Source organism: Variovorax sp. GW821-FHT09D04 (genome assembly GCF_059416405.1).
Genome location: NZ_JBWKPA010000003.1, coordinates 677198 through 732530, shown reverse-complemented (window position 1 = coordinate 732530; position 55333 = coordinate 677198). Strand labels below are relative to the sequence as shown.

Sequence of the window (55333 nt, the reverse complement as noted above, 5' to 3'; positions counted from 1 at the left end):
CCTTCGGTGAACTTCATGATGTTGCCCTTGTGGACCAGGGTCACGCTCGGCTTGTCGTTGTCGATCGCGTACTGGAAGGCCTTGCGCACGAGGCGCTCGGTGCCTTCGCGCGAGACGGGCTTGACGCCGATGCCCGAGGTGTTGGGGAAGCGGATCTTCTTGACGCCCATCTCGTCCTGCAGGAACTTGATGAGCTTCTTGGCCTTGTCGCTTTCGGCTTCGAACTCGATGCCGGCGTAGATGTCTTCCGAGTTCTCGCGGAAGATGACCATGTTGGTCTTGTGCGGCTCGCGCACCGGGCTGGGCACGCCCTCGAAGTACTGGATGGGCCGCAGGCAGACGTACAGGTCGAGTTCCTGGCGCAGCGCCACGTTCAGCGAGCGGATGCCGCCGCCGACGGGCGTGGTCAGCGGGCCCTTGATGGACACCACGTAGTCGCGCACCGCATGCAGGGTTTCCTCGGGGAGCCAGACGTCGGGGCCGTAGACCTTGGTCGACTTCTCGCCGGCGTAGACCTCCATCCAGTGGATCTTCTTCTTGCCGCCGTAGGCCTTGGCCACTGCGGCGTCCACCACCTTGAGCATCACCGGCGTGATGTCCAGCCCGGTGCCGTCGCCTTCGATGAACGGAATGATCGGCTGATCGGGCACATTGAGCGAATTGTCAGCGTTGACCGTGATCTTCTGGCCTTCGGTCGGGACTTTGATGTGCTGATAGCTGGACATGAGGGGGCTTGACTCCGGGAGTGACGTAATTCGAACGACTGTCTGCGAATTCAGACAGCGAGGGAGAATCGCTGTACAGCGCGCTAACAAATCGCTGTACATTTTAGACGCAACCCATCAGCGGACAATTGTCAACCGTAGGGCGATAGAGCCCGTTACTGGCTGACCTTCTGCTCGCCGGGAGGCGTTTCCAACCAATTCTCGATAGAGGAATCATCAATGAGCAAACTTCTCGCAGTCATGATCGCTGGCCTGTTCGCCGCTGGCGCGTACGCCCAGAACCCGGCCGGTACCACGCCCGAACAAGGCAACGCGACCAACAGCAAGCCGCAAGCTCGCGCTGAAGCCAAGAAGGAAGCCAAGCCCGCTGGTCAAGTGGCTCCCGCTGCTGGCGACATCGCCAAGACGCCTGAAGGCGGCGCCTTCGGTGCCGACAAGGCTGGCGTTGCTGGCGAAAAGCGCGCCAAGACCCGCGACGATCGTCGTCGCAACAAGGACGGCAGCGTGAAGCGCAAGGCCACGCAAGGCGGCACGCCTGACATGCCCGGCGCCAAGTAAGCTGGTCTGTCCCCCTAAGAAAAGCGCTCTCCGGAGCGCTTTTTTTCGTTCGCAGTTTTGTTCAACCACTGTCAACCGGGGTTCTTGAGGTCCGTTGAATGGAGGCCTTCCGCAGGGAGGTGATCCATATCAACAATCTCAAAGGATTTCTCATGAACAAGCTGATCGCAGCCCTGGTCGCCGGCCTCTTCGCAGCCGGTGCATTCGCCCAAGCCGCCGAACCCGCGCCCGCAGCGCCGGCCGCTCCCGCGGTCCACAAGGCCAAGGCCAAGCACACGGTCAAGAAGCACAAGGTGCGTCACGTCTCCAAGGCCCACGCGGCCGCCAAGAAGGTGTAAGCTTTCGAGCTCCCGGCAATGCCCGCTTCAGCGGGCATTTTTATTGGTCACGGGCCGAACTCGTGTGTCCTGGCCCCGAAAGAGTCATCCGATGTTTCAGCGTCTCGCCGCGCTGCTTCTGGTGTCCGCGTCCTTCTTGGCGCCGGCCCACGCGCAGCAGCAAATCCAACCGCAACCCCAAACCGATCTGGCACGCACGCAGTTGTCGGTCGGCCTCTACAAGATCGATGCGCAGGTGGCGCAATCGCCCCGCGAGCGCGAGATCGGCCTGATGTTCCGCAAGACGATGCCGCAAGCCGAAGGCATGATCTTCGTCTTCGAGCAGCCGGCCACGCAGTGCTTCTGGATGCGCAACACCCTGTTGCCGCTGACCGCCGCCTTCGTGGCCGACGATGGCCGCATCGTCAATCTGGTCGACATGCAGCCGATGACCGAGAACTCGCATTGCTCCGAAGAGCCGGTGCGCTACGTGCTCGAGATGAACCAGGGCTGGTTCGCCAAGAAGAACATCAAGAAGGGCGCAAAGCTGGGCGGAGAGCTGTTCTCGACCGCCAAGCGCTGAGCAACTCAGCACCCGTAAAAAAGCCGACCCGCAGGTCGGCTTTTTTCATGGCAAGCGCCAGGTCCGGCTTCAGCCGAAGTTCTTCGCCGCGAAGTCCCAGTTGGCCAGCTTGGCCAGGAAGGTTTCGACGAACTTCGGGCGCAGGTTGCGGTAGTCGATGTAGTACGCGTGTTCCCACACGTCCACCGTCAGCAGCGCGGTGTCGGCGGTGGTCAGCGGCGTGCCGGCGGCGCCGGTGTTCACGATGTCCACCGAACCGTCGGCCTTCTTCACCAGCCACGTCCAGCCCGAACCGAAGTTGCCGACGGCCGACTTCACGAAGGCTTCCTTGAAGGCGTCGTAGCTGCCCCACTTGGCGTCGATGGCCTTGGCCAGCGCGCCGGTGGGTGCGCCGCCGCCTTGCGGCTTCATGCAGTTCCAGAAGAAGGTGTGGTTCCAGATCTGGGCGGCGTTGTTGTAGATGCCGCCGCTGGACTTCTTGACGATCTCTTCGAGCGTCATCGCTTCGAACTCGGTGCCCTTTTGCAGGTTGTTCAGGTTCACCACGTAGGCGTTGTGGTGCTTGCCGTGGTGGTACTCGAGCGTTTCCTTCGAATACTCGGGGGCCAGCGCGTCGATGGCGTACGGCAGGGGTGGGAGCACATGTTCCATGGTTTTTTCTCGTGGGTTGGTTGTGGGGAATGAAGGATTCTAGGAAGTAATCAGGGGGGCGGCGTCAGACGTGTTCCCGTCGCGCCGCCGGGCGTCACGGTCAGGTCGATTGAGCCATCGGAAAGGCGTGCGACCACGGCATCGCCGGCCTGCAGGCTGCCTGCGCTGACGACCGCACGGCCTTCGCCATCGGTCAGCAAGGCATAGCCGCGCTGCAGCACCAGAGCCGGGTCGAGCAGGCGCAGGCGCAGGGCCACGCGCTCGAGTCGCTCGCGCCGCTGCGTCAGCGAACGCGCGAACTTCGCGGAGAAATCGGTGGCGATGACCTGCGGCACCTGCGCCAATCGCTCCCGACGCGACAGCACCGCGTAGTGCAGCCGCTGCGCGTGGTGCGCCAGCCGCAACTGCTGGCGCGCGACCAGGCCCGATGGGCGGCCCAGCCGCGCGGCCGCCTGGTCCAGCCGTTGGCCGAGCACGTCGAGCCGCCCGCCCAGCGCATCGCCGAGCCGCTCGTCGAGCAGGTCGAGCGCGCCGAGCCACAGGTCGCGCGGCGCGCTGACGAGTTCGGCGGCAGCCGTCGGCGTCGGCGCGCGCAGGTCGGCACAGAAATCGGCGATGGTGAAATCGGTTTCGTGCCCCACGCCGCTGATCACCGGCACGGGACTCTGCACGATGGTGCGCGCCAGCGTTTCGTCGTTGAAGGCCCAGAGGTCCTCGATGGAGCCGCCACCGCGCACCAGCAGGATCACGTCGACGGCCGGCTCCAGCGTGTAGAGCGACTGCAAGGCGCGCACCAGTTCGGCCGGCGCGTTGGCGCCCTGCACTGCCGCCGGCGCCAGCACCACGGGAATATGTGGGACGCGCCGCCGCAGCGCGGTCACGACGTCATGCAGCGCCGCGGCCCCCAGCGAGGTGACAACGCCCACGGCACGCGGCATGGAGGGCAGCGCGCGTTTGCGCGCCGGGTCGAACAGACCTTCGGCCTCGAGGCGTGCCTTGCGCTGCAGGAACTGCTCGAACAGCGCGCCCTGCCCCGCGCGCCGCAGGCTTTCGACCACCAGTTGCAGATCGCCGCGCGGTTCGTACACCGCCAGCCGACCGCGCACCTCGACCTGGTCGCCGTCGCGCGGCGTGAAGTCGAGCAGACTCGCCGCGCGACGGAACATCGCGCAGCGCAGCTGGCCGGATTCGTCCTTGAGCGAGAAATAGCAATGGCCGCTCGACGCGCGCGAGAAACCGGAGATTTCCCCGCGCACCGAGACCGGGTTGAAACGCGCATCGAGCGCATCGGCCACCGCGCGGCACAGCGCGCCCACGGCCCACACGCGCGGCCCGGGCGCGGCATTCGGCTCCCTGAAGCTCATCGCGCCCCTCCGCCGCCGAGCGCCACTCTTCCACAACGGGCGCCGCGCCCCCCACTTTGGAGGGGTATGGTGGAACAGATGCACGAGTTCTCGTGCAAGCTGTTGATTTCATTAAAAAAAGTGCTGCTCAAAATTCAATCGATCTAACGGAAAGCCCGTCCCATGCGGGTTCGGAGACATTGCGCGATGGGTTAATCACAAAGTTATCCACAGAATCTGTGCGTCCTTGCCGACACGCAAACAAGCCGCGAGCCGATGGTGGCTCGGTGGATAATCGCCGCGCATTTGCAGTCTACGGGCCGGAGGATTTTCTTGTTTTCCATCATTGTTGCCGCGGGCTGGCCAATCTGGCCATTGCTCGCCTGTTCGGTCATCGCACTCGCGCTGGTCATTGAACGTTTCACCAGCCTCAAGACCGTCAAGGTCCTGCCGCCGAAGCTGCTGGACGAGACCATCACCGTGTCGCGCGGCGCGGTTCCCGGCCCGGATGTCGTGACCAAACTGGAAAGCAACTCGATGCTCGGCCAAGTGCTGGCCGCCGGCCTGCGCGCGCTGAACGCCAACCCGCGCTGCACCGAAGAAGACCTGCGCGCCGCCATGGAGGCCTCGGGCCGCACCGTGGCGCACAAGCTGGAACGTTACCTGCCGGCGCTGGCCACCATCGCCTCGGCCGCGCCGCTGCTCGGCCTGCTGGGCACGGTGATCGGCATGATCGAGATCTTCGGCTCGCAGTCGCCCGGCAGCGGTGCCGTCGGTTCGGGCAATCCGGCGCAGCTGGCGCACGGCATTTCGATCGCGCTGTACAACACGGCCTTCGGCCTGATCGTGGCCATCCCCACGCTGATCTTCTGGCGCTACTTCCGCAGCCGCGTCGACGAGTACCTGCTGAACCTCGAACTCTCGGGCGAGCGCTTTGCGCGCCACTTGAACGCACTTCGCAAATGACGGCCATCGCAGCAACCGACGGCCGCCACACCAGGGACACCGCGGAACCGGCTTCGCCGGGCCGCAGGTGTCGCCCCCGGAAGGGGGTTGGCGTAGCGACACGAAGTGCGCGCAGCCTGGGGGTGAGCCTATGACTCGGGGCCGCATGCAGTTTCGCCACGGCGCGCGCGACGAGCCGGAGATCAACCTGATCCCGTTCATCGACGTGCTGCTGGTCGTGCTGATCTTCCTGATGCTGTCGACCACCTACAGCAAGTTCACCGAGATGCAGCTGCGGCTGCCGACGGCGGACGTCGACGCGCAGCGCGACTACCCGAAAGAGGTGATCGTGGCGGTGTCGGCTGATGGCCGCTACGTGATCAACAAGTCGCCGCTGGCGGACCGCAGCGTCGACACCGTGGCGGCCGCGCTCGGCGCCGCCGCCACCGGCGGCAAGGACAGCGTCGTGATCATCAGCGCCGATGCCGCCAGCCCGCACCAGGCCGTGGTGACGGTGATGGAGGCCGCACGCCGTGCCGGCCTGATGCAGATCACCTTCGCCGCCCAGTCGACGGCCCAGGCCGGTCACTGAGTGTCGACCGGCGCGCGGCTGCAGGATGCCTGGCTGCGCCGCGGTGCGCTGGCCTGCCTGCTGTGGCCGCTGTCGCAGGTCTACGGCGCCCTCTTCGCGCTGCGGCGCGCCTTCTACCGATGGGGTTGGCAGAAAACCGGACGCGTGCCGGTACCCGTGATCGTGGTCGGCAATGTGATCGCGGGTGGAGCCGGCAAGACACCGGTCGTGATGGCCGTCGTGTGCCACCTTCAGGCGCGTGGCCTGCGGGTGGGCGTGGTGTCGCGCGGCTACGGCCGCCGCACCGACGACTGCCGTGAAGTCCAGGCCGACAGCGATCCGCAGGACGTCGGCGACGAACCCGCGCTGATCCACCATGCCACCGGCGCGCCGGTCTTCGTGGCCCGGCAGCGCATCGAGGCCGCACGCGCCCTGCTCGAACAGCACCCAGCCACCCAAGCAATCGTCAGCGACGACGGCCTTCAGCACCTGGCGCTGGCGCGCGACATCGAGATCTGCGTGTTCGACGACCGCGGTGTCGGCAACGGCTGGCTGCTGCCCGCCGGCCCCCTGCGCGAACCCTGGCCGCGCCATTGCGACCTGCTGCTGCACAGCGGCGAGCGGCCCGCCTTCGCCGAGGGCTACACCGCCACCCGCGAACTGGCGCCGTACGCCCTCGCGAAGGACGGCCGGCGCATCCCGCTCGACACGCTCGCCGGCCAGCCCGTGATCGCGCTCGCCGCCATCGCGCGGCCGAAGGCCTTCTTCACGATGCTGCGTGCACGCGGCCTGACGCTCGCGGACACCTTCGCACTGCCCGATCACCACGACTTCACCGGCTGGCAACGTCCGGCCGGTCCCGCCCTGCCCCTAATTTGCACGGAAAAAGACGCCGTCAAGCTCTGGCAGCATGCGCCCGACGCGCTCGCCGTGCCGCTGCACTTCGAACCCTCGCCGGCGTTCTTCGCCGCCCTCGACGCAAAGCTATCATCGCCCGATGGATACCAAGCTGCTTGAACTGCTCGTCTGCCCCGTCACCAAGGGCCCGCTGACCTGGAACGCCGAGAAGCAGGAACTCTGCTCGCGCAGCGCGCGCCTGGCCTACCCGGTGCGCGACGGCATCCCGGTGCTGCTCGAGAACGAGGCCCGCACGCTGTCCGACGAAGAGCTGGGCCTGTGAGCTTCACCGTTCTGGTGCCGGCCCGGCTGGCTTCGACGCGACTTCCCAACAAACCGCTGGCCGACATCGCCGGACTGCCGATGGTCGTGCGCGTGGCGCAACGTGCCCGCCAGTCCGGCGCCGCCCGCGTGGTGGTGGCCGGCGACGACGCCGCCATCATCGACGCCTGCAAGGCGCACGGCATCGAGGCCCTGCTCACCCGCCAGGACCACCCCAGCGGCACCGACCGGCTGGCCGAAGCCTGCGAACAGCTCGGACTCGACGGTGACGCGATCGTCGTCAACGTGCAGGGCGACGAGCCGCTGATCGACCCCGCGCTGATCGACGCCGTGGCCGCCACGCTGGCCGCGCGCCCGCAGGCCGCGATGAGCACCGCCGTCCATGCGATCGACTCGCTGGCCGACTTCATGAACCCGAACGTGGTGAAGGCCGTGCTCGATGCACAAGGCCATGCGCTGTATTTCAGCCGCGCGCCGATCCCCTGGTGGCGCGACGGCTCGTCGGGCGGCGCGGCGCCGTCGGTGCTGCCCAGCCCCGCACCGCTGCGCCACATCGGCATCTACGGCTATCGCGCAGGCTTCGTGCGGCAATTTCCGTTGCTGTCGCCCGCCCCCGTCGAAGCCACCGAGGCGCTCGAACAGTTGCGCGCGCTGTGGCACGGACACCGCATCGCGGTGCACGTGAGCGATGTGGCACCGGGCCCCGGGATCGACACGCCCGAAGACCTGGCACGCGTGCGCGCCGTCTTCGCGGCCGGCTCGCCTGCGTGAGTTGCAGGCCGCCCCGAGGGAGACGGCGGCAATTTGTCACGGGGACGCATGCTATCCTCAATGCAATTCCGCCTCGGCGCGCCTGAGGGCGCGCATGGGGCGCGACACAAAATCTAAGAACCTTCCGAGGACACCATGAGACTTATTTTGCTGGGCGCGCCCGGAGCAGGCAAAGGCACGCAAGCGACCTTCATCTGCCAGAAATACGGCATTCCCCAAATCTCCACCGGCGACATGTTGCGCGCCGCGGTCAAGGCAGGCACCCCCCTCGGGCTGCAGGCCAAGACGATCATGGATTCGGGTGCACTGGTCAGCGACGACCTGATCATCAACCTCGTGAAGGAACGCATCGCGCAGCCCGACTGCGACGGCGGTTTCCTGTTCGACGGCTTCCCGCGCACCATTCCGCAGGCCGACGCCATGAAGGCGGCCGGCGTCAAGCTCGACTACGTGCTCGAGATCGACGTGCCCTTCGGCGACATCATCGAACGCATGAGCGGCCGCCGCTCGCACCCGGCCTCGGGCCGCACCTACCACGTCAAGTTCAATCCGCCGAAGGTGGAAGGCAAGGACGACGTGACCGGTGAAGAGCTGATCCAGCGCGAAGACGACAAGGAAGAGACCGTGCGCAAGCGGCTCGACGTCTACAGCCAGCAGACCCGTCCGCTGGTCGACTATTACTCGGCCTGGGCCAAGACCGACCCGGCCGCCGCGCCGAAGTACCGCGCCATCCAGGGCGTGGGCACGGTCGACGAGATCACGCAGCGCGCGCTTGCCGCACTGAACAGCTGATTCAGAGGCTGATTCGTCAGCCTCTTTCTCCTAGCCGCCCTCCGCCTCCGGCAGGGCGGCCACTCCCAAGAGTTCCAGCACCAGCGCAACCCGCGCCTTCACCGGCGTGAGTGCGCCCGCGTCCCGCAGCCCGTCACCGGGTTTCGGCAGGATGCGTCCGTTCGCGCAGCGCGTGGCGCGCAGCACCGCCACACCGCCGTCCTGCGCCTTCAGCGCTGCGGCTTCCAGCGCGTGGTGCACGGTGCCGTTGCCGGTCGTGGCCACGACCAGGCCGCGCAAGGGCTCAGTCGACGGGAGCAGCAACGCCTCCACGATCGCACCGCTCGCGCCCGCGTGGCTCATGACGATCTCGACGCGGGGCCACGGCTTCGACACCGCCTCCAGCCGCGCCGCATGGAACGGCGCGCCCTGCGGCCACGCACGCACGCGCCGTACTTCGCCCTCTTCCACATAGCCGACCGGCCCCGCGTCGCCCGACGCGAAGGCATCGAGGCGGTAGGTGTGCACCTTCTGCACATCGGCGCCGCTGTGGATCGTGCCCGCGCACACCACCGTCACGCCCCGTGCACCGGGTGTCGAGGCAACAGCGAGTGCGTCGCGGACGTTCTGCGGGCCATCGGGCGACAGGGCCGTCGCCGGGCGCATCGCGCAGGTCAGCACCACCGGCTTGGCTGGCGCCAGCACCGCGTGCAGGAAGAAGGCGGTCTCTTCCAGCGTGTCGGTGCCGTGCGTGATCACGATGCCGGCCACATCAGGCTGCGCCAGCCAGTGTGCGCAGCGTGCGGCCAGCTGGCGCCAGGTGTCGGCGTCCATGTCCTTGCTGTCGAGCTGCGCGACCTGCTCCGCCACCAGCGTCACGCCGGCCGGCGCCTCGATGCCGCCCAGCAGGTCCGCCACCCCCACCTGCCCGGCGGTGTAGCCGATGTTGTCGCCGCTGCTGGCAGCCTTGCCGGCAATGGTGCCGCCGGTGCCCAGCACCACCACGCGGCGCGTCTCGGACGAAGAGGAATGAGTCATGGCTTGTCAACTTTTGAAAACTGGTTAAAAATACAGGTACTGGATATCTAGCCAGTGCCGCAAGGAAACCACTATGCAGTTCGCAGTGAAGCTTACCGCCCGCCAGCAGCAGATCCTGGACCTGATCCAGGCCGCCATCGCACGCACCGGTGCGCCGCCCACGCGCGCCGAAATCGCCAACGAGCTGGGCTTCAAGTCGGCCAACGCCGCCGAGGAGCACCTGCAGGCCCTGGCCCGCAAGGGCGTGATCGAACTCGTCAGCGGCACCTCGCGCGGCATCCGCCTCAAGGGCGATGCCCTGCGCTCGCTCCACGAAACGCGCCACCGCGAAGGCAACCAGTTCTCGCTTTCGCTGCCCGGCATGGCCCAGCTCGCGCTGCCGCTCATCGGCCGCGTCGCGGCAGGTTCGCCCATCCTCGCGCAGGAGCACGTCGACCAGACCTACTACGTCGAGAACACGCTGTTTCAGCGCCAGCCCGACTACCTGCTCAAGGTGCGCGGCATGTCGATGCGCGACGCCGGCATCATGGACGGCGACCTGCTCGCCGTGCAGGCCACGAAGGAAGCGCGCAACGGCCAGATCGTGGTGGCCCGCCTGGGCGAAGAAGTCACCGTGAAGCGCCTGAAGCGCAACAAGCAGGTGATCGAGCTGCACGCCGAGAACCCCGACTACCCGACCATCATCGTCCAGCCCGGCGAGCCCTTCGAAATCGAAGGCCTCGCGGTCGGCCTCATCCGCAACACGATGCTGATGTAGGCCCCGGGCCTGCTGCCCACAAGCAGCACCTCATCCGGCCGCGACAGGTGGCGGGCGTATGGCGCGAAGTCGCCATCACCCTGTCGTGGCCGATTCAAGAAATCCTGCCTGTGTTCAACCTCATACTTTTTTGGAGTTCACATGGGAATCGCCCTCCTCGCCATCGCCGACCTCTGGTCGCCCCTGCAATCGCTGGCCACCCGCTGGATGCCCGCCCGCCGCCCTTCGCATGGTGAGAGCGGCGACGCAGCGGCCGGCTTGCGCTACGTGGCCATTCGCCCGGCCTGCACGGCACGCACCGCTGGCAGCCCAGCGCCGGCCACATCGCCATCCACTGCCGCCACGCCCGCCCGCCCGCTGCGCGTGGTCCGCGTGGTCGACCGGCAAGGCTCGCAGCGCGGCTGCGCCAACCGGGTCGTGATTTCCGGCCGCATGGCCGACGTGTGCGCCGAACTCGACCGGCTCGCCGCACTGGAAGCTGCGGAAACCGGCAGCGGCGCGCCCCGCCCCAGCCACCTGCACTGAGAAAGTGCCAACGAACCCGCCGTGCCCGCGCAATCCGCGCCCCCCTCGTGAGCACGGCGGATTCACTGGAATCGGCCTGAAACAGGCCTCCCGGGCGCCATCCGGCGCCGGGTATCCAAACGTTCACACGTGCGACGTGCCGATGCTGCGAGGCACAATGGCATGCCATGAACATTGTGATCCTCGACGATTACCAGGACGCCGTGCGCAAGCTGCAGTGCGCCGCCAAACTGGACGCCTATGCCGCCAAGGTCTACACCAACACGGTCAAGGGCATCGGCCAACTGTCGGTTCGCCTCAAGGATGCGGACGTCATCGTGCTCATCCGCGAGCGCAGCCAGATATCCCGCCAACTGATCGAGAAGCTGCCCAAGCTCAAGCTGATTTCCCAGACCGGGCGCGTCGGCGGCCACATCGACGTCACGGCCTGCACCGAACGCGGTGTGGCGGTGGCCGAAGGCTCGGGCTCGCCGCAGGCCCCCGCCGAACTCACCTGGGCGCTGATCATGGCGGCCATGCGCCGCCTGCCGCAGTACATCAGCAACCTCAAGCACGGGGCCTGGCAACAGTCGGGCCTCAAGTCGGCGTCGATGCCGCCGAATTTCGGCGTGGGCTCGGTGCTCAAGGGCAAGACGCTGTGCATCTGGGGCTACGGCCGCATCGGCCAACTGGTGGCGCGCTACGGGCAGGCCTTCGGCATGCAGGTCGTGATCTGGGGCCGCGAGGCCAGCTGCGCCAAGGCGCGCTCCGACGGCTTCCAGGTGGCACAGAGCCGCCACGAATTCTTCGCCGCGGCCGACGTGCTGTCGGTGCACCTGCGGCTCAACGAGGACACCCAGGGCCTCGTCAAGCTCGAAGACCTCTCGCGCATGAAGCCGACGGCGCTGTTCGTCAACACCTCGCGCGCCGAGCTGGTCGAAGCCGATGCCCTGCTGGCCGCGCTCAACCGCGGCCGCCCCGGGCTGGCGGCCATCGACGTGTTCGAGAGCGAGCCGCCGCTGCAGGGCCATGCGCTGCTGCGCCTGGAGAACTGCATCTGCACGCCGCACATCGGCTACGTCGAGCAGGAAAGCTACGAGAGCTACTTCGGCCAGGCGTTCGACAACGTCGTGAGCTTCATCAAGGGCAACCCCACGAACATCGTGAACCCCGGCGCGCTGCAGGTCCGGCGGTGAGCGCATGAGCCGGCCCGCGCCGCAGCGAGGCGCGCTCTGGGCGCTGCTGGCCGGCAATTTCGTGATCGGCACGGGCGTGATGGTCGTGCCCGGCACCCTCAATGAGATCAGCGCCTCCTTGGCCATCAAGGTCGCCACCGCAGGCCAGCTGATCAGCGCGGCCGCCTTCGTGATGTGCTTGGGCGCCCCGCTGCTGGCCGCCGCGGTCGCCGGCTGGGACCGCCGCAAGCTGCTGGCCCTCACCCTGCTCTGGTACGCCGCAGGGCATGTCGCCGCGGCGCTCGTGCCCAGCTTCGGCGCGCTGCTGCCGGTGCGCATGCTGACGGTGATCGCGCCCGCCATCTTCACGCCCCAGGCCGCGGCCTGCGCCGGCATGCTGGTGCCGCCCGAGCAGCGCGGGCGCGCCGTCACCTTCGTCTTTCTCGGCTGGTCGGTGGCCTCGGTGCTGGGCCTGCCGATCGGCGCGCTGATCGGCGGCCACCTGGGCTGGCGCATGGCCTTCATGGCCATCGCGGCGCTCAGCGTCGTAAGCGCCGCCTCGGTCTGGCTCACGCTGCCCAGCGGCATCCGGCCCGCCGCGCTCACGGCCGCCGCCTGGTCGCGGGTGCTACGCAGCCCGGTGCTGATGGGCATCGTGTCGGTCACGGCGCTGCAGGGCGTCGGCCAGTTCGTGCTGTTCAGCTACTTCGGCCCGCTGCTCAAGCAGGGCTTCGGCGCCGATGCCAACACGCTGAGCCTGATGTGGGCGCTGTTCGGCGCCTTCGGCCTGCTGGGCAACATGGTGGTGAGCCGCTACATCGACCGCGTCGGCGCCGGGCGCATGGTGCTGCTGACGACCGGGCTGATCGCGCTGAGCCTGCTGCTGTGGCCGCTGGCCAGCACGCTGGCGTGGCTGGCGGTGGTGCTCGTGCCCTGGGGCCTGGGCTGCTTTGCCACCAACTCCTCGCAGCAGGCGCGCCTCGTGGGGCTGGCGCCCGCCCTGGCGCCGGGCTCGGTGGCGCTCAACAGCTCGGGCATCTACATCGGCCAGGCCCTGGGTGCGGCGCTGGGCGGCTGGCTGCTGGCGAACGACGCCACCGAGTGGATGAGCCGGGTCGGTCTTGCACTGATGCTGCTGGCCATGGGCTTGAGCATCGCCATCGACCGCAGCCGCCGCCCGGCCTGATTCCGATGCCCCGCGTAACACCCGGGGCGCGGGCCTCCCGCGAGATTGCAAAATCGGAGCTTTCGTCCGCGTCGCGCACCCGCGCCGGCGTGGCCGCCCCGGACACCCACCAACCCATGAGAACCTTGATCCCATGACAGTGAACTACCCCCGAATCGGCGTGATCGGCGCCGGCGCCATGGGGCGCGGCATCGCGCAGATCGCCGCCCAGGCCGGCAGCGAAGTGCTGCTGCTCGACAGCTTCGCAGACGCCGCCGAGCGTGGCCGCGAGGCCCTCGCCGCCCAATGGAACAAGCTCCACGAGAAGGGCAAGATCGACGCCCCCACGCGCGACGCCTACGTGGCGCGCGTGAAGGCGGTCGACGGCATGCAGGCGCTCGCGGGCTGCGACCTCGTGGTCGAGGCGGTCGTCGAAAACCTCGAGGTCAAGCGCACGCTGTTCCGCGAGCTCGAAGACGTGGTCGCGCCCACGGCCACGCTGGTCACCAACACCTCGTCGCTGTCGGTCACGGCCATCGCGGCCGGCCTGCAGCACCCCGCGCGCTTTGCGGGCTTTCACTTCTTCAACCCCGTGCCGCTGATGAAGGTGGTCGAGGTGGTGGCGGGCTTCAAGACCTCGCCCGAGGTCTGCCAGAAGCTGGCCGGCTATGCCACGCAGATGGGCCACAGCGCCGTGCAGGCGCAGGACACGCCCGGCTTCATCGTCAACCACGCGGGCCGCGGCTACGGCACCGAGGCGCTGCGCATCGTCGGCGAAGGCGTGGCCGACTTCGCCACCATCGACCGCATCCTGAAGGACCAGGCGGGTTTTCGCCTCGGCCCGTTCGAGCTGCTCGACCTCACGGCACTCGACGTGTCGCACCCGGTGATGGAGTCGATCTACCACCAGTACTTCGAAGAGCCGCGCTTCCGACCCAGCGTGATCACCGCGCAGCGCCTGGCCGCCGGCGCACTCGGCCGCAAGACCGGCGAAGGCTTCTACCGCTATGAAGACGGCGTGATGCAGCAAACGCCCGAAGCGCCGGCGCCGGTGATCGAAGGCACGCCCGCGGTCTGGGTGTCGCCGCGCGCCGCGCGCCGCGCCGAGCTGCTGCGCCTGGTGAACACGCTGGGTGCGCAGATCGACAGCGGGAGCGCTCCCGCACCGCAGTCGATCATCCTGGTCGCGCCGCTGGGCTTCGACGTGACGACGGTCGCGGCGGTCGAGCGGCTGGACGCCACGCGCACCGTCGGCATCGACATGCTGATCGACGACGCCGCCACCAAGCGCCGCGTGCTGGCCACCAACCCGGCCACGCGCCGCGACGTGCGCGACGCCGCGCACGCCCTCTTCGCGCGCGACGGCAAGGCCGTGAGCGTGATCCGCGACAGCGGTGGCTTCGTCACGCAGCGCGTGATCGGCGCCATCGTCAACATCGCCGCCGACATGTGCCAGCAGCGCGTGTGCACGCCGGCCGACCTCGAGACCGCCGTGCAGCTGGGCCTGGGCTACCCGCGCGGTCCGCTCGCCATGGGCAACCTCTACGGGCCGACCAACATGCTCGAAGTGCTGTTCAACCTGCAGACCGTGTATGGCGATCCGCGCTATCGCCCGAGCCCGTGGCTGCGCCGCCGCGGCGCGCTGGGCCTGAGCCTGCTGCACGAAGAAGAATAAGCACGCACACCATGACCGCCGAACTCAAGAGCACCAGCGAAGGCAGCACCATGGTGCTGACCATCGTCAACCCGACCCAGCGCAATGCACTGGGCCCCGAGATCTATGCCGCCGGCATCGAGGCGCTGAACGGCGCCGAGAGCAGCGACGAGATCCGCAGCGTCGTCATCGTGGGCGAAGGCGCCTGGTTCTGCGCCGGTGGCTCGCTGCAGCGGCTGCTGGCCAACCGCCAGCTCGACCGCTCGGTGCAGGCCGAGAGCATCGAGGGCCTGCACAACTGGATCGACTCGATCCGCACCTTCCCCAAACCGGTCATCGCGGCCGTCGAGGGCGCGGCGGCCGGCGCCGGCTTCTCGCTCGCGCTGGCCTGCGACTTCGTGGTGGCCGCGCGCGACGCCGTGTTCGCTGCCTCGTACAGCAACGTGGCGCTGTCGCCCGACGGCGGCCTCAGCTGGCACCTCGGGCAGGCGCTGCCGCGCCAGCTGGCGAGCGAATGGCTGATGAACGGCGAGCGCATCGAGGCCGCGCGCCTGCATGCCTTCGGCCTCGTCAACGAGCTCACCGACAGCGGACAGGCGCTGGCCGGCGCGCTGGCCCTGGCCACCCGCCTGAACGCGCGCGCACCGAACTCGCTGGCCAGCATCAAGGAGCTGCTGAGCGACGCGCGCGGCGCCACACTGGCGTCGCAGCTATCGCAGGAGCGCGATCATTTCGTGCGCAACCTGCACCACGCGAACGCGGGCATCGGCATCGCCGCGTTCCTCGACAAGACACCGCCACGCTACGAGTGACGCCTGACGGCGTCGCTCCCGAGACACCCCACAGCTTTTCAGTCGCCGAGAGGACAGACCATGGACGACCCCATTCTTACCATCGAAGAACGTGAAGCGATCAACAGTGGTCGCTGGTTTTCTTCCCTATCTCCATCGCTACGGCACGACATCCTCCGATGCGCCTTTGTCAAACGCTACAAGGACGGCGACCTGCTCGCCGCGCGCGGCGACCCGCCCGAGCACTGGATCGCCTGTGCCAAGGGGGCGTTGCGCGTGAGCTCGACCGCGGTGTCGGGCAAGCAGGTGACGCTGACCTACGTCGAGCCGGGCATCTGGTTCGGCGACGTGGCGATGTTCGACGGGGAGCGGCGCACGCACGACACGTACTCGCACGGCGACACCACCGTGCTGTGCGTGGCGCGCGCCGACTTCCAGAAGATCCTGGCCACGCACGTCGAGCTGTACGAAGCGCTGATGCGGCTGCAGGCGCGACGCATCCGCACGCTGTTCGGGCTGGTGGAAGACCTCAACACCCTGCCCTTGCGCGCACGCCTGGCCAAGCAACTCATTCATCTGGTGCGCAGCTACGGCGTGCCCAGCCTGGACGACGGCAGCCAGACGCGCATCGGCCTGCAACTGGCGCAGGAAGAACTCGCGCAGCTGCTCGGCGCCTCGCGCCAGCGGGTCAACCAGGAACTCAAGACGATGGAGCGCGAGGGCACCATTCGGATCGAGCCGGCCGGACTGGTCGTGCTGGACCGCTCGGCGCTGATGCAAATCTCCGTAGCAGACAACTAAAAGAATCGACATGAGCCAGGACTTCTCCAGTTTCATCGGCACCCGCGCGGTGTCCCAACAGCACACCTTCGACGTGGACGCGCTCGCGGCCTGGCTCGAAAAGAACCTCGAGGGCTTCCAGGGTCCGCTGACGGTCGAGATGTTCAAGGGCGGTCAGTCCAACCCGACCTACAAGCTCGTCACGCCCACGCAGAGCTACGTGATGCGCGCCAAACCCGGCCCGGTCGCCAAGCTGCTGCCCTCGGCCCATGCGGTCGAGCGCGAATACAAGGTGATGCGCGGGCTGCAAGGTACCGACGTGCCCGTGCCGCGCATGTACTGCCTGTGCGAAGACGAGTCCATCATCGGGCGCGCCTTCTACATCATGGAGTTCATGCAGGGCCGCGTGCTGTGGGACCAGTCGCTGCCCGGCTTCAGCAACGCCGAGCGCGCGGCCTACTACGACGAAATGAACCGCGTCATCGCGGCGCTGCACACGGTCGACTTCGCCGCCCGCGGCCTGGGCGACTATGGCAAGCCCGGCAACTACTTCGAGCGCCAGATCGGCCGCTGGAGCAAGCAGTACAAGGCCTCGGCCGACGGCGCCGGCGAACTGTCGCAGCCCATCGAAGCCATGGAGCGCCTGATCGACTGGCTGCCCGCCCACATGCCGGCGAGCGCACGCGACGAAAGCAAGGTCTCGATCGTGCATGGCGACTACCGCCTGGACAACGTGATGTTCCATGCCACCGAGCCGCGCATCATCGCGGTGCTCGACTGGGAGCTCTCCACGCTGGGCCACCCACTGGCCGACTTCAGCTACCACTGCATGTCGTGGCACATGCCCCCCACCACCGGCCGCGGCATCGGCGGCGTGGACGTGGCGGCGCTGGGCATTCCCACCGAGAGCGAATACATCGCCCGCTATTGCGAGCGCACGCGCATCAGCACGCCCGAGGCGCTGGCGCCCGACTGGAATTTCTACCAGGCCTACAACCTGTTTCGCATGGCCGCCATCCTGCAGGGCATTGCGAAACGCGTCGAAGCCGGTACTGCATCGAGCGAGCAAGCCGTGGCGTCCGCCCGTGGCGCACGGCCGATGGCCGAGATGGCCTGGCAATTTGCCCAAAAGGCATAGCCAGCCCTCCCCCTTAACCCCACCAGGAGACAGCATGGATTTCGAATATTCGGCCAAAACCAAGGAGCTTCAGAAGCGCGTTCTCGCCTTCATGGAAGACCACATCTACCCGGCCGAAGCCGAGTACAGCGCCGAACTGGCCGCCAACACGGTCGCCGGCAAGCGCTGGAGCGCCCTGCAGACCGTCGAGAAGCTCAAGGCCAAGGCCAAGGCACAAGGCCTGTGGAACCTGTTCCTGCCGGTCGACAGCGCCTCGGCCTCGGGCTATGAGGGTGCGGGCCTGACCAACCAGGAATACGCCCCGCTGGCCGAGATCATGGGCCGAGTGCCATGGGCCTCCGAAGCCTTCAACTGCTCGGCGCCCGACACCGGCAACATGGAAACCATCGCCCGCTACGGCTCGGAAGAGATCAAGGCGCGCTGGCTCAAGCCGCTGCTCGAAGGCCAGATCCGCTCGGCCTTCGCGATGACCGAACCCGACGTCGCCTCCAGCGATGCCACCAACATCGCCACGCGCATCGAGCGCCAGGGCGACGAGTACGTCATCAACGGCCACAAGTGGTGGATCTCCGGTGCCGCCGATCCGCGCTGCGCCGTGTTCGTCACCATGGGCAAGACCGATCCCGAAGCGCCCAAGCACTCGCAGCAGAGCATGGTCATCGTGCCGGCCGATGCCAAGGGCATCCGCATCGTGCGCCCACTGAACGTGATGGGCTACGACGACGCGCCGCACGGCCACGTCGAGATGTACTTCGAGAACGTGCGCGTGCCCGTGGGCAACATCCTGCTGGGCGAAGGCCGCGGCTTCGAGATCGCCCAGGGTCGCCTTGGCCCCGGACGCATCCACCACTGCATGCGCCTGATCGGCCTGGCCGAGCGCGCGCTCGAACTGATGTGCAAGCGCGCCTCGTCGCGCGTGGCCTTCGGCAAGACCGTCGCCTCGCAGACCGTCACGCAGGAACGCATCGCCGAAGCACGCTGCAAGATCGACATGGCCCGCCTGCTCACGCTGAAGGCCGCCTGGCTGATGGACGTGGCCGGCAACAAGGTCGCGCGCACCGAGATCGCCATGATCAAGGTGGTGGCACCCACCATGGCCTGCCAGGTCATCGACTGGGCCATGCAGGTCCACGGCGGCGGCGGCATGTGCGACGACTTCCCGCTGGCCTCGGCCTACGCGCAGGCGCGCACGCTGCGCTTTGCCGACGGTCCGGACGAAGTGCACCGCAACGCGATCGCCAAGTGGGAGCTGGGCAAGTACGCCGCCGACAAGTCGGGCGCTACCGCCGACGCGCCTGTCACGCGCTTCTGATCCAGACAAAAGAAAGGGCGCGATCGCCGCGCCCTTCTCTTTCTGCTCCAACCATGCCGCTCACGCCTTGCGCGTCGGCGGCATTTTCATTGGCCTGATTCGGTCAGAGCTTCTTCTGCAGGAAGACGGCGTGGCCGAATTCCGGGTCGAGCTGGTAGCTGACGAAGCCCTCGCGCTCGTAGCTGCGCAGCGCGGGCGCATTGCCCGACAGCACCTCGAGCGTGAGCTTGCAGGCGCCGCGCCGGCGGGCTTCCTGCTCGACCTGCGCAAACATCTGTTGCGCCACGCGCTGGCCACGGTGGCTGGCGCGCACGACCACGTCGTGCACATTGACCAGCGGCTGGCAGGCGAAGGTCGAGAAACCCTCGATGCAGTTGATCAGGCCCACGGGCGTGTCGCCGTCGAAAGCCAGCACGCTGAACGCCTGCGGACGTGCCGCCAGCGCGGCGGGCAGGCCTTCGCGAACCGACGCGGGCAGCGGCGTGCCACCGCCGGCCGGGTCGCGCGCGTAGCTGTCGAGCAGCTCGACCACCGCCGCCGCCTGCAGCGGATCGCTGTAGTCGGCCAGGCGGGTTTCGATGCGGCCCGCCGTCGTCATGCGGCGGGCTTGAGCGTGGCCGCGAGGCGCTCGGCGCAAGACTGCGACTGCTTCGGATCGCGCGCCTCGACCATCACGCGCACCAGCGGCTCGGTGCCACTCGCACGGATCAGCACGCGGCCCGCATCGCCCAGCTCGGCTTCGATGCGCTTCGTTTCGCTGGCGAGCGCCTGGTTGCTCTTCCAATCCTGGCCGGGCGCGAGGCGCACGTTGATCAGCGTCTGCGGGAACAACGTGACGCCTTCGAGCAGCTGCGCCACCGTCTTGCCGCTGCGCACGCAGGCCTGCAGCACCTGCAGCGCGCTCACGATGCCGTCGCCCGTGGTATGGCGGTCGAGCGCCAGCAGGTGGCCGGAGCCTTCGCCGCCGAGCAGCCAGCCGCGCTTGTCGAGTTCTTCGAGCACGTAGCGGTCGCCGACCTTGGCGCGCACGAACTCGATGTCCTGCGCGCGCAGGGCCATCTCGACGGCCTTGTTGGTCATGAGCGTACCGACCACGCCCGCCGGCTTCTCGCCGCGCGCGACGCGTTCGGCCACCATCAGGTACAGCAGCTCGTCGCCGTTAAACAGGCGGCCGGTGGCATCGACCAGCTGCAGCCGGTCGGCGTCGCCGTCCAGCGCGATGCCGTAGTCGGCCTTCTGCGCCGTCACGGTGGCGACCAGCGCCTCGGGATGCGTGGCGCCGAAACCCTTGTTGATGTTGAGCCCATCGGGCGCACAGCCGATGCTGGTGACGTCCGCGCCCAGTTCGTGGAACACGTTCGGCGCCACCTGGTAGGCCGCGCCGTGGGCGGCATCGACCACCAGCTTCATGCCGCGCAGCGACAGGTCGTTGGCGAAGGTGCTCTTGCAGAACTCGATGTAGCGGCCATCGGCATCGTTGAGGCGGCGGGCCTTGCCCAGGTTGGCCGAATCCACCCAGACGGGTTCTTCCTCGAGCGCGGCCTCGACAGCCAGCTCCCAGGCGTCGTCGAGCTTGGTGCCCTGCGCGCTGAAGAACTTGATGCCGTTGTCGGGAAAGGCGTTGTGGCTGGCGCTGATCACCACGCCCAGGCTGGCGCGCTGGGCGCGCGTGAGGTAGGCCACGCCCGGCGTGGGCAGCGGGCCGAGCAGCACCACGTCGACGCCGGCGGAGTTGAAGCCCGACTCGAGCGCCGACTCGAGCATGTAGCCCGAGATGCGGGTGTCCTTGCCGATCAGCACGGTGGGACGGGCCTGGGTTTTCTTGAGCACGCGGCCGACGGCGTGCGCGAGACGCAGCACGAAATCGGGGGTGATGGGCGATTGGCCGACCGTGCCGCGGATGCCGTCGGTGCCGAAATACTTACGGGTCATGTTGTTGCTCTTTGAAGGTGTTCTTGCGGTGCTTCCGCGCGCATGGCACGCCATACGGCGAGGGCGGCGACGGTGTCGCGAACGTCGTGCACCCGCACGACCGCAGCACCCCGGTCCACGGCCAGCACGGCGGCTGCCACGCTGGGCACGGTACGCCCGGATGCATTGTCGATGCCGGTGACGGCCCCGATGGAGGACTTGCGGGACCAACCTAGCAACAAGGGGTAACCGGTTGCCAACAATTCCCGCTGTCGACCGAGGAGCGCGAAGTTCTGCGCCACGCTCTTGCCGAAACCGACGCCCGGATCGAGCGTGATGCGCGCGGGATCGATGCCCAGCGCCGTCAGAGGCGCCAGCTGCGCGTCCCAGAAAGCCAGCACCTCGGGAATCACGTCGCCCTGCATCGGCAGCGCCTGCATGGTTTGCGGGTCGCGGTGCATGTGCATCAGGCAGATGCCGCAGGTCGGGTGCGCCGCCACGACCTCGCGCGCGCCGGGTTGGCGCAGCGCCCAGATGTCGTTGACGATGTCCGCGCCCAGGTCGAGCACGGCGCGCATCACCTCGGGCTTGTAGGTGTCGATGGACAGCGGCACGTTCAGCTTCACGGCCTCGCGCACCACGGGCAGCACGCGCACCAGCTCGGCGTCCAGCGGTACGGCGGGGCTGCCGGGGCGGGTCGATTCACCGCCGATGTCGAGGATGTCGGCGCCCTCCTTCAGCAACTGCTCGCAGTGCTTCAGCGCCGTCTCGGTCGACGCGTGCGCGCCGCCGTCGGAGAAGGAATCGGGCGTGACGTTGACGATGCCCATCACGCGCGGCTGCGCGAGGTCGATCCTGAAACGCGAGGTCTGCCAAACCGCACTGTGCGGCTCACCATGGAAAACGGGGCCAGGGGCCCCGTTGTTGCTTGATTTCAAGCTCACCTCAAGCGGCGGTCGGCGCCGGGTCAGGATTGACGGCCGGCGTGCCACCACTGCCGCCGCTGCCCGAAGGCGGAATGCGCGGCGTCCAGTCCTTGGGCGGACGCGGTGCGCGGCCGGCCATGATGTCGTCGAGCTGTTCGCTGTCGATGGTTTCCCATTCGAGCAGCGCCTTGGCCATGGCGTGCATCTTGTCGCTGTTCTCTTCGATGAGGCGGCGCGCCAGGGCGTACTGCTCGTCGATGATGCGGCGCACCTCGCCGTCGACCTTTTCCATGGTCTGTTCGCTCATGTTGGTCGTCTTGGTGACCGAGCGGCCCAGGAACACTTCGCCTTCGTTCTCGGCGTAGACCATCGGGCCCAGCGCGTCGGTCATGCCGTAGCGCGTGACCATGTCGCGGGCGATGGAGGTCGCGCGCTCGAAGTCGTTGCTGGCGCCGGTGGTCATCTGGTGCATGAACACTTCTTCGGCGATGCGGCCACCGAACAGCATGCTGATCTGGTTCAGCATGTACTCGCGGTCGTAGCTGTAGCGGTCCTGCGACGGCAGGCTCATGGTCACGCCGAGGGCGCGGCCACGCGGAATGATCGTGACCTTGTGGACCGGGTCGCACTTGGGCAGCAGCTTGCCGATGAGGGCGTGGCCAGACTCGTGGTAGGCCGTGTTGCGGCGCTCTTCCTCGGGCATGACCATGCTCTTGCGCTCGGGGCCCATGAAGATCTTGTCCTTGGCCTTCTCGAAGTCCTGCATCTCGACCACGCGCGCATTGCGGCGGGCGGCCATCAGAGCGGCTTCGTTGCACAGGTTGGCCAGGTCGGCACCCGACATGCCGGGCGTGCCGCGGGCGATGACGCTCGGGTTCACGTCCTGGCCCAGCGGGACCTTGCGCATGTGGACGGCCAGGATCTGCTCGCGACCGCGGATGTCGGGCAGCGTGACGTACACCTGACGGTCGAAACGGCCCGGACGCAGCAGTGCGGCGTCCAGGATGTCCGGGCGGTTGGTGGCAGCCACCACGATCACGCCGAGGTTGGTTTCGAAGCCGTCCATCTCGACCAGCATCTGGTTGAGGGTCTGCTCGCGCTCGTCGTTGCCGCCGCCGAGACCGGCGCCACGCTGACGACCCACCGCATCGATTTCGTCGATGAAGATGATGCAGGGCGCGTTCTTCTTGGCGTTCTCGAACATGTCGCGCACGCGGGCTGCGCCCACGCCGACGAACATTTCAACGAAGTCGGAACCCGAGATCGAGAAGAACGGCACCTTGGCTTCGCCGGCGATCGACTTGGCCAGCAGCGTCTTGCCGGTGCCCGGAGGGCCGACCAGCAGCAGGCCGCGCGGAATGCGGCCGCCGAGCTTCTGGAAGCGTTGCGGGTCTTTCAGGAAGTCGACGACTTCACGGACTTCTTCCTTGGCCTCGTCGCAGCCTGCGACGTCGGCGAAAGTGACCGTGTTGTTGTTCTCGTCCATCATGCGGGCCTTGCTCTTGCCGAAGCTGAACGCCCCTCCCTTGCCGCCGCCCTGCATCTGGCGCATGAAGTAGATCCACACGCCGATCAGCAGCAGCATCGGGCCCCAGCTGACCAGCAGGGTCATGAGGAGCGAGCCCTCTTCGCGCGGCTTGACGTCGAACTTGACGTTGTGGTCGATCAGGTCGCCCACGAGGCCGCGGTCGAGGACCGTGGCGGTCGTGCGGATCTTGCGATCGTCGTTGGTGACGGCGACGATCTCGCCGCCGCCGGCGCCTTCAGGAATGATGGCGCTCTTGATCTGGTTGTTGCGGACCTGGTCCAGGAACTCGGAATAGCTCACCGTTCCCGAGCCGACGCCACCGCGGGTGTCGAACTGCTTGAACACAGTGAACAACACCATGGCAATGACGAGCCATACGGCAACTTTGGAAAACCACTGATTGTTCAAACGAAGCTCCAGTCGAAAGCGCGTGACGGGAATATGAAATACGCGCTGAGGGTACGCAATTGCGCCCCATTTTAGGCTTTTCAAGCTGCGAAAAGCGGACATTTCCCTATAGCAGCCATAGGCTGACAAGGGTTTGCGCCCCTGGAGGGCACGCTGCGGCAAGGTATCAATGCGTATCGAGCGCCTTCAATCCCCTGCCGATGAGGAAGGTCTCGGCCGATTTGTCGCGCGATGCCTTGGGCTTGAGCGGCTTCACGACGCGGAAATTGGCCTTGAACATCTTGACCAATTCGTCGTACCCGCTGCCGTGGAATACCTTCGCCACCAATGCCCCTTCGGGCTTCATGTGGTGCTGGGCGAAGTCGATGGCCAGCTCGATCAGGTGCGCCACCCGGGCGGCGTCGGCCGAATGGATGCCCGACAGGTTGGGCGCCATGTCCGACACCACCAGGTCGGCCTTGCGGCCGGCCAGCACCGCCAGCAGCTGTTCCAGCAGCGCGTCCTCGCGGAAATCGCCCTGCAGGAAGGTCACGCCTTCGATGGGCTCCATCGGCAGCAGGTCGAGCGAAATGATGGTGCCGTTGAGGTCGCCGACCGCCGCCCCGCCCGGCGACATGCGCCGCCGCAGGTACTGACTCCAGGCGCCCGGGGTCGAGCCGAGGTCGACCACCAGCTGGCCGGGCTTGACCAGCCCGAGCGACTCGTCGATTTCCTTGAGCTTGTAAGCCGCGCGGGCGCGGTAGCCCTCTCTGGTCGCGAGCTTCACGTAGGGGTCGTTGATGTGGTCGTGAAGCCACGCCTTGTTGACTTTTTTGCTTTTGGCTTTGGTGCTCATGAGGGTGTTCGTGTACGCGTCGATAATACGGGGATGCCCGCCATTCAACTTACCCCTGCCGAGCGCAAGGTGCACCGCGCCGAAGCTCACCACCTGGATCCGATCGTCATGGTCGGTGGAGACGGGCTCACCCCTGCCGTGAAAAAGGAGGCCGACGCGGCCCTGAAGGCCCATGGCCTGATCAAGGTGCGCGTCTTCTCCGACGACCGCCTCGCCCGCGACGCCATGCTCCAGGAGCTCGCCGACGAGCTCGACGCCGCCCCGATCCAGCACATCGGCAAGCTGCTCGTGCTGTGGCGCCCGAAGCCCGAAAAAGAGCGTGTCATCGACGAAGACCGCATGCCCGGCCCGCGGGACGTGAAGATCGTCAAGTACAGCAAGCGCGGCGGCCAGCGCCCTGAAATCAAGACCCTGCGCGTGCTCGGCAACCAGCGCCTGACCCCTGGCGGCACCATCAAGCGCGCCAAGGCCAAGCGTCCGCTGTCGGCCAAGAAACGCAACCAGGCGGACTGAACTTGGTGGCAGCGCAAGGCGCCCAGCGCCATATCCTCTGCATGAAGTGGGGCACCAAGTACGGCCCCGAGTACGTCAACCGGCTCTACGCCATGGTGCGCCGCCACCTCAGCGGCGACTTCAAGTTCGTCTGCCTGACCGACGACGGCAACGGCATTCGCCCCGAAGTGACGTGCCTGCCCATTCCGCCGCTCAACCTCCAGCTGGCTCCGGGCCAGCGCGACGGCGCCTGGAAGAAGCTCACGACTTTCGAGCAGGACCTGCATGGCCTGCGCGGCACCGCCCTCTTCCTGGACGTCGACGTGGTGATCGTCGGCAGCCTGGACGCCTTCTTCGAGCAACCCGGCGAATTCCTGATCATTCACGACTACGCCCGCCCCTGGCGGCGCGAGCGGATCACGGGCAATTCATCGGTCTACCGCTTCGAGCTGGGCGCCCATGCCGACGTGCTGGCGTACTTCCGCGCCAACATGGACAAGGTGCAGGCCGAATACCGCAACGAACAGGCCTACCTGTCGGACGTGCTGCACAAGCAGGGCAAGCTGGCCTACTGGCCGGCGGCCTGGTGCCCGAGCTTCAAGTACCACGGCATCCCGACCTGGCCGACCAACTACTGGGAAGAGCCCTTCGTGCCCGAAGGCGCCCGTGTGATGGTGTTCCACGGCGAGTGCAACCCGCCCGATGCGCTGGCGGGACGGCGCAACCGCGCCTTCCGCTACATCCGGCCGGCGAGCTGGGTCGCCAAGCACTGGAAAGAGTAGAGCCGGAGGGAGGCGGCGAGCGCGTCGCCTCCCCGGTTCAGCGTGGCGCCCGAGCGGCGGCGCCCATGCGCCACAGCAAGGTGCCGGCGCACGCCCACTGAACAAAGTACATGCCCGTGCCCACGGCGTGCCACAGCTTGAGGTTGTCGCGCGCCACGATGCGCGGCGCCACGGCGTACTGCTGCAACAGCGCCAGCAGCAACGCCGCCAGCACCAGGAAGATGGCTGTCAACACTGGCCCGGTCATGCCGTCGTCGGCCTTCTGGCGGAAATGGATCAGCAGGATCAGCCCGCAGCCGATGGCGATCCAGCTCTGCGCCTCGAACAGCTGGGCGGCGAAATTGCCGGCCACCGCCGGGTTGCCGAGCCTGGCGAACAGCATCGGCACCACCAGGAAACCGATGGTGCTGAGGCTGCCCCACCAGAGGGCCGCCAGCATCAGCGCGACGCGGTCTTTCATCCGGCTCAGAGGTAGCGGACCGCCACGATCTCGTAGCGTTTGAGGCCGCCCGGCGCCTGCACTTCGGCCGTGTCGCCCTCTTCCTTGCCGATCAGCGCGCGTGCGATCGGGCTGGAGATGTTGATGAGGCCGAGCTTCAGGTCGGCTTCGTCTTCGCCCACGATCTGGTACTTGACGGCATCGCCCGACTCTTCTTCTTCGAGTTCGACGGTCGAACCGAACACCACCTTGCCGCCGGCATCGAGCTCGCTCGGGTCGATGATCTGCGCGGCCGAGAGCTTGCCTTCGACTTCCTGGATGCGGCCTTCGATGAAGCCCTGGCGGTCCTTGGCGACTTCGTATTCGGCGTTTTCGCTCAGGTCACCCTGGGCGCGCGCCTCGGAAATGGCGTTGATGACCCAGGGACGGTCGACCGTCTTGAGCTGGTGCAGTTCGGCACGCAGTTTTTCAGCGCCGCGCTTGGTGATCGGAATGGTGGCCATGTTGTTGGTTCTCCATAAAGCGAAACCGCCGAACGCTGCCGTTCGGCGGTCGATTGAGGGAATTGATCAGACGAGTGTGCGTCCGGTCAGCCGGCTCAGGATGGCGAGCGGGCTCGATTCGGGATTGTATTGCTTCGATGCGGCCAGATGAAGGGTCTGCTCGAGCATGTACTGGCCCGCCATCACGGCGTGCGAGGTCTGGTCCGAGAAGCACACCCACACCGAACCCGGCGGGAATTTCGCCGTTTCCTGTGGCGAGTTTTCCTGGTACGCCATGTCCGACTTCATGCCGTCGTGCAGCTGCAGCATCAGGTGGTCGTACTCGCTGCGGAACGACTTGGTGACGTGCAGCGCCTGCAGCAGCTTGGCCTGCCAGCGTGCATAGGGCTTGGCCCGCGGCAGGAAGCGCTTGGCGATGTCCTCGAAAGGCTCGCCCACGCGCCACACGCGCGGTGCGCCGTCGGGATTGACGTTGGTGAACACGCGCAGGATGCGCTCGCCGTAATTGGGCCGCGACGGGAATGCATCGACGTGCAGGCGCCGGTCGTCGGCGCGCCACGACTGCACGCGCGTCTCGACCTGGGCCGGCCGGTAGCTGGTCGGCGCCAGGCGCAAGGCAGGCGTGTAGTGCGGCAGCAGCCCATGGATGAGCTGCTGCGCCTGCGTGCGAAAACGCTTCACCATCGCCGCCGCGGCGCGCTGCACCGCCTCGTCACCCACGGCGCCCTTGAGCTTGCCGTGGGCGTCGAGGCTGATGTTGCGCACGTCGGGCGACAGCAGGCTGGGCGTCAGCAGGCTGCGCTCTTCAGGCAGCAGCTCGAAGCCCAGCCGCGGGAAGTACAGCACCTTGCCGGCTTCCAACTCCGCGATCCACGCCTCGTTGGGCGTGGCCGCGTTCCAGTCCGCGAGGTCCAGTTCGACCAGCTGCGTTTGCATGGCGGTGCCCGGTCAGGCGGCGGCCAGCTGCGCGTGCATCTCCTGCACCGAGATCACGCCCAGCTCGTCCATGAAGCCCATGCCTTCGACCGCGGCTTCGGCGCCAAAGATCGTGGTGAAGGTCGTCACGCGTGCCAGCAGTGCCGAGGTGCGGATCTGGCGCGAGTCGGTGATCGCGTTGCGGCGCTCTTCCACCGTGTTGATGACCAAGGCAATCTCGTTGTTCTTGATCATGTCCACGATGTGCGGGCGGCCTTCGGTCACCTTGTTGACCGTCTCGCAGGCGATGCCGGCGGCGCTGATGGCCGCGGCGGTGCCCTTGGTGGCGACCAGCTCGAAGCCCAGCTTGGCCAGGCCGCGCGCCACTTCGACGGCGCGCGCCTTGTCGTTGTTCTTCACCGAGATGAAGGCCTTGCCCGACTTGGGCAGCAACGTGCCCGCGCCCAGCTGCGACTTCACGAAGGCTTCGCCGAAGGTCTTGCCCACGCCCATGACTTCGCCGGTCGACTTCATCTCGGGGCCGAGGATGGTGTCCACGCCCGGGAACTTGACGAACGGGAACACGGCTTCCTTCACGCTGAAGTACGGCGGCGTCACTTCCTTGGTCACGCCCTGCGACGCGAGCGACTGGCCGGCCATGCAGCGTGCCGCCACCTTGGCCAGCTGGATGCCCGTGGCCTTGCTCACGTAAGGCACGGTGCGCGACGCACGCGGGTTCACTTCGAGCACGTAGATGACGTCCTTGCCGTCCTTCTGCTGGATGGCGAACTGCACGTTCATCAGGCCGACCACGTTCAGCGCCTTGGCCATGGCGGCGCTCTGGCGCTTCAGCTCGGCCACCGTGTCGGCGTTCAGGCTGTAGGGCGGCAGCGAGCAGGCGGAGTCGCCCGAGTGCACGCCGGCCTGTTCGATGTGTTCCATCACGCCGCCGATCAGCGTGGCGCCTTCGGCGTCGCGGATGCAGTCGACGTCGCATTCGACAGCGTCGTTCAGGAAGCGGTCGAGCAGCACCGGCGAATCGTTGCTGACCTTCACGGCCTCGCGCATGTAGCGCTCGAGGTCGCGCTGCTCGTGCACGATTTCCATCGCGCGGCCGCCGAGCACGTAGCTCGGGCGCACCACCAGCGGATAGCCGAGGGCCGCAGCCTTCTCGAGCGCTTCGGGTTCGGTGCGCGCGGTGGCGTTCGGCGGCTGGCGCAGGCCCAGCTCGTGCAGCAGCTTCTGGAAGCGCTCGCGGTCTTCGGCCGCGTCGATCATGTCGGGCGAAGTGCCGATGATCGGCACGCCATTGGCTTCGAGGTCGAGCGCGAGCTTCAGCGGCGTCTGGCCGCCGTACTGCACGATCACGCCGAGCGGCTTTTCCTTGTCGACGATCTCCAGCACGTCTTCGAGCGTGAGCGGCTCGAAGTACAGGCGGTCCGAGGTGTCGTAGTCGGTCGACACGGTCTCGGGGTTGCAGTTGACCATGATGGTCTCGTAGCCGTCCTCGCGCATCGCGAGCGCGGCGTGCACGCAGCAGTAGTCGAACTCGATGCCCTGGCCGATGCGGTTCGGGCCGCCGCCGAGCACCATGATCTTCTTCTTGTCCGTCGGATCGGCTTCGCACTCGTCCTCGTAGGTCGAGTACATGTAGGCCGTGTTAGTCGCGAACTCGGCCGCGCAGGTGTCCACGCGCTTGTAGACCGGGCGCACACCCAGGGCGCGACGCTTCTCGCGGATGGCCGTGTCGGTGGTCTTCAACTGCTTGGCAAGGCGGCGGTCGGAGAAGCCCTTCTTCTTGAGCGCGAGCAGCGTGTCCTTGTCGATGTCGTCGAGCGACTTCGTTTCCAGCTCGAGCTCGATCTTCACGATCTCTTCGATCTGCACCAGGAACCACGGGTCGATCTTGGTCAGCGCGAACACTTCATCGACGCTCAGGCCCATGGCGAAGGCATCGCCCACGTACCAGATGCGCTCGGGACCGGGCTCGCCCAATTCCTTTTCGAGCACTTCGCGGTCCTGCGTCTTCTCATTCAGGCCGTCGACGCCCACTTCGAGGCCGCGCAAGGCCTTCTGGAACGATTCCTGGAAGGTGCGGCCCATGGCCATCACCTCGCCCACCGACTTCATCTGCGTCGTGAGGCGCGAGTCGGCCTGCGGGAATTTCTCGAAAGCGAAACGCGGGATCTTGGTGACCACGTAGTCGATCGACGGTTCGAACGACGCGGGCGTGGCGCCGCCGGTGATTTCGTTGCGCAGCTCGTCGAGCGTGTAGCCCACGGCCAGCTTGGCCGCGACCTTGGCGATCGGGAAGCCCGTGGCCTTGGAGGCCAGCGCCGACGAACGCGAGACGCGCGGGTTCATCTCGATGACGACCATGCGGCCGTCCTTCGGGTTGATCGAGAACTGCACGTTCGAGCCGCCGGTGTCCACGCCGATCTCGCGCAGCACGGCCAGCGAGGCATTGCGCAGGATCTGGTATTCCTTGTCGGAAAGCGTTTGCGCCGGTGCCACGGTGATCGAGTCGCCGGTGTGCACGCCCATCGGGTCGAGGTTTTCGATGGAGCAGACGATGATGCAGTTGTCGGCCTTGTCGCGCACAACTTCCATCTCGTACTCTTTCCAGCCGAGCAGCGACTCTTCGATCAGCAGCTCGTTGGTGGGCGAGGCTTCGATGCCGCGCTTGCAGATGGTCTCGAACTCTTCCGGGTTGTAGGCGATGCCGCCGCCGGTGCCGCCGAGCGTGAAGCTGGGGCGGATCACGGTGGGGAAACCGACCGACTTCTGCACGGCCCAGGCTTCGTCCATCGAATGGGCGATGCCCGAGCGCGCCGAGCCGAGGCCGATCTTGGTCATCGCGTCCTTGAACTTCAGGCGGTCCTCGGCCTTGTCGATGGCTTCGGGCGTGGCGCCGATGAGCTCGACCGGCTTGTTGGTGGACGCGCCCGCGTACTTGTCGAGCACGCCGTTGCGCCAGAGGTCCAGCGCGCAGTTCAGCGCGGTCTGGCCGCCCATGGTCGGCAGGATCGCATCGGGGCGTTCCTTGGCGATGATTTTTTCAACCGTCTGCCAGGTGATGGGTTCGATGTAAGTGACATCGGCCGTGGCCGGGTCGGTCATGATCGTCGCGGGGTTGCTGTTGATCAGGATGACCTTGTAGCCCTCTTCGCGCAGTGCCTTGCAGGCCTGCACGCCGGAGTAGTCGAACTCGCAGGCCTGGCCGATGATGATCGGGCCGGCGCCGATGATGAGGATCGATTTGAGGTCTGTGCGCTTAGGCATTCTTGCTCTCCGTCTTTTCCGTCTTGTTCTTTTCCATGAGTGCCGTGAAGCGATCGAACAGGTAGCCGATGTCGTGCGGACCCGGCGAGGCTTCCGGGTGGCCCTGGAAGCAGAACGCGGGCTTGTCGGTGCGCGCCAGGCCCTGCAGCGTGTTGTCGAACAGGCTGATGTGGGTGGGACGCAGGTTGGCCGGCAGCGACTTCTCGTCGACCGCGAAGCCGTGGTTCTGGCTGGTGATGCTCACGCGGCCGTTGTCCAGGTCCTTCACCGGATGGTTCGCACCGTGGTGGCCGAACTTCATCTTGAAGGTCTTGGCGCCCGAGGCGAGCGCCATGATCTGGTGGCCGAGGCAGATGCCGAAGGTGGGAATGCCGGTCTCGATCAGTTCCTTGACGGCGCTGATGGCGTAGTCGCAAGGCTCCGGGTCGCCGGGGCCGTTGGCCAGGAAGATGCCATCGGGTTTGAGCTTGAGCACGTCGGCCGCGGGCGTTTGCGCCGGCACCACGGTGATGCGCGCGCCGCGCTGGGCGATCATGCGCAGGATGTTCTTCTTGACGCCGTAGTCGAAGGCGACGACGTGGAATTTCGGCGTGATCTGCACGCCGTAGCCCGCGCCCAGCTTCCATTCGGTCTCGGTCCACTCGTAGGTCTCGGTGACCGACACCACCTTGGCGAGATCGAGGCCCGCCATGCTCGGCGCGCCCTTGGCGGCGGCGATGGCCTTGTCGATCAGCGCCTGCGTCACGGCTTCGCCTTCGGCCAGGCCCAGGATGCAGCCGTTCTGCGCGCCGTGGGTGCGGAGGTGCCGGGTGAGCTTGCGGGTGTCGATGTTCGCGATGGCGACCGTCTTGCCGGCCACGAGGTATTCGCTCAGCGTGGCGGTCTGGCGGAAGTTGGAGGCGACGAGGGGCAGGTCCTTGATGATCAGGCCCGCGGCATGGATCTTGTCGGCTTCGATGTCTTCCCCGTTGACGCCGTAGTTGCCGATGTGCGGATACGTGAGGGTCACGATCTGCTGGCAGTAGCTCGGGTCGGTGAGGATTTCCTGGTAACCGGTCATGGCGGTGTTGAACACCACTTCACCGGTCGTGGAGCCGGTGGCTCCGATCGAATTGCCTTGAAAGACCGTGCCGTCTGCGAGCGCCAGGATGGCGGGCGGGAAATTTCCCTTGAGAGACAAAAGCACTGGGTTCTCCGGATGGTTACGGTCGCCCGGAGCCCCAGGCGCGTTGCCTGCGGACTGCTGCTTAAGGGGATTTTGGCGTTGAAGGCGGCCGGGCGACGCTGATTTGCGAGTAAGCCCCCGATTGTAGCTCGGACTGGGTGTGTTATTTGGCCTGCAGGGCTGCTCCGCTTGCGTGCAGGCAGATGGCGGCGGCCGCCGCCACGTTGAGCGACTCCTCGCCGCCCGGTTGCGCGATGCGGATGTGGTGGCTGGCCCGGGCCTCCAGCACGGCCGAAACGCCCTGCCCTTCGTGGCCCATCAGCCAGGCACAGGGGTGCGGCAAATTGGCCTTGTGCAGCCATTCGCCCCGATGCGAACTGGTGGCCACCAGCGGCACCTGGAGCGCATCGAGCGCGTCGATGTCCACGCCTTCGACCAGCCGCAGGCCGAAGTGGGCTCCCATGCCGGCGCGCAGCACCTTCGGCGCCCACAGCGCGGCCGTGCCCTTGAGCGCGATCACCTGGGTGAAGCCGAAAGCCGCCGCGCTGCGCAGGATGGAGCCGGCATTGCCGGCGTCCTGCAGGCGGTCGAGCACCACGCTCGGCGCGTCGGGCAGGATTTCGGGCCGCGCCGGCAGGTCGAGCACGAAGCCCATCGGCGCGGGCGACTCCAGACCGCTCACTGCGCGCAGCAGGTCGTCGGCGACCACTACCGTTTTGATAGCGCTCTGTACCCATTGGGCGGGCGCCGAGGGCCAAAACGCTTCTGAAAACACGGCCACTGCCGGCCGGACGCCGCGGGCCAGCGCCGCGCGGCACAGGTGATCGCCTTCGAGCCAGAGCCGGCCGAGCTTGCGGTAGGCGCCCGGGTCCTGTGCGAGCTTGCGCAGGTCCTTGAGCAAGGGGTTGTCGCGCGAGCTGATGTGGCTCGGGCCGGTGTCGGTGGTCATGGCAGGCTCAGGGGGCAGCGCGCGGATCGAGGCGTGCGCTGTGGTTTTCGGCGGCGCCGATCACGTGGGCGACCGAAACCTCGCCGGCCATGACGTTGACGCCTGACGTTGCGGCGGCCGTGCGCGCCAGCGCCGCCGCCACCGGGCTGAACGAGCGGCGGTGATGCACGCAGGCCCCATGGCGCTGGAGCGCCTCGAGGTGCTCGCGCGTGCCGTAGCCCTTGTGGCCGGCGAAGCCGTAGTGTGGAAATTCGTCGTGCAGTTGCGTGCAGAGCCGGTCGCGGTGCACCTTGGCCAGGATGGACGCGGCCGAGATCGCCTTGACCCGCGCGTCGCCCTTCACGATGGCCTCGGCCAGCACGTCGAGTCGGGGCAGCCGATTGCCGTCCACCAGCACCTTGACCGGCTTGAGCCGCAGGCCTTCGACCGCGCGACGCATCGCGAGCATGGTGGCCTGCAGGATGTTGAGGCTGTCGATCTCCTCGACCGAGGCCTGGGCGATCGAGCAGCACAGCGCCTTGGCCAGGATCTGGTCGTGCAGGCGTTCGCGCTGCAGCGCCGTGAGCGTCTTGGAGTCGGCCAGGCCGCGGATCGGGCGCAGGTCGTCAAGGATCACAGCCGCGGCCACCACGGGGCCGGCCAGCGGTCCGCGCCCTGCCTCGTCGACGCCCGCCATCAGGCCGGGCGCGTCCCACACCAGCGGGGCCTGCTCAGCCTTCAAGAACTTTCTGGATCGCATCGGCGCACAGTGTGGGCGTGTCGCGCTGCAATTGCACATGCAGCGCTGAAAATCTTTGTTGCAGCGCCTGCGTCTTCGCGGGCGCGTCGAGCCACTCGAGCGTGGCGTTGGCCAGGGCCTCGGGCGAGGCGGCTTCCTGCAGCAGCTCCGGCACCACGAACTCGCGGCACAGGATGTTCGGCAGCCCGACCCAGGGCTGCAGCTGCTTGCGCTGCATGAGGCGCCACGAGAGCCCGTTCATGTTGTACGCGATGACCATCGGCCGCTTGAACAACGCCGCCTCCAGCGTGGCCGTGCCGCTGGCGATCAGCGTGACGTCGCAGGCGGCGAGCGCGGCATGGGACTGGCCGTCGAGCAGCTTCACCCGCCCTGCCATGCCGGCGGCCTGCAGCAGGCTTTCGACCTCGCCGCGCAACCCCGGCAGGATCGGCGCGATGAACTGCAGCTTCGGCTTGGCCTTCTGCATCAGCGCCGCGGCCGCGAAGAAGCGGGCCGCCAAGTAGCGTATTTCCGAACGCCGGCTGCCGGGCAGCAGCGCAACGACCTGCGCCTCGGGGTCCAGCCCGAGTGCGGCGCGGGCGGCGGCGCGGTCGGGCGTCATCGGGATCACGTTGGCAATCGGATGGCCCACATAGCTCGCGGCCACGCCCTGCTTTTCGAGCAATTCGGGCTCGAACGGGAAGATGCACAGCACGTGATCGGCGGCGGCGCGGATCTTGTCGATGCGGTCGGCGCGCCAGGCCCAGATCGAGGGACAGACGAAATGAACCGTCTTGATGCCCTCGCTGCGCAGGCCGGCTTCGAGGTCGAGATTGAAATCGGGCGCGTCGACACCGATGAACAGCTCGGGGCGCTCGCGCAGCAGTCGGGCCTTGAGCTGGCGGCGGATGCCAGCGATCTCGGCGTAGTGCCGAAGCACCTCGATGTAGCCGCGCACGGCCAGCTTTTCCTGCGGCCACCAGCTCTGGAAGCCGTGGGCCAGCATGCGCGGACCGCCGATGCCGACGGTCTGCAAGGCCGGCCAGCGGGCTTCGAGGCCGTCGAGCAGCAAACCCGCGAGCAGGTCGCCGGACGCTTCGCCCGCGACCAGCGCGAAGCGGCGCTGTTCGTTCGTGCTCATCGCGCCCATGTCAGCGCGCGATGCCGCGCGTTGAATGGGCGAGGAAGGCCTCCATCAGCGCGACATCGCCGGCGGCCTCGGGCATTTCCGCTGCGAGCTCGGCGATGGCGGCGCGCGCCTCTTCGAGCGTCTTGCCCTGGCGGTACAGCAGGCGGTGCATCTGCTTGACCGCTGCGAGCCGCTGCGCCGAGAAATCGCGCCGGCGCAGACCCACGATGTTGAAGCCGCGCACGGCCAGCGGATTGCCATCGACCAGCATGAACGGCGGCACGTCCTGCGAGATCGCGCTCGCAAAACCGACCATGGCGTGCGCGCCCACCGAGACGAACTGATGGATGCCGGTCAGGCCGCCGATCGTGACCCAGTCGGCCAGATGCACGTGCCCAGCCAGCGTGGTGTTGTTGGACAGCGTCGTGTGGTTGTCGACCCGGCAGTCGTGCGCGATGTGCGTGTACGCCATGATCCAGTTGTCGTTGCCGACACGCGTGATGCCCCCTGCCCCGGGCACGCCGAGGTTGAAGGTGCAGAACTCGCGGATCACGTTGCGGTCGCCGATGGTGAGCTCGGTGGGCTCACCCGCGTATTTCTTGTCTTGCGGGATCGCGCCGAGCGACGAGAACTGGAAGATCCTGTTGTCGCGCCCGATGGTGGTGCGCCCTTCGATCACGCAGTGCGCGCCGATGGTGGTGCCCGCGCCGATCCGCACGTGCGGGCCGATCACGGTGTAGGGACCGACCGACACCGAGGCGTCGAGCTGGGCCTTCGGGTCGACGATCGCGGTCGAATGAACCTGGGTCATGCCTTGCAAGAGACGATGAGCCGGATCAGCTGTTGATCTGGCGCATGGCGCACATCAGCGAGGCTTCGCACGCCAGTTCGCTGCCCACGAGCGCACGGCCCTTGAACTTCGAGATGCCGGCCTTCATGCGCTCGATCTCGACTTCCAGCGTGAGCTGGTCGCCCGGCTCCACGGGGCGCTTGAAGCGCGCGCCGTCGATGGCCGCAAAGTAGTAGACCGTGTTGTCGTCGGGCACGATGTCGAGCGAGCGGAACGACAGCAGCGCCGCGGCCTGCGCCATGGCTTCGAGCATCAGCACGCCCGGCATCACCGGACGGTGAGGGAAGTGGCCGTTGAAGAAGGGCTCGTTCATCGTCACGTTCTTGAGCGCCGTGATGCGCTTGCCCTTCTCCATGCTCAACACCCGATCCACCAGGAGAAACGGGTAGCGATGCGGCAGCAACTTGAGAATTTGGTGGATATCGAGCGTCGTGTCCGTCATGGTGTTCTGTTCCTGCATCGTCGTCATTGTTTCGAGGGGGCTTTTTCCAGCGCCTTCAGTCGTTCGCGCAGGCTGTGCAACTGCTTGAGCGTTGCCGCATTCTTTTCCCAGTTCGCATTGTCATCGATCGGAAACATGCCGGTGTACTGGCCGGCCTTGCGGATGGAGCGTGTCACCACGGTCGCCGCCGACACATGCACGCCGTCGGCCACCGTGAGGTGGCCCAGCACGATGGCGCCGCCGCCGAAGGTGCAGTGGGCGCCGATGGTGGCGCTGCCGGCCACGCCGACGCAGCCCGCCATGGCGGTGTGCTTGCCGACGCGCACGTTGTGGCCGATCTGGATCAGGTTGTCGAGCTTCACGCCGTCTTCGATCACGGTGTCGTCGAGCGCGCCGCGGTCGATGCAGGTGTTGGCGCCGATCTCGACGTCGTTGCCGATGCGCACCGCGCCCAGCTGCTCGATCTTGACCCAGGCGCCCTGGTGCGGCGCGAGGCCGAAGCCGTCGGCCCCGATCACCACACCGGGGTGCAGCAGGCAGCGTTCGCCGATGGTGCAGTCTTCGCTGACCGTGACGCGCGACTTCAGCACGGTGCCCGCACCGATGCGCGCGCCCCGCTCCACCACGCACAGCGCGCCGATGCGCGCGGTGGCGTCGACCTGAGCTTCGGGATGGATCACGGCGGAAGGATGGATGCGATCGGCTTCCGGGCGCGCATGGTGCGCTTTCCACAGCTGCGTCAGGCGCGCAAAGTAGTAGTACGGATCGGGCGTGACGATGTAGGCGCCACGCGCCGCGGCGGCCTCGCGCATGGCGGGCGACACGATGACACAGGCCGCCTTGGAGGCGGCCAGTTCCTGCTGGTATTTGGGATGGCTCAGGAAGCTGAGCGCATCGGGCTGTGCATTCTGAAGCGGCGCGAGCCGCTCGATGGACAGCGTGGCATCTCCATGAAGCTCGCCCCCGAGGGCGTCAACGATGGCTCCGAGCTGCAGCGACACGCCGGTTCGCGGCGTTACTTGCCGGCCGCAGGCGCAGAGGAGCCGACCGACGCGTTGAGCGCCTTGATCACCTTGTCGGTGATGTCGTGCTTCGGGTTGATGTAGATCGCTTCCTGGAGGATGGCGTCGTACTTTTCGGCTTCGGCGACCTGCTTGACCACGCGGTTGGCGCGCTCGTAGACCTGCTGGAGCTCTTCGTTCTTGCGCGCGTTCAGGTCTTCCTGGAACTCGCGGCGCTTGCGCTGGAAGTCGCGGTCCTGGTCGACCAGCGAACGCTGGCGCGAGACGCGCTGGCTTTCCGACAGGGTCGGTGCCTCGCGCTCGAACTTCTCCGAGGCCGTCTTCAGCGCATCGCCCTGCACGGTCAGGTCCTTTTCGCGCTTGAGGAATTCAGCCTCGAGCTTGGCTTGCGCGGTCTTGGCCGGCTGCGCTTCGCGCAGCACACGGTCGGGGTTCACGAAACCGATGCGAAAGCTTTCCTGGGCCTGCGCGGGCGCAGCCATGAGGGCAAAAGCGGGAATCAGGAACGCGCCGGCGGCAGCGCGAATCAAATGCTTCATTTAGAAAGACGTTCCGATCTGGAATTGGAGGCGCTGAATTCTATCCTTCGGGATCACGACGAACCCGGTGCTCGGATCCGTCACTTCCTTCTGGGATTTGACGGGGAAGGCGTAGGCCAGGCGCAGCGGGCCCAGCGGCGAGATCCAGCTGATGCCCAGGCCGACCGAGGCGCGCAGCTTCTTCTGGGCCTTCCATTGCTCGTCCGTCACGTTGGGTGCACGGGAGCCGAACACGTTACCGACGTCGAAGAAGCCGTACAGGCGCAGCGTGCGGTCGTTGCCGGCGCCGGGGAACGGCGTGCTCAGCTCGGCGTTGAAGATAGCCTTCTTGGTACCGCCCAGTGCCGCGCCTTCGGTCTGGCCGAGCAGCGGCTGGTCGCGCGGGCCCAGCGAGTTCTGCTCGAAACCGCGGATCGAACCCAGGCCACCGGCGTAGAAGTTCTTGAAGATCGGGTAGACCTTGCCACCGAAGGCCTTGGCATAGCCTACTTCGCCGTTGATGGCGAAGGTGTACTGCTTGTTGATCGCGAAGAACTGCTGGTACTGGTAGCTGGTCTTCAGGTACTTCATGTCCCCGCCCACGCCCAACTCGAGGTTGGCGCGCTGCAGGCGGCCGGTGGTCGGGACCAGCGCGCTGTCGCGGCTGTCGCGGCCCCAGCCCACGGTCAGCGGGATGCCCCAGACACTCTTCTGGTCGCAGCTGGTGACGAACCAGCCGGTCGCGTCCTTGCCGCAGTGGAAGTAGTTCAGGTACGACTGCGGCGTGGTGAGGCCGGCGAGCGCCGAGCGGTTCGGGTCGAACGCGTAGCGCTCCAGGCCGACGCCGAAGAAGACGGTGTCGAGTTCGCTGAACGGCACGCCGAAACGGATCGAGGCGCCCTGGTTCACCAGCTTGTAGTCGCCGTCTTCGTTCGTGGAGTACGGGCGCGTCGTCGTGTGGTAGACGCTGATCGTGCGCGAGATGCCGTCCTTGGTGAAGTACGGGTCGGTGGTGGTCAGCGACAGCGTGCGGTTGTACTTGCTGGTGTTGACCTGCACGCCCAGGAAGTTGCCCGAGCCGAACACGTTCTCCTGCGAGATGCCGAAGGTCAGCGCGACCTTTTCCGCGCTCGAGTAGCCGGCGCCCAACTGCAGCGTGCCGGTGGGCTTTTCAGCCACGTTGACGGTCAGGTCGACCTGGTCGGGCGAGCCGGGCACTTCCTGGGTCTCGACGTTCACTTCGGTGAAGAAGCCCAGGCGGTCCACGCGGTCGCGCGAGACCTTGATCTTGTCGCCGTCGTACCACGAGGCTTCGAACTGGCGGAACTCGCGGCGGATCACTTCGTCGCGTGTCTTGTTGTTGCCGCCGACCGACACGCGGCGCACGTACACGCGGCGCGAGGGCTCGGCCTGCAGCGTGAGAGTGACGCGGTTGTTCACGCGGTCGATGTCCGGACGCGCCTGCACGCGGGCGAAGGCGTAGCCGAAGGTGCCGAAGTAGTCGCTGAAGGCCTTGGTGGTCTCGGTGACCTGCTCGCCGTTGTAGGGCTCGCCGGGCTTGATCGTGATGAGCGACTTGAACTCGTCGTCGCGGCCCAGGTAGTTGCCGTCGAGCTTGATGCCCGCCACCACGAACTTCTCGCCTTCGGTGATGTTCACCGTGACGCTCAGGTCCTTGCGGTCCGGCGAAATGGCGACCTGGGTCGAATCGATGCGGAACTCGAGGTAGCCGCGGGTGATGTAGTAGCTCTTCAGTGTCTCGAGGTCGGCGTTGAGCTTGGCGCGCGAGTACTGGTTCGACTTGGTGTACCAGCTCATGAAGCCGCCGCTGTCCTGGTCGAACAGGCTCAGCAGCGTCGATTCGCTGAAGGCCTTGTTGCCGACCACGTGCACTTCGCGGATGCGGGCGGACTCGCCTTCGGTCACGGTGAACGTCAGGTTCACGCGGTTGCGCTCGATGGGCGTGACGGTGGTCACGACGTTCGCGTTGTACAGGCTGCGGCTCACGTATTGGCGCTTGAGCTCCTGCTCGGCGCGGTCGGCCAGCGCCTTGTCGTACGGGCGGCCGTCGGCCAGTCCGATTTCACGCAGCGCCTTCTGCAGCGCCGCCTTGTCGAATTCCTTGGCGCCGACGAAGTCGACGTCGGCGATGGTGGGCCGCTCTTCGACGATCACCACCAGCACGTTGCCGTTGACGTCGATACGCACGTCCTTGAACAACCCCAGGTCGAACAGCGCGCGGATCGCGGCCGAGCCGCGTTCGTCGCTGTAGGTGTCGCCCACACGCAGGGGCAGCGACCCGAAGATCGTGCCGGCCTCGACGCGTTGCAAGCCTTCGACGCGGATATCGCGCACCGTGAAAGGCTCGACGGCCCAAGCGGCCGTGGCCGCCAGCGTGCTGGCCACCACCGCGGCAACGCTACGCAGGCGAAAGCGACTGAAGTTTGTGTTCATCTGTGAATTGGGCCGGCACGGAAAGGGCCGGCAGAAAGTTAACCAAAGAGCCGCGTGACGTCGTTGAAGAGTGCGACCGACATCATCACCAGCAGCAAGGCGACACCGCCACGCTGCAGCCGTTCCATCCAGGCGTCGGAGACGCTTTTCCCGGTCAGGCCCTCCCAAAGATAATACATCAGGTGCCCCCCATCGAGGACCGGCAGCGGCATCAGGTTGAGCACCCCGAGGCTCACGCTGATGAGCGCGAGAAAGACCAGGTACTGCGTCAGACCGAGGCTGGCGGACTTGCCGGCGTAATCAGCAATTGTTAAGGGACCGCTCAGGTTCTTGATCGAGGCTTCGCCGATCAGCATCTTGCCCATCATGCGAACCGTCAGCGCAGACACCTCCCAGGTGCGCACCACGCCGCGCCAGACGCCGTCGATCACGCCCTGGCGCACCGTGACCATCTCGGGCGGCGCGCCGACGTAGGCGCCGATGCGCGCGACCTTGACGGCACCCTCTTCGCGCACTTCCGGCTTGACTTCGAGCGAGAGCGGCTGGCCGCCGCGCTGGAGTTGCCAGGTCTGCGTGCGCGCCTGCCCGGTGGCATCGACGGAGGCCCGGATGACTTCGCGCAGCTGCTGCCCGTCGAGGATGGGGGTGTCGCCGACGGTCAGGACCAGGTCGCCGTTGCGCAGGCCCGAACGCTCGGCCGCGCTGCCCGCCATGACCTCGCCGATCTCGGGACGGGTCAGCGGTGCGACCACGCCGATCTTGCGGAACATCTGCGGATCGGCGTCCTTGGCCTCCATGCGGCTCAGCGGCAGGACCAGTTGGCGGCCGGGGCGACCGCCCTCACCTGCCACTTCGAGCGTGAGGTCGCGGCCGTCGAGCGCGCCGCGCGTCATGCGCCAGCGCAGGTCTTCGAAGGACTGGACCGGTGACAGGTCGCCGTCGAAACCGGCCTGGGTGATGTGTTCGCCGCCGCGCAGGCCAGCCGCCTCGGCCAGCGACGCCGCCACCGGCCGGGCCAGCTTGGCCACGGGCTCGTCGACGCCGATCCAGTTGACCGCCGTGTACAGAACGACCGCCAGCAGCAGGTTGGCGATCGGGCCGGCGGCCACGATGGCCGCGCGCGAGCGCAGCGGCTGGGTGTTGAAGGCGCGGTGCCGCTCCTCGGGCGCCACGGGGCCTTCGCGCTCGTCGAGCATCTTGACGTAGCCGCCGAAGGGAAAGGCGCCGATCACGAACTCGGTCTGCTGCCCCGGATGCTGGCGCTTGGGCTGCCAGCGCAGGAGGGCCCTGCCAAAGCCGACCGAGAAGCGCTCCACCTTGACGCCGCAGGCCACGGCCACGCGGTAGTGGCCGTATTCGTGGACCGCGATGAGGACGCCGAGAGCGACCACAAAAGCTATGACGGTGAGCATCGGGGTCCTCTGCGCATTAGGAAATCAGGCCGCGAAACGTGCCGCGGCGGCATTGGCCGCCTCGCGGGCGCTGGCGTCGAGCGCCAGCAGGTCGGCCAGCGATGCCGGCTTGGAGGGCATGACCGCCTCCAAAGTTTCCAGATTGACCGCATGAATGCGATCGAAACGCAGGCGCCGGTCGAGAAAGGCGGCCACCGCCACCTCGTTGGCCGCGTTCAGCACCGCCGTGGTGCCCGACGCAGCGCGCAAGGCCTGCCATGCCAGGCCCAGGCCGGGGAACAGCGCAGGATCGGGCGCGTCGAACGTCAGCGAGCCCATCTGGCGGAAATCGAGCCGTGCCGCCCCGCTCTCGACGCGCTCCGGCCAAGCCAGCCCGACCGCGATCGGCACCCGCATGTCGGGCGTGCCGAGCTGGGCGATGACCGAGGCGTCGGTGAACTGCACCATCGAATGGACCACGCTCTGCGGGTGGATGACGACCTCGATCTGCTCCGGCGACACGCCGAACAGGTGGCGCGCCTCGATTACCTCGAGCGCCTTGTTCATCATCGTGGCCGAGTCGACCGAGATCTTGCGGCCCATGACCCAGTTCGGGTGCGCACAGGCCTGCTCGGGCGTCACGGCGCCCAGCGTGTCGGGTGCCCGGGTGCGGAACGGGCCGCCCGAGGCGGTCAGGATGATCTTGTCGATGCGCCGCGCCCAGGTGGACGGGTCTTCGGGCAGCGACTGGAAGATGGCCGAATGCTCGCTGTCGATGGGCAACAGCGTGGCGCCGCCCTCCTGCACCGTGCGCATGAACAGTTCGCCGCCGACGACCAGGGCTTCCTTGTTGGCCAGCAGCAGACGCTTGCCGGCGCGCGCGGCGGCCAAGCACGGCGCCAGGCCGGCAGCACCGACGATGGCGGCCATCACGGCATCGACTTCGTCGTCCGACGCTATTCTTTCGAGAGCATCGTCGCCCATCAGGACGCGGGTCGGCAGATTGTTCTGCTTGAGCTTTTCAGCCAGCAGCGCGGCATGCGGCGCACTCACCATGACGGCGAAGCGCGGCGAAAAGCGCGCGCATTGGGCCAGCAGCTCGTCGACCTTGGTGGCCGCCGAGAGCGCAAACACCTCGAAGCGCTCGGGGTGACGGGCGATGACGTCGAGCGTGCTGACACCGACCGAACCGGTCGAGCCGAGCACCGTGACACGTTGTTTGAGAGTGTTCACAGGAAAGCCAGCATCATGGCAATGGGAAGTGCCGGCAAGAGGGCATCCACGCGGTCGAGCACGCCGCCGTGGCCGGGCAGCAGCCGGCTGCTGTCCTTGGCGCCGGCGCTGCGCTTGATCAGCGATTCGACGAGGTCGCCGACGACGCTCATTGCCGCCAGGAACACCGCCCCGATCAACAGCAGCCACCAGCCGCGCTCATGCAGGCGGGTGTAGAGGCTGGGCACCGTGGCGCCCAGGCTCTTGTCGGCCCAGACCCAGGCGAACGCCAGCACGATGACGCCGGCCATGCCGCCCCAGACACCTTCCCAGCTCTTGCCGGGACTGATGGCCGGCGCCAGCTTGGCGCGGGTGAACTTCAGGCCGAAGGCGCGGCCGGCGAAATAGGCGAACACGTCCGCCACCCAGACCAGAACCAGGATCGACAGCAGGAAGTTGATGCCGACCATGCGCGCCTGCACCGCCGCGAGCCATGCGACCCACAGCGCCAGCAGGCCGCCCACCAGCCGCAGCCCGCGCGGAATGCGCGGCCAGCCGGGCACTGCGACGCGCAGCAGCGCCGCGCCGCCGAGCACCCAGGCCGCGCTGGCCAGGGCCCACATGAGGAACAGGCGCTGCTCCAGCAGCCCCAGCCACCACGACAGCCCGCACAGCGCCACCATCTCGGCGCCCAGGAACAGCGACATGCCCTGCCCGTAGCCGTTCAGGCGCCCCCACTCCCACGCGGCGGCGCCGATCAGCACCAGCATCACGCAGGCGAAGGGAATGTGGTTTCGATAGAACAGCGCCGGCAGCAGGATCGCGAGCAGCACGATCGCCGTGAGGATGCGTTGTTTGAGCATGCGGAAGGTGGTGTCGGGCCGTTGTCAGGCCGCGGAAGCCGAGACCTGCGCCGAGGTCTGGCCGAAGCGACGCTCGCGGCCCTGGAACGCGGCAATGGCCTCGTCCAGTGCGGCTTCGTCGAACTCGGGCCACAGCTTGTCGCTGAAGAACAGCTCGGCGTAGGCACTCTGCCAAAGCAGGAAATTCGACAGCCGCTGCTCGCCACCCGTGCGGATGAACAGGTCGGGGTCGGGCACGTGGGCCAGCGCCATGGCGCGATCGAGGTTCATCTCGGTCATGGGCAGGCCCTGCTCGGCGAGCTTGGCCGCGGCGCGCGCGATGTCCCAGCGCCCGCCGTAGTTGAAGCAGATGTTGAGAACCAGACGCGAGTTGTGGGCCGTGGTTTGCTCGGCCGACACCAGGCCGGCCACCATCTTGTCGGACAGGCCGGCGCGTTCGCCCACGAAATGCAGCCGCACGCCATCGGCATTGAGGCGCGGCACTTCGCGCGCCAACGCCCCGACCATCAGCTGCATCAGGCCGGAGACTTCTTCAGGGGGACGGTTCCAGTTCTCCGAGGAGAACGCGAACACGGTGAGCACGCCCACGCCACGGTCGGCGCAGGCCTTGACGCAGCGCCGCAGCGACTCCACGCCCTGCTTGTGCCCCGCCACGCGAGGCAGGAAGCGCTTGGTGGCCCACCGGCCATTGCCATCCATGACGATGGCAACGTGGTGCGGAGGGGGCGTCGTCTGCGGCGAGGAGGCCATGCGGAGCCTCAAACGGCCATGATCTCCGCTTCTTTCGCGGTGACCAGACGGTCGATTTCCGCGATGTGCTTGTCGGTGACCTTCTGGATCTCGGTCTCGGCGCGCTTCTGGTCGTCTTCCGAGGCCAGCTTATCCTTCACGAGCTTCTTGACCGCTTCGTTCGCGTCGCGGCGCAGGTTGCGCGTCGCGATCTTGGCGCTCTCGCCTTCGTTGCGGACCAGCTTGGTCATTTCCTTGCGACGCTCTTCGCTCATGGCGGGCAGCGGCACGCGGATCAGATCGCCCATCGAGGCGGGGTTCAGGCCCAGGTCGCTCTCGCGGATGGCCTTCTCGATCTTGGCGCCCATGCCCTTTTCCCAGGGCTGGACGCTGATGGTGCGCGAGTCGAGCACCGACACGTTCGCCACCTGGCTCAGCGGCACCTGCGAGCCGTAGTACTCGACGTGGATCGAGTCGAGCAGCGCCGAGTTGGCGCGACCCGTGCGGATCTTGGTGAGGTTGTTCTGGAAGGCGGCGAGCGACTGGTTCATCTTCGCGTCGGTCGCACTGCGAATGTCTGCAATGGTCATCTCAATTACTCCTAGGCATGCACCAGCGTGCCCTCGTCCTCGCCCATCACGACGCGCTTGAGGGCGCCGTTCTTGAAGATCGAGAACACCTTGATCGGCAGCTTCTGGTCGCGGCACAGCGCGAAGGCCGTGGCGTCCATGATGCCGAGATTCTGCGCAATCGCCTCGTCGAAGGTGAGCGAGGCGTAGCGCGTGGCTTCGGGGTGGGTCTTGGGATCGGCGGTGTAGACGCCGTCCACCTTGGTCGCCTTGAGCACCAGCTCGGCGCCGATTTCGGCACCGCGCAGCGCGGCGGCCGTGTCGGTCGTGAAGAAGGGGTTGCCGGTACCGGCTGCGAACACCACGACCTTGCCCTCTTCGAGGTACTGCAGGGCCTTGGGGCGCACATAGGGCTCGACCACCTGTTCGATGGCGATGGCGGACATCACGCGGGCCACGAGGCCCTGCTTGTTCATCGCGTCGGCCAGGGCCAGCGAGTTCATGACGGTGGCCAGCATGCCCATGTAGTCGGCCGTGGCGCGGTCCATGCCGACGGAGCCTCCCGCGACGCCGCGGAAGATGTTGCCGCCGCCGATCACGACCGCCACCTGGACGCCCATGTTCACGACCTCGGCCACTTCTTCGACCATGCGCACGATGGTGGCGCGGTTGATGCCGAAGGCGTCATCGCCCATCAATGCCTCGCCCGACAGCTTCAACAAGATTCGCTTGTGGGCTGGGCGGGCATCAGACATGGGCATTTTCCTTAGAGGGTTGGCGGGGGCGAGTGTAAAACGTGGCGGTGAAAAAGCGGCGGCACGCTGTCGCGCACCGCCGCTTGGAGGCCTGCCGGATCAGGCGGCAGCCTTGGCAGCAGCGACCTGGGCAGCGACTTCGGCAGCGAAGTCGTCGACCTTCTTCTCGATGCCTTCGCCGACCACGTACAGAGTGAAGCCCTTGATCGTGGTGTCGGCGGCCTTGAGCATCTGCTCGACGGTCTGCTTGTCGTTCTTCACGAACGGCTGGTTGTGCAGCGAGACTTCCTTGAGGTACTTCTGCACGCCGCCTTCGATGCGCTTGGCAACGATGTCGGCCGGCTGCGGCTTCTTGCCTTCGGCTTCGGCCGTCTTGCGGTCTTCTTCCGCCTTGCCGGCGGCCACAGCGCGTTCTTTTTCGATCAGGTCGGCGGGCACGTCCGATGCCTGGATGGCGACCGGCTTCATGGCGGCGATGTGCATCGCGACGTCCTTGGCCGAGGTGTCGTCACCTTCGAACTCGACCATCACGCCGATGCGCGTGCCGTGCAGGTACGAAGCCAGCTTGCCGTTGCCCGTGAAGTGCTTGAAGCGGCGGAAGCTCATGTTCTCGCCGATCTTGCCGATCAGGCCCTTGCGCACGTCTTCGAGCGTGGGGCCGAAGCCGTCCTGCTCGTAAGCCAGCGCGCCCAGTGCGGCGATGTCGGCGGGGTTGTTCTTGGCGACCAGCATCGCGGCAGCGTTGGCCATGGCCAGAAAGCTGTCGTTCTTGGTGACGAAGTCGGTTTCGCAGTTGATTTCGATCATGCCGCCGGCAGCGCCGTCGACGAAAGCCGTGACCACGCCTTCAGCGGTGATGCGGCCCGATGCCTTGCCAGCCTTGTTGCCGAGCTTGATGCGCAGCAGCTCTTCGGCCTTTTCCATGTTGCCGTCGGCCTCCGTCAGGGCCTTCTTGCATTCCATCATGGGCGCATCGGTCTTCGCGCGCAGTTCGCCGACCATGCTTGCGGTGATTGCAGCCATTTGTGTATCTCCGTAAATCCAAAAATCAGGTTAAAAAAAAGGGGCACCAAAGCCCCTTCTTCAGGCTCGCGAACGCGCCTATCAGGCCGAAGCGCCTTCTTCGACTTCGACGAATTCGTCGCCGCTGCCTTCGGCAACGGCCTTGACCACGTCACCACCGGCGCTGTTGCGGCCTTCGATGATGGCGTCGGCGATGCCACGGGCGTACAGCGTGACGGCCTTCGACGAGTCGTCGTTGCCGGGGATCACGTAGTCGATGCCTTCGGGCGAGTGGTTGGAGTCGACCACACCGATCAGCGGGATGCCGAGCTTCTTGGCTTCGGCCACGGCGATCTTGTGGAAGCCCACGTCGATCACGAAGATGGCGTCGGGCAGCGCAGCCATGTCCTGGATGCCGCCGATGTCCTTCTCGAGCTTCGCGATTTCGCGCGAGAACGTGAGCTGCTCTTTCTTGCTCAGGCTGTCGAGGCCGGCTTCTTGCTGGGCCTTCATGTCCTTCAGACGCTTGATCGAGGTCTTGACGGTCTTGAAGTTGGTCAGCATGCCGCCGAGCCAGCGGGTGTCGACGAAAGGCACGCCGGCGCGGCGAGCTTCTGCAGCGACGATTTCACGGGCCTGGCGCTTCGTGCCGACCATCAGGATCGTGCCGCGGTTGGCCGTGAGTTGCTTGGCGTACTTCATCGCGTCCTGGAACATCGGGAGCGACTTTTCCAGGTTGATGATGTGAATCTTGTTGCGGTGACCGAAGATGAACGGAGCCATCTTGGGGTTCCAGAAGCGGGTTTGGTGACCGAAGTGGACACCGGCTTCCAGCATTTCGCGCATGGTGGTCGACATTGAATTTACTCCAAAGGTTGGGTCTAAAATCCAGCCCGTTTTGCGCCCCTTCGACGGGGTCGCAACACCTTGATTGGGCCGGTTTGCGGATGTGCTTGACTGGCGGCGACAGAACTGTCGCATAACCAGCGAAACCCAAAGAGTATAGCACGGCGGCCACCCCCTCCTCCCTCGAACCGAGCCGTTCCAAGGTACCCTCGACGCCATGAACGACCTTCACGCCACCCGTCTCACCCTTCTGGCTGGCGGTTCCGATGCGCGCACCGAAATGGAGCGCGCCATCGCCCTCTCCGAATCCCCGGCCTGCGCCCACGTTTTCACCCGCACGATGTTCGACGAGGCCCGCGCGGCCGCCGCCGCATCGGCGCCCGAAAGCCGGCTGGCCGGACTGGCCTTCACCAGCAAGGACCTGTTCGACGTCGCCGGCCAGCCGACACCCGCCGGCTCGGCGGTGCTCTCGCACGCACCGGCCGCCCCGGCCGATTCGCTCGCCGTGGCCCGGCTGCGCGCCGCCGGCGGCGTGCTGACCGGGCGCACCAACATGACGGAGTTCGCCTTTTCCGGCGTCGGCGTCAACCCGCACCACGGCACGCCAGCCAACGCGAGCGACACCGCCACGCCACGCATTCCGGGCGGCTCGTCGTCCGGCGCGGCGATTTCGGTGGCAAGCGGCGCGGCCTTCATCGGCCTGGGCTCCGACACCGGCGGATCGATCCGCATCCCGGCCGCGCTGAACGGCATCGTCGGCTTCAAGAACACCGCCCGCCTCACGCCTGCCGACGGCGCGCTGCCCCTGTCGACCACGCTCGACACCGTCTGCGCCATGACCCGCTCGGTGCGCGACGCCGTCACCGCGCACGAAATCCTCTCGGCGCGGCAGGTGACGCCCGGCTCGGCGTCGCTGTCGGCCTACCGGCTGGCCGTCGTGAAGAACGTCTTCCTCGGCGACCTCGAGCCCACCGTGGCCACAGCCTTCGAGCGCTCCCTGGCCACCCTGCGCGCCACCGGCGCCCATATCCAGGAAATAGTGCTGCCCGAGCTGGCCGACCTGCAGAGCATCAACGCCACCGGCGGCTTCTCGGCGGCCGAGTCGTACGCCTGGCACAGGCTGCTGCTGGAGCGCAGCGGCGCCGGCTACGACCCGCGCGTGGCGCAGCGCATCCTGCGCGGCGCCGGCATGAAGGCACACGAGTACATCGACCTGGTCCGCGCCCGTCGCGACTGGATCACCCGCGTCGAGAAGGCGCTGGCACCGTTCGACGCCGTGGTGTCGCCGACCGTGCCGATCACGGCACCGTCCATCGCCAGCGTGGCACCGGGGGCCGAGCGCGACGACGAATTCTTCCGCGTCAACGCGCTGCTGCTGCGCAACCCGTCGATCGTCAACATGCTCGACGGCTGCGCCATTTCGCTGCCCTGCCACGTCGCCGGCGAACTGCCGGTCGGCCTGATGCTGTGGCACGGCGCGATGCACGACGACGCCGTGCTCGCGGTGGCGCTCCAGGCCGAACGCACGCTACAGAAATAACCGCTGTCACCGCCCGCCTCACGGGCGTCAGCCGCTTCTTTTATCTAGAACATTTCAATGAAAATCGCGATCGTGGGCGCCGGCATCGTCGGCGTCACCACCGCCTGGGAACTGGTTTCCGACGGCCATGAAGTGAGCGTGTTCGAACGCCGCGGCGCCGCCGCCGAAGAGGCCAGCTTCGCCAACGCCGGCGTGGTCGCGCCGGGTTATGTCACGCCGTGGGCCGCACCGGGCATGCGCGGCAAGGTGCTGCGCTCGCTGCTGTCTTCGCACGGCGCCATCAAGCTGCGCTGGCCGCTGAGTTCGCGCGACCTCAGCTGGATGTCGCGCTGGCAGAAGGCCTGCAAGCTCGAGACCTACCTGGCCAACCGCGCCCGCATGCAGCGGCTGGCTTTCTACAGCCGCACCCGGCTGCACGCGGTGACCGAAGCACGCGAGCTGAGCTACGAACGCAGCGATGGCTACCTGGTGCTGCTGCGTTCCAAGCGCGAGAAAAAGCTGGTGCAGCCCGGGCTGGAGGTGCTGCGCTCGGCCGGCAGCGTGTTCCGCGAGATCGACGCCGACGAGGCCCGCCTGATCGAGCCCGCGCTCAACCCCGACACCCCGCTGGCAGGCGCGATCCACCTGCCGGAAGACGAGGTCGCGAACTGCCGCCAGTTCGCACTGCTGCTCAAGTGGGAAGCCGAGGCTTTGGGCGCGCAGTTCCACTTCAACTGCGACATCGCACCCCTGAGCCGCGCCGCCCCCACCTCGCTGACGCTGGCCAGCGGCTCGGACGCATTGCAGTTCGACGCCATCGTGGTGTGCGCCGGGCTGTCGTCCGCCGCGCTGCTGCGCCCGCTGGGACTGCGCATTCCGCTGGCGCCGGTCTACGGCCACTCGGTCAGCGCCCCGGTGCGCGAGCCGCTCAACGCGCCGCGCAGCGCGGTGATGGACGAACGCTACAAGGTCGCGATCTCCCGCCTGGGCCAGCGCGTGCGCGTGGCCGGCAGCGCCGAGATCGGCGGCTCGCCCGACGCCATGAGCCCGGCCGCGATCCAGACGCTCTACAAGGTGCTGCACGACTGGTTTCCGGGCGCAGCCACGCTGCAATCGGGCATCCAGCAATGGAAGGGCGCCCGGCCGATGCTCCCCGACGGCCCGCCGGTGCTGGGCGCCAGCGGCATTCCCGGCGTGTGGCTCAACCTGGGCCACGGCTCGAGCGGCTGGGCGCTGTCTTGCGGCAGCGCGCGCGTGCTCGGCGACCTGATTGGCGGGCAAGACCCCGGCATCGACCTCGAAGGCCTGGGGATCGAGCGGCTCAGTCTTTAGGACCCCAGCGGCGCAGTTGCTCGGGGGTGGCCGGTTTTTCCACCGGCAGTTCGGGCCGGGGCGCCCAGCGTTGGGCGATCAACCCCAGGATCGCCGGCGCGATCAGCCCGAAGAACACCAGCACCAGCAGGTCCAGGCTCAACATCAGCCACTGCGTGCCGGACCCTGCCTCGACCGGCACGTCGAGCCACCGGATCACACCGATGCCATAACCCACGCCCAGGGCCCACGCGATGTCGCGCAGCGGCACCCGGCGCAACACCTCGGCCAGCAGGAACAGCCCCCACACCACGATCAGCAGGCCGACCGCCCAGGCCGCGCCGGCGATCATCGCTGCGGCCGCGCCAACGAAGCCGGCCAGGCACGCCAGCAGCAGAAGCAGCAACCAGCCGAAGGTCTTGAGCGTCATCGGTCGATGATAGGAGGCGCGGCGTCGGCGGCACAATGGCTCGATGCATCGCATCACGTCCGCCAGCGCCGCCGACCTGTTCGACATCGCCGCCACGCGTCGCATCGAGCAGGCAGCAGCCTCCGCCCTCCCCCCTCACACACTGATGCAGCGCGCCGGCCTCGCGGCGGCGCGGCTCGCAATGGCGCTCGCGCCGCACGCGCGAACGATCTGGATCGCCTGCGGCCCCGGGAACAACGGTGGCGACGGCTTCGAAGCCGCGGCGCAACTGCGTCATCGCGGCCTCTTTCCGGTCGTCACCTTCGTGGGCGATGAAGGCCGGCTGCCACCCGATGCCAAGGCGTCGCTGCAGCGTGCGCGCGATGCGGGCGTCACCTTCGCTTCGAAGCCGCCATCAAGTTTCGAGCTGGCGATGGATGCGCTACTCGGCATCGGATCAACCCGCCCGCCCTCGGGCACGATGGCCGAATGGCTTGCGCGGGTGCACGCGAGCGCCTCGCCGGTGCTCAGCATCGACGTGCCCTCAGGCCTCGATGCCGACACCGGCACGCTGGCCTCCAACGCAGACCAAGCACCGGCATCGGCCCGCGCCACCCTCACCTTCCTCACGCTGAAACCCGGCTTGTTCACTGCGCAAGGCCGCGACGCAGCCGGCACGGTGTGGTTCGACGATCTGGGTTGCAGCGCTTTCATCCAGGAGCGAGCGACGGCCCGCCTCGCAGGCGCGCCCGATATCCAGCCGCGCACCCACGCCTCGCACAAAGGCAGCTACGGCGACGTCGCGGTGATCGGCGGCGCGTCGGGCATGGCCGGCGCTGCGCTGCTGGCCGGCTCGGCCGCGCTCCATGGGGGCGCGGGACGCGTGTTCGTCGGATTGCTCGATCCCCGCGCAGCGCCGGTCGACACCTCGCAGCCCGAGCTGATGCTGCGCGACGCCCATTCCCTGGACCTCGCCGGCATGACGGTCGTGTGCGGCTGCGGTGGCGGCGATGCCGTGCGCGAACTGCTGCCGCGCGTGCTGTCGACGGCCGCCGCGCTGGTGCTCGACGCCGACGCGCTCAACGCCATCGCCGCCGATCCGTCACTTCAGGCGCAACTGATCGCGCGAGGCCAGGCCGGCGCCCCCACCGTGCTCACGCCGCATCCGTTGGAAGCCGCGCGCCTGCTCGGCGACACGACGGGCGGCGTGCAAGCCAACCGCCTGGCCGCGGCCCGCGCGTTGGCATCGCGCTTCGGCGCGGTGACAGTGCTCAAGGGGTCTGGAACAGTGATGGCCGATGCGGGCGACGAACCGCCGGTCATCAATCCGACCGGCAATGCCCGCCTCGCCACCGCAGGCACCGGCGATGTGCTCGCCGGCATGATCGGGGCGGCGCTCGCGATGCGCCGCCCCGCGTTCGAGGCAGCGTGCGAAGCCGTCTGGCAGCACGGCCGCATCGCCGACCTGTGGCCGGCCGATGCGGCCCCGCTCACGGCAGGCCCGCTGGCTCGCCGCGCACCCGACTGAGCGCAGGACTCAGCCGCGCCCGACGAAGGGCATCTTCGTGGCCATGATGGTGTGGAAGAGCACGTTGGCTTCCAGCGGCAGGTTCGCCATGTAGAGCACCGACTGGCCGACGATCTTGACGTCGATCAGCGGCTCGATCGCGAGCTCGCCGTTGGCCTGCGGCACGCCGGTGGCCATGCGCGCGGCCAGCTCGGTCATGGCATTGCCCACGTCCACCTGCCCCACCGCGATGTCGTACTTGCGGCCGTCGAGCGAAGCGGTCTTGGTCAGCCCTTCGACCGCGTGCTTGGTCGAGGTGTAGGCCGCGGAATTCGGCCGCGGCGTGGTCGCCGAGATCGACCCGTTGTTGATGATGCGGCCGCCTCGCGGCGTCTGCGCCTTCATCGTGCGGAAGGCCTGCTGGATGCAGAAGAACATGCCGGTGAGGTTGATGTCCACCACGCCCTTCCACTGCTCGGGCGTCCAGTCTTCGAACGGTCCCGGCGGGTTGCCCACGCCGGCGTTGTTGAACAGCAGGTCGACGCGCCCGAAGCGCTCGACCGTGGCGCCGAACAGTGCCTGCACGGAGTCGGCATTGGCCACATCGGTCGGCACCGCGAAGGCGCGCGCACCCGCGTCCGATTCTTCCGCCACCTGCTCCAGCGGCTCGAGGCGGCGCCCTGCAAGGGCCACGCTCCAGCCGTCCGCCAGCAGGGCCAGCGCGGCCGCACGGCCGATGCCCGACCCCGCGCCCGTGACGATCGCGATGCGACCCTTGTTGTTTTCCACGCTCATGCTCCAAGTCTCCTTTTCAACTGATCCATACACACGGTAAGCAAACCGGTAGTGTGCACGGCGCGCCTCATCCTCGGCGGGGCTTGCGCCCCTTGCCCTGCATCTTGTTGGCAGCTTTCTTCACCGCCGACTTGAAGGCCTGCATGGCCGATTGCGGGCCGGCGGGCACCGCGGCAGCGCCGCCGCCACCGTGCTCCGATCGCGACTCGCCACCAGCCTCCACCTTGTGACGGGAACTGCGCTTGGCCGACGCCTTCACCGGCGCGCCGCCCTTGTCCTTCATGGCACGCGAGGTCAGGTCCTCGCCTTCGCGCACGAGGCGGAAGTCGATCTTGCGGCCGTCGAGGTCGACGCGGCTCACCTGCACCCGCACCCGCGTGCCGATGGCGTAGCGGATGCCGGTGCGCTCGCCGCGCAACTCCTGGCGCATCTCGTCGAACTTGAAGTACTCGCCGCCGAGTTCGGTGATGTGGACCAGGCCCTCGACGTACATCGCATCGAGCGTGACGAAGATGCCGAAGGTGGTGGCCGCGGTGACCACGCCGCCGTATTCCTCGCCGAGGTGCTCGCGCATGTACTTGCACTTGAGCCAGGCCTCGACGTCGCGGCTGGCTTCATCGGCGCGGCGCTCGTTGGCACTGCAATGCAGGCCGGCGGCTTCCCAGGCCAGCACTTCCTTGCTGGGCGCGACGGTCGCCTTCTGCGGCTTGTTGGTCGGCGCCTTGACGCGCGAGGCGAGCCGCTTGGCCAGCTTGGCATGCGCCTCGCCAGGCGTGGGCAGCATCGGCAGCTGGTAGCGCGTCTTGCCGAGGATCGCCTTGATCACGCGATGCACCAGCAGGTCGGGGTAGCGACGGATCGGGCTGGTGAAATGCGTGTAGGCCTCGTAGGCCAGGCCGAAGTGGCCGCTGTTGATCGGCGTGTAGATGGCCTGCTGCATCGAGCGCAGCAGCATGGTGTGGATCTGCTGCGCGTCAGGGCGCTCCTTGGTGGCTTCGGCGATCGCCTGGAACTCGCCGGGACGTGGCTCGTCGGTGATGCTCAGGCCGACACCCATGGCCTTCAGGTAACCGCGCAGGATTTCCTTCTTTTCCGGCGTCGGGCCTTCATGCACGCGGAACAGGCCCGGGTGCTTGCCTTCGGCGATGAAGTCGGCGCTGCAGACGTTGGCAGCGAGCATCGCCTCCTCGATCAGGCGGTGCGCCTCGTTGCGCGTGCGCGGCACGATCTTCTCGATGCGGCCGGCGTCGTCGCAGATGATCTGCGTCTCGGTGGTTTCGAAGTCGACCGCGCCGCGCTTGCCGCGCTGCTTGAGCAGCGCCTTGTAGACGTCGGCGAGGTTCAGCAGGTCCTTGACGCGGTCTTTGCGCTTGGCGGCTTCGGGGCCGCGCGTGTTGCCGAGGATGGCGGCAACTTCGGTGTACGTGAAGCGCGCGTGACTGAACATCACGGCCGGATAGAACTGATAGGCGTAGATCTCGCCGTCGGCGGCAACCAGCATGTCGCACACCATGCACAGGCGCTCGACCTCGGGGTTGAGCGAGCACAGGCCGTTCGACAGCTTCTCAGGCAGCATCGGAATCACGCGGCGCGGGAAGTAGACGCTGGTGGCGCGGTCGTACGCATCGATGTCGATGGCCGAGCCGGTCTGCACATAAGCACTGACGTCGGCGATGGCGACCAGCAGGCGCCAGCCCTTGCCGCGACCCACCTTCGCGGGCTCGCAGTACACGGCGTCGTCGAAGTCGCGGGCGTCTTCGCCGTCGATGGTGACCAGCGGCACGTCGGTGAGGTCGATGCGGCCCTTCTTGTCGGCGGGGCGCACCTTCTCGGGCAGGGCCTTGGCCTGCGCTAGGCACTCCGCGGAAAACTCATGCGGCACGCCGTACTTGCGCACGGCGATCTCGATTTCCATGCCGGGGTCGTCGATCTCGCCCAGCACTTCTCTCACGCGGCCCACGGGCTGGCCGAACAAGGCCGGCGGCTCGGTGAGCTGGACGACCACGACCTGGCCGACTTTGGCGGGGCCGGTGGCGCCCTTCGGGATCAGGACGTCCTGGCCATAGCGCTTGTCTTCCGGTGCAACGAGCCAGATCCCGCCTTCGTGCAACAGGCGGCCGATGATCGGCTGCTCGGGTCGCTCGACGATCTCGACCACGCGCCCCTCGGGGCGGCCGCGACGGTCCTGTCGCACGATGCGCGCCTTGACGCGATCCTTGTGCAGCACCGCGCGCATCTCGTTCGGTGGCAGGTAGATGTCTGCCTCGCCGTCGTCGCGTTGCACGAAGCCGTGCCCGTCGCGATGTCCTTGAACAGTTCCTTCGATTTCATCCAACAAGCTGCTGGAAGTGACATTATTTTTGATATGATCTCCTTCTTTCCTGAAATTCAAAACGTGGCTGCTTCTGCAGTCATGTGGGCCCAGATGG

At 67.2% G+C, this 55333-nt stretch carries 56 protein-coding genes (1 of these 56 only partly in view); 23 read left to right on the top strand and 33 right to left on the bottom strand.

Annotation, left to right across the window (positions count from 1 at the left end):
* Positions 1-725, bottom strand: the 5' portion of a protein-coding gene (gene icd / locus AC07O4_RS13760; RefSeq protein ID WP_062471491.1) for an NADP-dependent isocitrate dehydrogenase. It extends 535 nt beyond the left edge of the window; the window shows 725 of its 1260 coding nt (coding positions 1-725); its start codon is at positions 723-725; its stop codon lies off the left edge, out of view.
* Between the two features lie 219 nt (positions 726-944).
* On the opposite strand from icd, the gene AC07O4_RS13755 reads away from it, so the two are divergent.
* The 3 genes from AC07O4_RS13755 (at position 945) to AC07O4_RS13745 (ending at position 2183) form a co-directional block, all read left to right on the top strand.
* Positions 945-1283, top strand: coding sequence for a hypothetical protein (locus AC07O4_RS13755; RefSeq protein ID WP_062471494.1), 339 nt, complete (start codon positions 945-947; stop codon positions 1281-1283).
* A gap of 152 nt (positions 1284-1435) precedes the next feature.
* Entirely contained in the window at positions 1436-1621 is a 186-nt protein-coding gene (locus tag AC07O4_RS13750) for a hypothetical protein (RefSeq protein WP_062471496.1), read from the top strand.
* 91 nt (positions 1622-1712) lie between these two features.
* Positions 1713-2183 (top strand): DUF192 domain-containing protein, encoded by a 471-nt coding sequence (locus tag AC07O4_RS13745; protein WP_492741142.1) that lies wholly within the window; start codon positions 1713-1715, stop codon positions 2181-2183.
* Between the two features lie 69 nt (positions 2184-2252).
* Here the strand turns inward: AC07O4_RS13745 and AC07O4_RS13740 are convergent, their stop codons facing one another.
* Together AC07O4_RS13740 and xseA are read right to left on the bottom strand one after the other, a co-directional pair.
* A complete protein-coding gene (locus AC07O4_RS13740; RefSeq protein WP_095745206.1) occupies positions 2253-2834 on the bottom strand; it encodes a superoxide dismutase in 582 nt (193 codons plus the stop codon).
* Positions 2835-2884: 50 nt separating this feature from the next.
* A complete protein-coding gene (xseA, locus tag AC07O4_RS13735; RefSeq protein ID WP_492741143.1) occupies positions 2885-4198 on the bottom strand; it encodes an exodeoxyribonuclease VII large subunit in 1314 nt (437 codons plus the stop codon).
* A 312-nt stretch (positions 4199-4510) separates the two neighbouring features.
* Between xseA and AC07O4_RS13730 the strand changes: the two genes are divergently transcribed.
* The 6 genes from AC07O4_RS13730 (at position 4511) to adk (ending at position 8435) form a co-directional block, all read left to right on the top strand.
* On the top strand, positions 4511-5143 hold the full coding sequence (locus tag AC07O4_RS13730; protein WP_070060550.1) for a MotA/TolQ/ExbB proton channel family protein: 633 nt from the start codon (positions 4511-4513) through the stop codon (positions 5141-5143).
* Between the two features lie 145 nt (positions 5144-5288).
* On the top strand, positions 5289-5714 hold the full coding sequence (locus AC07O4_RS13725) for an ExbD/TolR family protein (protein WP_062471507.1): 426 nt from the start codon (positions 5289-5291) through the stop codon (positions 5712-5714).
* Positions 5715-6710 carry a tetraacyldisaccharide 4'-kinase gene (gene lpxK, locus AC07O4_RS13720; protein WP_495304810.1) on the top strand — a complete coding sequence of 332 codons (996 nt, stop codon included), beginning with the start codon at positions 5715-5717 and terminating at the stop codon, positions 6708-6710.
* A complete protein-coding gene (locus AC07O4_RS13715; RefSeq protein ID WP_013541700.1) occupies positions 6691-6873 on the top strand; it encodes a Trm112 family protein in 183 nt (60 codons plus the stop codon). The genes lpxK and AC07O4_RS13715 overlap by 20 nt, the downstream gene beginning before the upstream one ends.
* Positions 6870-7643, top strand: a complete 774-nt coding sequence (kdsB, locus tag AC07O4_RS13710) for a 3-deoxy-manno-octulosonate cytidylyltransferase (protein WP_495304809.1) — start codon at positions 6870-6872, stop codon at positions 7641-7643. Before AC07O4_RS13715 ends, kdsB begins: the two co-directional genes overlap by 4 nt.
* Before the next feature lie 135 nt (positions 7644-7778).
* On the top strand, positions 7779-8435 hold the full coding sequence (gene adk, locus AC07O4_RS13705) for an adenylate kinase (protein ID WP_487847034.1): 657 nt from the start codon (positions 7779-7781) through the stop codon (positions 8433-8435).
* Positions 8436-8465: 30 nt separating this feature from the next.
* Here the strand turns inward: adk and AC07O4_RS13700 are convergent, their stop codons facing one another.
* Positions 8466-9452 (bottom strand): asparaginase, encoded by a 987-nt coding sequence (locus AC07O4_RS13700; RefSeq protein ID WP_495304808.1) that lies wholly within the window; start codon positions 9450-9452, stop codon positions 8466-8468.
* Positions 9453-9525: 73 nt separating this feature from the next.
* Between AC07O4_RS13700 and lexA the strand changes: the two genes are divergently transcribed.
* The 9 genes from lexA to AC07O4_RS13655 all read left to right on the top strand — a co-directional run bounded on the left by lexA (position 9526) and on the right by AC07O4_RS13655 (position 18728).
* Positions 9526-10209, top strand: coding sequence for a transcriptional repressor LexA (gene lexA, locus AC07O4_RS13695; protein WP_056581233.1), 684 nt, complete (start codon positions 9526-9528; stop codon positions 10207-10209).
* A 141-nt stretch (positions 10210-10350) separates the two neighbouring features.
* Positions 10351-10734: a hypothetical protein gene (locus AC07O4_RS13690; protein WP_495304807.1), complete on the top strand. Its 384-nt coding sequence runs from the start codon at positions 10351-10353 to the stop codon at positions 10732-10734.
* Between the two features lie 167 nt (positions 10735-10901).
* A complete protein-coding gene (locus AC07O4_RS13685) occupies positions 10902-11909 on the top strand; it encodes a D-2-hydroxyacid dehydrogenase family protein (protein WP_495304806.1) in 1008 nt (335 codons plus the stop codon).
* Positions 11910-11913: 4 nt separating this feature from the next.
* A complete protein-coding gene (locus AC07O4_RS13680; RefSeq protein ID WP_495304805.1) occupies positions 11914-13074 on the top strand; it encodes an MFS transporter in 1161 nt (386 codons plus the stop codon).
* A gap of 133 nt (positions 13075-13207) precedes the next feature.
* Positions 13208-14728, top strand: coding sequence for a 3-hydroxyacyl-CoA dehydrogenase (locus AC07O4_RS13675; protein ID WP_495304804.1), 1521 nt, complete (start codon positions 13208-13210; stop codon positions 14726-14728).
* Positions 14729-14739: 11 nt separating this feature from the next.
* On the top strand, positions 14740-15519 hold the full coding sequence (locus AC07O4_RS13670; RefSeq protein WP_062471537.1) for an oxepin-CoA hydrolase, alternative type: 780 nt from the start codon (positions 14740-14742) through the stop codon (positions 15517-15519).
* 60 nt (positions 15520-15579) lie between these two features.
* Positions 15580-16299 carry a Crp/Fnr family transcriptional regulator gene (locus tag AC07O4_RS13665; RefSeq protein ID WP_056581250.1) on the top strand — a complete coding sequence of 240 codons (720 nt, stop codon included), beginning with the start codon at positions 15580-15582 and terminating at the stop codon, positions 16297-16299.
* A gap of 10 nt (positions 16300-16309) precedes the next feature.
* A complete protein-coding gene (locus AC07O4_RS13660; protein WP_139706561.1) occupies positions 16310-17416 on the top strand; it encodes a phosphotransferase in 1107 nt (368 codons plus the stop codon).
* 34 nt (positions 17417-17450) lie between these two features.
* Positions 17451-18728 carry an acyl-CoA dehydrogenase family protein gene (locus AC07O4_RS13655; protein ID WP_062471546.1) on the top strand — a complete coding sequence of 426 codons (1278 nt, stop codon included), beginning with the start codon at positions 17451-17453 and terminating at the stop codon, positions 18726-18728.
* 103 nt (positions 18729-18831) lie between these two features.
* Here AC07O4_RS13655 and AC07O4_RS13650 read toward each other — a convergent pair whose 3' ends face one another.
* The 5 genes from AC07O4_RS13650 to AC07O4_RS13630 all read right to left on the bottom strand — a co-directional run bounded on the left by AC07O4_RS13650 (position 18832) and on the right by AC07O4_RS13630 (position 24336).
* Positions 18832-19326 carry a GNAT family N-acetyltransferase gene (locus AC07O4_RS13650; RefSeq protein ID WP_495304803.1) on the bottom strand — a complete coding sequence of 165 codons (495 nt, stop codon included), beginning with the start codon at positions 19324-19326 and terminating at the stop codon, positions 18832-18834.
* Positions 19323-20660, bottom strand: a complete 1338-nt coding sequence (gene glmM, locus AC07O4_RS13645; protein WP_495304802.1) for a phosphoglucosamine mutase — start codon at positions 20658-20660, stop codon at positions 19323-19325. Before glmM ends, AC07O4_RS13650 begins: the two co-directional genes overlap by 4 nt.
* Positions 20657-21469, bottom strand: a complete 813-nt coding sequence (folP, locus tag AC07O4_RS13640) for a dihydropteroate synthase (protein WP_495304801.1) — start codon at positions 21467-21469, stop codon at positions 20657-20659. The genes glmM and folP overlap by 4 nt, the downstream gene beginning before the upstream one ends.
* Positions 21470-21584: 115 nt before the next feature.
* Positions 21585-23501: an ATP-dependent zinc metalloprotease FtsH gene (gene ftsH / locus AC07O4_RS13635; protein WP_062471558.1), complete on the bottom strand. Its 1917-nt coding sequence runs from the start codon at positions 23499-23501 to the stop codon at positions 21585-21587.
* A gap of 166 nt (positions 23502-23667) precedes the next feature.
* Positions 23668-24336: an RlmE family RNA methyltransferase gene (locus tag AC07O4_RS13630; RefSeq protein ID WP_495304800.1), complete on the bottom strand. Its 669-nt coding sequence runs from the start codon at positions 24334-24336 to the stop codon at positions 23668-23670.
* Positions 24337-24369: 33 nt separating this feature from the next.
* Between AC07O4_RS13630 and AC07O4_RS13625 the strand changes: the two genes are divergently transcribed.
* Together AC07O4_RS13625 and AC07O4_RS13620 are read left to right on the top strand one after the other, a co-directional pair.
* Entirely contained in the window at positions 24370-24849 is a 480-nt protein-coding gene (locus tag AC07O4_RS13625; RefSeq protein ID WP_062471564.1) for a YhbY family RNA-binding protein, read from the top strand.
* Between the two features lie 41 nt (positions 24850-24890).
* Entirely contained in the window at positions 24891-25610 is a 720-nt protein-coding gene (locus AC07O4_RS13620; RefSeq protein ID WP_167395020.1) for a glycosyltransferase, read from the top strand.
* Positions 25611-25647: 37 nt separating this feature from the next.
* On the opposite strand, the gene AC07O4_RS13615 is transcribed toward AC07O4_RS13620, so the two are convergent.
* From AC07O4_RS13615 to rpsB, 21 genes are all read right to left on the bottom strand, one after another.
* A complete protein-coding gene (locus tag AC07O4_RS13615; protein ID WP_095745195.1) occupies positions 25648-26070 on the bottom strand; it encodes a DUF4149 domain-containing protein in 423 nt (140 codons plus the stop codon).
* Positions 26071-26075: 5 nt separating this feature from the next.
* Complete coding sequence (gene greA, locus AC07O4_RS13610; protein ID WP_056518766.1) at positions 26076-26552, bottom strand: transcription elongation factor GreA; 477 nt, start codon at positions 26550-26552, stop codon at positions 26076-26078.
* 66 nt (positions 26553-26618) lie between these two features.
* Positions 26619-27488: a Kdo hydroxylase KdoO gene (kdoO, locus tag AC07O4_RS13605; RefSeq protein WP_495304799.1), complete on the bottom strand. Its 870-nt coding sequence runs from the start codon at positions 27486-27488 to the stop codon at positions 26619-26621.
* Positions 27489-27500: 12 nt separating this feature from the next.
* The gene (carB, locus tag AC07O4_RS13600; RefSeq protein WP_495304798.1) at positions 27501-30749 is read right to left on the bottom strand and encodes a carbamoyl-phosphate synthase large subunit; all 3249 of its coding nucleotides are present in this window, start codon (positions 30747-30749) and stop codon (positions 27501-27503) included.
* The gene (gene carA / locus AC07O4_RS13595) at positions 30742-31935 is read right to left on the bottom strand and encodes a glutamine-hydrolyzing carbamoyl-phosphate synthase small subunit (protein ID WP_495304797.1); all 1194 of its coding nucleotides are present in this window, start codon (positions 31933-31935) and stop codon (positions 30742-30744) included. Before carA ends, carB begins: the two co-directional genes overlap by 8 nt.
* Before the next feature lie 142 nt (positions 31936-32077).
* Positions 32078-32863 (bottom strand): TrmH family RNA methyltransferase, encoded by a 786-nt coding sequence (locus AC07O4_RS13590; protein WP_495304796.1) that lies wholly within the window; start codon positions 32861-32863, stop codon positions 32078-32080.
* 7 nt (positions 32864-32870) lie between these two features.
* Complete coding sequence (rnhB, locus tag AC07O4_RS13585) at positions 32871-33602, bottom strand: ribonuclease HII (protein ID WP_062471584.1); 732 nt, start codon at positions 33600-33602, stop codon at positions 32871-32873.
* Positions 33574-34722 (bottom strand): lipid-A-disaccharide synthase, encoded by a 1149-nt coding sequence (gene lpxB / locus AC07O4_RS13580; RefSeq protein ID WP_495304795.1) that lies wholly within the window; start codon positions 34720-34722, stop codon positions 33574-33576. The genes rnhB and lpxB overlap by 29 nt, the downstream gene beginning before the upstream one ends.
* Positions 34723-34732: 10 nt before the next feature.
* On the bottom strand, positions 34733-35521 hold the full coding sequence (gene lpxA / locus AC07O4_RS13575) for an acyl-ACP--UDP-N-acetylglucosamine O-acyltransferase (RefSeq protein WP_095745191.1): 789 nt from the start codon (positions 35519-35521) through the stop codon (positions 34733-34735).
* Positions 35522-35546: 25 nt separating this feature from the next.
* Complete coding sequence (fabZ, locus tag AC07O4_RS13570; protein ID WP_056582588.1) at positions 35547-36002, bottom strand: 3-hydroxyacyl-ACP dehydratase FabZ; 456 nt, start codon at positions 36000-36002, stop codon at positions 35547-35549.
* A gap of 23 nt (positions 36003-36025) precedes the next feature.
* Positions 36026-37003, bottom strand: coding sequence for a UDP-3-O-(3-hydroxymyristoyl)glucosamine N-acyltransferase (lpxD, locus tag AC07O4_RS13565; protein ID WP_495267249.1), 978 nt, complete (start codon positions 37001-37003; stop codon positions 36026-36028).
* A 14-nt stretch (positions 37004-37017) separates the two neighbouring features.
* A complete protein-coding gene (locus AC07O4_RS13560; protein WP_070060531.1) occupies positions 37018-37563 on the bottom strand; it encodes an OmpH/Skp family outer membrane protein in 546 nt (181 codons plus the stop codon).
* Complete coding sequence (gene bamA / locus AC07O4_RS13555; protein WP_062471595.1) at positions 37564-39996, bottom strand: outer membrane protein assembly factor BamA; 2433 nt, start codon at positions 39994-39996, stop codon at positions 37564-37566.
* A 38-nt stretch (positions 39997-40034) separates the two neighbouring features.
* Positions 40035-41408 carry an RIP metalloprotease RseP gene (gene rseP, locus AC07O4_RS13550; protein WP_495304794.1) on the bottom strand — a complete coding sequence of 458 codons (1374 nt, stop codon included), beginning with the start codon at positions 41406-41408 and terminating at the stop codon, positions 40035-40037.
* 24 nt (positions 41409-41432) lie between these two features.
* Positions 41433-42620 carry a 1-deoxy-D-xylulose-5-phosphate reductoisomerase gene (gene ispC, locus AC07O4_RS13545; protein ID WP_495304793.1) on the bottom strand — a complete coding sequence of 396 codons (1188 nt, stop codon included), beginning with the start codon at positions 42618-42620 and terminating at the stop codon, positions 41433-41435.
* A complete protein-coding gene (locus AC07O4_RS13540) occupies positions 42617-43462 on the bottom strand; it encodes a phosphatidate cytidylyltransferase (protein ID WP_095745189.1) in 846 nt (281 codons plus the stop codon). The genes ispC and AC07O4_RS13540 overlap by 4 nt, the downstream gene beginning before the upstream one ends.
* 24 nt (positions 43463-43486) lie before the next feature.
* Positions 43487-44212, bottom strand: a complete 726-nt coding sequence (gene uppS / locus AC07O4_RS13535; RefSeq protein ID WP_307583498.1) for a polyprenyl diphosphate synthase — start codon at positions 44210-44212, stop codon at positions 43487-43489.
* A gap of 8 nt (positions 44213-44220) precedes the next feature.
* A complete protein-coding gene (frr, locus tag AC07O4_RS13530) occupies positions 44221-44781 on the bottom strand; it encodes a ribosome recycling factor (protein WP_495304792.1) in 561 nt (186 codons plus the stop codon).
* 11 nt (positions 44782-44792) lie between these two features.
* Positions 44793-45515: a UMP kinase gene (pyrH, locus tag AC07O4_RS13525; RefSeq protein WP_095947731.1), complete on the bottom strand. Its 723-nt coding sequence runs from the start codon at positions 45513-45515 to the stop codon at positions 44793-44795.
* A 99-nt stretch (positions 45516-45614) separates the two neighbouring features.
* Positions 45615-46538 (bottom strand): translation elongation factor Ts, encoded by a 924-nt coding sequence (gene tsf, locus AC07O4_RS13520; protein WP_369632686.1) that lies wholly within the window; start codon positions 46536-46538, stop codon positions 45615-45617.
* An 81-nt stretch (positions 46539-46619) separates the two neighbouring features.
* Positions 46620-47375: a 30S ribosomal protein S2 gene (gene rpsB, locus AC07O4_RS13515; RefSeq protein ID WP_062471618.1), complete on the bottom strand. Its 756-nt coding sequence runs from the start codon at positions 47373-47375 to the stop codon at positions 46620-46622.
* A gap of 205 nt (positions 47376-47580) precedes the next feature.
* Here rpsB and AC07O4_RS13510 point away from each other — a divergent pair, with 205 nt between their 5' ends.
* Positions 47581-48903, top strand: a complete 1323-nt coding sequence (locus tag AC07O4_RS13510) for an amidase (protein ID WP_495304791.1) — start codon at positions 47581-47583, stop codon at positions 48901-48903.
* Between the two features lie 57 nt (positions 48904-48960).
* Positions 48961-50214, top strand: a complete 1254-nt coding sequence (locus AC07O4_RS13505) for a D-amino acid dehydrogenase (protein WP_492741158.1) — start codon at positions 48961-48963, stop codon at positions 50212-50214.
* On the opposite strand, the gene AC07O4_RS13500 is transcribed toward AC07O4_RS13505, so the two are convergent.
* Positions 50204-50623 carry a hypothetical protein gene (locus AC07O4_RS13500; RefSeq protein WP_139704631.1) on the bottom strand — a complete coding sequence of 140 codons (420 nt, stop codon included), beginning with the start codon at positions 50621-50623 and terminating at the stop codon, positions 50204-50206. The two genes, AC07O4_RS13505 and AC07O4_RS13500, sit on opposite strands and share 11 nt — an antisense overlap.
* 43 nt (positions 50624-50666) lie before the next feature.
* Here AC07O4_RS13500 and AC07O4_RS13495 point away from each other — a divergent pair, with 43 nt between their 5' ends.
* Positions 50667-52130, top strand: a complete 1464-nt coding sequence (locus AC07O4_RS13495) for an NAD(P)H-hydrate dehydratase (protein WP_495304790.1) — start codon at positions 50667-50669, stop codon at positions 52128-52130.
* Positions 52131-52139: 9 nt separating this feature from the next.
* Here the strand turns inward: AC07O4_RS13495 and AC07O4_RS13490 are convergent, their stop codons facing one another.
* A complete protein-coding gene (locus AC07O4_RS13490) occupies positions 52140-52904 on the bottom strand; it encodes an SDR family oxidoreductase (RefSeq protein WP_495304789.1) in 765 nt (254 codons plus the stop codon).
* Between the two features lie 67 nt (positions 52905-52971).
* Positions 52972-55242, bottom strand: a complete 2271-nt coding sequence (rnr, locus tag AC07O4_RS13485) for a ribonuclease R (RefSeq protein WP_495304788.1) — start codon at positions 55240-55242, stop codon at positions 52972-52974.
* Positions 55243-55333 lie beyond the last annotated feature (91 nt).

Excerpts from the sequence above, each read along its gene's own strand:
- AC07O4_RS13755 (WP_062471494.1), top strand. The coding sequence starts at position 945 with ATGAGCAAACTTCTCGCAGTCATGATCGCTGGCCTGTTCGCCGCTGGC.
- AC07O4_RS13750 (WP_062471496.1), top strand. The coding sequence starts at position 1,436 with ATGAACAAGCTGATCGCAGCCCTGGTCGCCGGCCTCTTCGCAGCCGGT.
- AC07O4_RS13745 (WP_492741142.1), top strand. The coding sequence starts at position 1,713 with ATGTTTCAGCGTCTCGCCGCGCTGCTTCTGGTGTCCGCGTCCTTCTTG.
- AC07O4_RS13740 (WP_095745206.1), bottom strand. The coding sequence starts at position 2,834 with ATGGAACATGTGCTCCCACCCCTGCCGTACGCCATCGACGCGCTGGCC.
- xseA (WP_492741143.1), bottom strand. The coding sequence starts at position 4,198 with ATGAGCTTCAGGGAGCCGAATGCCGCGCCCGGGCCGCGCGTGTGGGCC.
- AC07O4_RS13725 (WP_062471507.1), top strand. The coding sequence starts at position 5,289 with ATGCAGTTTCGCCACGGCGCGCGCGACGAGCCGGAGATCAACCTGATC.
- AC07O4_RS13715 (WP_013541700.1), top strand. The coding sequence starts at position 6,691 with ATGGATACCAAGCTGCTTGAACTGCTCGTCTGCCCCGTCACCAAGGGC.
- adk (WP_487847034.1), top strand. The coding sequence starts at position 7,779 with ATGAGACTTATTTTGCTGGGCGCGCCCGGAGCAGGCAAAGGCACGCAA.
- AC07O4_RS13700 (WP_495304808.1), bottom strand. The coding sequence starts at position 9,452 with ATGACTCATTCCTCTTCGTCCGAGACGCGCCGCGTGGTGGTGCTGGGC.
- lexA (WP_056581233.1), top strand. The coding sequence starts at position 9,526 with ATGCAGTTCGCAGTGAAGCTTACCGCCCGCCAGCAGCAGATCCTGGAC.
- AC07O4_RS13690 (WP_495304807.1), top strand. The coding sequence starts at position 10,351 with ATGGGAATCGCCCTCCTCGCCATCGCCGACCTCTGGTCGCCCCTGCAA.
- AC07O4_RS13685 (WP_495304806.1), top strand. The coding sequence starts at position 10,902 with ATGAACATTGTGATCCTCGACGATTACCAGGACGCCGTGCGCAAGCTG.
- AC07O4_RS13680 (WP_495304805.1), top strand. The coding sequence starts at position 11,914 with ATGAGCCGGCCCGCGCCGCAGCGAGGCGCGCTCTGGGCGCTGCTGGCC.
- AC07O4_RS13675 (WP_495304804.1), top strand. The coding sequence starts at position 13,208 with ATGACAGTGAACTACCCCCGAATCGGCGTGATCGGCGCCGGCGCCATG.
- AC07O4_RS13670 (WP_062471537.1), top strand. The coding sequence starts at position 14,740 with ATGACCGCCGAACTCAAGAGCACCAGCGAAGGCAGCACCATGGTGCTG.
- AC07O4_RS13665 (WP_056581250.1), top strand. The coding sequence starts at position 15,580 with ATGGACGACCCCATTCTTACCATCGAAGAACGTGAAGCGATCAACAGT.
- AC07O4_RS13660 (WP_139706561.1), top strand. The coding sequence starts at position 16,310 with ATGAGCCAGGACTTCTCCAGTTTCATCGGCACCCGCGCGGTGTCCCAA.
- AC07O4_RS13655 (WP_062471546.1), top strand. The coding sequence starts at position 17,451 with ATGGATTTCGAATATTCGGCCAAAACCAAGGAGCTTCAGAAGCGCGTT.
- AC07O4_RS13650 (WP_495304803.1), bottom strand. The coding sequence starts at position 19,326 with ATGACGACGGCGGGCCGCATCGAAACCCGCCTGGCCGACTACAGCGAT.
- glmM (WP_495304802.1), bottom strand. The coding sequence starts at position 20,660 with ATGACCCGTAAGTATTTCGGCACCGACGGCATCCGCGGCACGGTCGGC.
- folP (WP_495304801.1), bottom strand. The coding sequence starts at position 21,469 with ATGGGCATCGTCAACGTCACGCCCGATTCCTTCTCCGACGGCGGCGCG.
- AC07O4_RS13630 (WP_495304800.1), bottom strand. The coding sequence starts at position 24,336 with ATGAGCACCAAAGCCAAAAGCAAAAAAGTCAACAAGGCGTGGCTTCAC.
- AC07O4_RS13625 (WP_062471564.1), top strand. The coding sequence starts at position 24,370 with ATGCCCGCCATTCAACTTACCCCTGCCGAGCGCAAGGTGCACCGCGCC.
- AC07O4_RS13620 (WP_167395020.1), top strand. The coding sequence starts at position 24,891 with ATGAAGTGGGGCACCAAGTACGGCCCCGAGTACGTCAACCGGCTCTAC.
- AC07O4_RS13615 (WP_095745195.1), bottom strand. The coding sequence starts at position 26,070 with ATGAAAGACCGCGTCGCGCTGATGCTGGCGGCCCTCTGGTGGGGCAGC.
- greA (WP_056518766.1), bottom strand. The coding sequence starts at position 26,552 with ATGGCCACCATTCCGATCACCAAGCGCGGCGCTGAAAAACTGCGTGCC.
- kdoO (WP_495304799.1), bottom strand. The coding sequence starts at position 27,488 with ATGCAAACGCAGCTGGTCGAACTGGACCTCGCGGACTGGAACGCGGCC.
- carB (WP_495304798.1), bottom strand. The coding sequence starts at position 30,749 with ATGCCTAAGCGCACAGACCTCAAATCGATCCTCATCATCGGCGCCGGC.
- AC07O4_RS13590 (WP_495304796.1), bottom strand. The coding sequence starts at position 32,863 with ATGACCACCGACACCGGCCCGAGCCACATCAGCTCGCGCGACAACCCC.
- rnhB (WP_062471584.1), bottom strand. The coding sequence starts at position 33,602 with ATGCGATCCAGAAAGTTCTTGAAGGCTGAGCAGGCCCCGCTGGTGTGG.
- lpxB (WP_495304795.1), bottom strand. The coding sequence starts at position 34,722 with ATGAGCACGAACGAACAGCGCCGCTTCGCGCTGGTCGCGGGCGAAGCG.
- lpxA (WP_095745191.1), bottom strand. The coding sequence starts at position 35,521 with ATGACCCAGGTTCATTCGACCGCGATCGTCGACCCGAAGGCCCAGCTC.
- fabZ (WP_056582588.1), bottom strand. The coding sequence starts at position 36,002 with ATGACGGACACGACGCTCGATATCCACCAAATTCTCAAGTTGCTGCCG.
- AC07O4_RS13560 (WP_070060531.1), bottom strand. The coding sequence starts at position 37,563 with ATGAAGCATTTGATTCGCGCTGCCGCCGGCGCGTTCCTGATTCCCGCT.
- bamA (WP_062471595.1), bottom strand. The coding sequence starts at position 39,996 with ATGAACACAAACTTCAGTCGCTTTCGCCTGCGTAGCGTTGCCGCGGTG.
- rseP (WP_495304794.1), bottom strand. The coding sequence starts at position 41,408 with ATGCTCACCGTCATAGCTTTTGTGGTCGCTCTCGGCGTCCTCATCGCG.
- AC07O4_RS13540 (WP_095745189.1), bottom strand. The coding sequence starts at position 43,462 with ATGCTCAAACAACGCATCCTCACGGCGATCGTGCTGCTCGCGATCCTG.
- uppS (WP_307583498.1), bottom strand. The coding sequence starts at position 44,212 with ATGGCCTCCTCGCCGCAGACGACGCCCCCTCCGCACCACGTTGCCATC.
- frr (WP_495304792.1), bottom strand. The coding sequence starts at position 44,781 with ATGACCATTGCAGACATTCGCAGTGCGACCGACGCGAAGATGAACCAG.
- pyrH (WP_095947731.1), bottom strand. The coding sequence starts at position 45,515 with ATGTCTGATGCCCGCCCAGCCCACAAGCGAATCTTGTTGAAGCTGTCG.
- tsf (WP_369632686.1), bottom strand. The coding sequence starts at position 46,538 with ATGGCTGCAATCACCGCAAGCATGGTCGGCGAACTGCGCGCGAAGACC.
- rpsB (WP_062471618.1), bottom strand. The coding sequence starts at position 47,375 with ATGTCGACCACCATGCGCGAAATGCTGGAAGCCGGTGTCCACTTCGGT.
- AC07O4_RS13510 (WP_495304791.1), top strand. The coding sequence starts at position 47,581 with ATGAACGACCTTCACGCCACCCGTCTCACCCTTCTGGCTGGCGGTTCC.
- AC07O4_RS13505 (WP_492741158.1), top strand. The coding sequence starts at position 48,961 with ATGAAAATCGCGATCGTGGGCGCCGGCATCGTCGGCGTCACCACCGCC.
- AC07O4_RS13500 (WP_139704631.1), bottom strand. The coding sequence starts at position 50,623 with ATGACGCTCAAGACCTTCGGCTGGTTGCTGCTTCTGCTGCTGGCGTGC.
- AC07O4_RS13495 (WP_495304790.1), top strand. The coding sequence starts at position 50,667 with ATGCATCGCATCACGTCCGCCAGCGCCGCCGACCTGTTCGACATCGCC.
- AC07O4_RS13490 (WP_495304789.1), bottom strand. The coding sequence starts at position 52,904 with ATGAGCGTGGAAAACAACAAGGGTCGCATCGCGATCGTCACGGGCGCG.